Source organism: Vagococcus allomyrinae (genome assembly GCF_017829975.1).
GTDB classification, from domain to species: Bacteria; Bacillota; Bacilli; order Lactobacillales; family Vagococcaceae; genus Vagococcus_D; species Vagococcus_D allomyrinae.
In genome coordinates, this window is the sequence record NZ_JAEEGA010000020.1 from 1 (window position 1) to 57,671 (window position 57,671).

Genomic DNA, 57,671 nt, shown 5'->3' on the forward strand with positions numbered 1-57,671 from the left:
GAAGATGACTGTCGCAAGACAGTGTTTTAATAAAAATAAGCAAAGAAATAAGGACACAAAAATCAGTTTTCTGATTTTTGCGTCCTTATTATCATGGTTGAGACTTATGGGTCAGCCTCTTTCTTTTTGGCGCAAAAGGCTTATTGTCAGTCCTTCGCTTTTTTTAATTAAAGGTGATTGAATCAGCCTAGTATTAAATCAATGGAGCGCCATGGCTTCACCGATTGACTTTTTATAATTTCCCTCGAAGCTGCTTCAACTCGATTTTACGATCTTGAACAACGCTGTTAATCTCATCTGAAAAATTTTCTAAAATTAAACGCCCACCCTTATAAGTGTAGGCTCCCAGGCGACGAACTTGCTGTGGGTCTAAAATAATTTTACGGTGACCAATATTCTTGAAAAATTCTTCCACCATATAAGTCGGTAGATAATAATGATTTTGCGCGCAAAAAGATTGTAAATAAATGTAATCATCAATGGTAATCATGCAATCATCAAAACTATCAAAGCTTTGAAATTCTTCTATTTCAGCTGCACTTTCTAGCTGAACATCACGTTTCTGTAAAATTTCATTAACTTTCTTATTTAATAAATTTAACACATCAATTTCTTTCATTTTTTCAATCAATTGTTCCCGCCGATCCATTTGTTTTATGGTATGACGGTTGTTCATATTCGTTCCAATCAGTGCAATAACGGCACCAACTACGACCCCTACTAGAGCCCCAACGACTGAAATCACAGGCATCCTCCTCTATCCTAAATTCTCATTAATTATAACATGACTGATAAAAAATATCTGCTTTAGTTTTGAAATCAAATTGATTGACCTTTTTTGACCAATTAGATATACTTTAACTAGTCACTAGCTAACCTTTTATGTTAGAATAGTATAGAAAATTCGTTTTGAACGTATAGGAGGAAAAAAAATATGAATTTAATTCCAACAGTCATTGAGCAATCATCCCGTGGTGAAAGAGCTTATGATATTTACTCAAGATTATTAAAAGACAGAATTATTATGTTAAGTGGTCCAATTGACGACAATGTTGCAAATGCAGTCATTGCACAATTGTTATTCCTAGATGCACAAGATTCTGAGAAAGACATCTTTATTTACATTAACTCCCCTGGTGGCAGTGTGTCTGCTGGTTTGGCGATTTATGACACAATGAACTTTGTTAAAGCTGATGTTCAAACGATTGTGCTAGGAATGGCTGCCTCAATGGGTAGTTTCCTTTTAACCGCTGGTACTAAAGGTAAACGATTTGCCTTGCCAAACGCTGAAATCATGATTCATCAACCTTTAGGTGGTGCTCAAGGCCAAGCAACTGAAATCGAAATTGCCGCTCGTCATATCTTAAACACTCGGGAACGTCTTAACACTATTTTAGCTGAGCGTACAGGTCAACCGATTGAAGTGATTGAAAAAGACACGGATCGAGACAACTTTATGTCTGCTGAAGAAGCCAAGGCATATGGGTTAATCGATGAAGTTATGGTTAACAGTAAATCCTTAAAATAAAAGAGATTAAGCTTCAACATTATTGTTGGAGCTTTTTTTGAAGGCTAAATTTTCTGACGATGTCAGCCACTTAGACCGGTGCAAAAAAGGGGGGCTCTAAAATATTCGACTCTAATCCGATATTTCCTGTCAACCAACTTCCCCATCATTACTAACGCTTTTAAACACATGCTTCTTCTCTCACTCTTTTGAAGGCAATACGTGTGAGATGTTTTAGCTTTTCTGGATTCTTTAGACAAATAACTGTCACATATGAACAAGTAACGGTATAATAGAAGATACATCAGACAAAAAGGAAGTGACATTTTGGATATTAGTAACATGGATGTAACAGAAACCAATACAATAACTGGGATCAAAATAGGCCGTGACGATGCACCTGTCAAGGTGATCGAATTTATTAATTTACGTTGCCCGTACTGTCGTCAATGGTTTGACGATTCCGAAGCCACATTTGCTGAATATGTGGCAAATGGCAGAGTTCAACGAGTCATTAAATTATTCGATAAGACAAAACCTAGTCTAGCTAAAGGAAATATCATGCATAAATATGTGCCTAAAGAGGGACAAGCAGACACTTTGGAGGTCATTGCTAAAATTTACGAGACGCAAGATATTTGGGGCGATTTAGACGAACACGAAGCGATCAGCGACTATGCGGAAACGACCCTCCATTTAACAATTGCTGATGACGTGGCAAGCTCAAAAGCCATCATTCAAGAAGCCGATAACGCCCAAATCATTTTCGTTCCAACAATGGTTGTGGGCAAACATATCTTCGATCAAAAAATCAGCCAAGCCGACTTTAGATCCATCCTTGACGAAGCGTAAAAACATCCTGTTTAGCTGATGGCTAAACAGGATGTTTACTTTCTCGTAATTTATCTGCAAACTCATTGATTTTACGAATACGGTGATTAATACCCGATTTAGAGATCGCCCCTGAAGGAACTAATTCACCTAGCTCTTTCATACTTACCTCAGGATACTCCACTCGCAACTCCGCAATTTCCCGCAATCGATCCGGCAAATGATTAAGGCCCACAGTACTTTCGATATACTCAATATTCTCAATTTGTTTCGAGGCTGCATCAATCGTTTTGCTGAGATTAGCCGTCTCACAATTCACAATCCGATTGACTGAGTTTCTCATGTCTCGCACGATTCTAACATCCTCAAATTTCAGCATATTATTGGTGGCACCAATTAAAGTCAAAAAATCAGAGATATGCTCAGCGCCTTTTAAATAGGTGATAAACCCATTGCGCCGTTCCAAAGTACGCGCATTCAAGTCGTAATAATTCATCATCTCACAGATATCTTTACTATGCTGCTCATACAAAGAATAAATCTCCAAATGATAGCGACTAGTTTCAGGGTTATTCACAGAGCCTCCTGCTAAAAAAGCTCCTCTTAAATAAGAGCGCATCTTTTGCGCGTTCCCCATAATCGTGTCAGAAACGTGATCAGTAAACATGGAATTTTCAACGATGTCCAGATCATTCAAGACTTTTTGCGTATCTTGCTTAAGGCGAACGATATACACATTGTTCTTCTTTAATTTCATTTTCCGACGCACTAACAATTCGCTTTGAACCCCGTAATGATCCTTTAATAAGGTATAAATCCGCCTAGCAATAGCGGCGTTCTCAGTCTGAACATTCAAAACAAATTGACGATTAGCAAGAGTAAGTGCACCGTTCATTCGAATCAACGCAGCAAGTTCTGCTTTAGCATGTTCACGGTGAACTTCTAATGTGGTTAACTCCTTTTTGACATCAGAAGCAAATGACATAGTTCTTGTCACCTCTTTCTCTTAATATTTTGCGCCGAAAACTAAGCGAAAAAGCTCATCAACGACTTTATCTCCATCATGGAAGACGCCCCCATCGCGCAACTCCAAAAAATCAGCTGAAATCACTCGACAGCCAGCATCGCGCAATCCTTGAAAATCATGTTTAACTTGAACTAAATACTCATCATAAATATCCGGATCCATATATCCTTCCGGTACTTTTTCAGTATTGACCAAAACGGTATTCACAAAATCACTGTTTAAGTGCTTATTTAACACTTGAATGTGGTTAGCATCAGTAAAATGTTCCGTTTCTCCTTTTTGGGTCATAATATTACAAATATAGACGACTTCCCCTTGACTATTTGCCACTGCTTTGCCAATTTCTTCAATCATCAAATTAGGCAAAATACTCGTGTATAAACTGCCTGGCCCCAAAACGATCATATCGGCCTCTTCAATTGCAGTAATGACTTTACGGGCTGCTCTAGGCTGCTCATCATTATCACTGTTTGTCACATACACATAATCAATCGTCTTCCGATCAATCGCTATTTTGGATTCTCCCGAGGCCTTACTGCCATCTTCAAAAACAGCATGTAACACTAAAGAGGACTCAGAAGCTGGGTAAACATGACCATCCACATGCATGATTCGTGACAACAGCTGAATGGCTTCATAAGTGCTGCCACGCATTTCAGCCAGTGCCGCAATAATCAAATTGCCCACTGAATGATTGGCCAAAAATTCATCTTCTTTATTAAAGCGATATTGAAACAAATCTTCATACAATTTTGGCATGTCAGATAACGCGGCTAAAACATTCCGCAAATCACCTGGCGGGGAAACCTTAACACTTTCGCGCAAAGAACCACTGCTACCGCCATCATCGGCGACGGTTACAATGGCAGTAATCTCTGCACTTTCATTTCGTAATCCTTTTAAAATAACTGGTAAACCAGTTCCACCACCGATCACAACGATCTTTGGTTTTCTAATACGATAGGTTTTCATGACCGATTCACCGTCTCTTTCCGTTTTCCACGGTCACGGTGCGTGATATTAACATGGTAGTCCGCTTCTTTGATGGCCTTACCTAAACGTTCAGTCAGCGCAACCGAACGGTGTTGTCCACCAGTACAGCCGATCGCAATCGTCAAACTTGTCTTCCCTTCCTTCTTGTACCCTGGCAGAACTGAGATAATCAGGTCTTTAAACTTCTCATAAAAATCATTGGTTTCATCAAAAGACATCACATAATCATAAACATCTTTATCTAAGCCTGTTAATGGCCGCAACTCATCAATGTAATGGGGATTTGGCAAGAAACGAACATCCATCACGATATCAGCATCAATTGGCAAACCGTACTTAAAGCCAAATGAAACCATTTCAATTCGGAACATTTTCGTATCTTCTGTTTTAAATTCTTTAATAATCATTTCTCGCAATTGGCGAGGACTCAAGTCGGTCGTATCAATGACCAATTGTGCATCGCCTTTGATTTCCTCCAACAACGCTCGCTCTTTACGAATTCCCTCCGTCACAAGTCCATCCATTGCTAGCGGATGAGTCCGTCGGGTTTCCTTGTAACGAGATACCAATTCCTCATCAGAAGAATTTAAAAATAAAACACTCGTCTCAATCATTTTAGTATTTTCAATTTCTACAAGCATATCTTGAATTTCCTCGAAAAATGTTCGTGAACGTAAATCAATGACTAAAGCGATTTTCGTGACTTTTCCCGATTCTTTAATTAACTCCCAAAATTTTGGAATAAGGCGAGGTGGTAAATTGTCAATACAGAAAAACCCCATATCTTCAAAACTTTGCATTGCCACTGTTTTTCCTGCGCCACTCATTCCTGTAATGATTACTAATTGTAGACTATCTACCAATATAATCATCCTCCTTAATCTTTTAAGGTCTCACTCGTTAAATAAACGACTCGTGTTGCCAAGTTAAGACCATCTATCTGGTTATCTAAATAAGTATAACACACCGGGCGTATCGAAACAAATGGAAGATTAACCTAACTGACGACAAAAAACTTGTTCAGTCGATCTCCTGAACAAGTTAGGTCATCGCTAGTCTAAAGACAATCTATCAACTAACCTTAAAAACGGTTGACCATTTTCATTTTTCACATAGTACTCACCACTCAACACACGATTGACAGCTGTCTTACGATTGCGATAGCTTTTAGCCAACCCTTGGCGATGGACCTGATAAAAATAACGTGTCATGTCTTGTTTGTCTCGATTCTTGCTACGACTAGCTGATCTAGCAAAAACCTCTTCTAAATAAATCCTAAATAATTCTGGCGCTTCAAAAAAGGTATTTTGACCAACTTCAGCTAAATCACCAAAAAAGGAGGTGCCTACTAACTCCACAGCTAACTGACAACCACTAGGAATCAGTAGCACATATAACAATAAAATAAGTAAATCATTACGAGTAAAGTGATGCCGCAAACACTCTATCTGATGCTCATATTGTTCCCGTGACAAATGACCCTTTTTGGCTTGCTTATTCAAATAGACCATAAGAGTGGTAATCGCACCAAAATAAGGGCTTAGTCCTTGGTATTCTTGTTCAAAAAAAGAAACTTTTTCATCCAACAAAAATAGGAATTGTTCTTTACCCGTTTGGTCTGACGATTCATCGGAAGCGCCAATAATTTTCATAGTCGCTAGCTTTCTTAGTCCTAATTCTGTCAATCCTGCTTCTGTTTGTAAAAAATTAACAGTCGCCCCGTTTTTCCGTTTACCAGACTGTCGATATTTCATAGGGTTCAATACTTTTAACTCATTAAACTCTTGTTGTGCCTCTAGCAATCCTCGCTTTGTCCGTTGATATGTTGTCACCGATATAAACTGATTCAACTCCTCAACAAAAGCAAATGTATCCACGACCAAGGTTTTCCGTTGTTTTTGACTCCCACGGCGATTTCGATCAATCAACCGTAATTGGCGCTCGATTTCCTGTTGAGTCTCTTCCAAAACGGCTTGTTGTCTCTGGTTGTTTCCGTTTACTAATAGCACGATAATTAAAAAAATAAATAAAAAACTGCTATATATCCCCAGTATAATTGAGGGACTCCGCTCAGTTATACTGGAAAACCAGCCCAATAAATAACTCATACTAATTGCCACCAACCCAATAGCCATCAGTCCTACCAACACAAAGGGAAATAGGTTTCCTCTACGCATCTTTTCATCTCCTCGAAACTAATAGATATAGTAGCTTTATTCTACCAATAAGTTATTAAAAAAGCCATCACATTATTAAGGAACCTTTAAAAAAGGAAATAATGAGCCTCGTTACAAGCATAAACTAGTAGACTCTTCTTTCAGGGATCACACCACGAACACCCCCTGTGGGATCCTCTATATCCCCTTCAAATCGTGGAATTAGGTGAATATGACAATGATCGATCGTTTGCCCAGCGGCTCTGCCACTATTAGTGCCGATATTAAACCCATCTGGTTGATAGGTTTCTTCCAAATAAACTTTCCCACTTTGAATCAACGCTTCCAGCGCAATTTTCTCTTCCCAGGTACAGTCGAAATAGGTGATAGCATGTCTTTTAGGCACAATCAATAGGTGCCCTTTAGTCACTGGATACTTATCAAAAAAAGCCTTCGCCAAATCATTTTCCAGAACTAGTGGCAACGCCTGACAAAACAAACAGTTCATTCGCAACACTCCTTATTTCTTTTTTCGTGTCCAACGAAGGCCTTTAATCAAGGCCTCATTAAAATGGTACCAATCATGACCTCCAGCAAACTCACGATAGATTAACTTCCACCCCATGTCTCCTAGTATTTCGGCAAAACGTCGATTATCATCCAAAAAGGAATCGTTAAGTCCGCAAGATAGATACAAATTGGGGCGAGATTGTTCACCAAAACCTTGAGCAAGCGTAACTAAATCGACTTCTTCTGAAAAATAATTAAGTTCTTGGCCAAATGCTGATATAAAGTCACCTATTAGTGAATCTGTCAACTTGGCTTGCCCCTCACTAACTTCAGATCGTTCGGTCATTTTTTGCAACTCTTTCCTCATAAATAAGGCTGCGGCCGAAAAAGCAAGGACATTTCCAAACACTTCAGGGTAAGTCAACGCCAACTTAAGCGCACCATAACCACCCATTGAAGCCCCTGCCACATAGGTATCTTCTTTTTGGGCCGACACATTGAACGTGGCTTTTATCAATTTTGGCAACTCTTCCGCTAAGTATGTAAAATAGGGCTGGCCATGACGCATGTCACTATAAAAACTCCGAGCCACCTCCGGCATCACAAAAATCATATTGTACTTTTCCGCATAAACCGGCAGCATCGTGTGGCTCAGCCAGCTTTCATGATTGCCACCTAACCCGTGTAAAAGATAAACAACCTGATAGTTTTTAGCTTGAATGCTCTTAGGTGTCAGTACCGAAATCCCTGTGTCTATTTGTAATATGTTAGAATACAATGTTCCTCTTAATAACATCTGCTACGCCCCTCATACTTTTAGCTATATCATAACATATTTTGAAAAAACAATTTATTCAGAACACGGTAAAAAAATTCAGAGATAACGCTCTCTTCAATAAACAAAAAAATACTTTACATCGTGAAAGATGAAAAGCACTTTTTTTTGAACGGATTCTATTTATAGGGTAGATAAGATAGACCATTCTTCTCAATGATCATTTTATCTACCTCATATTTTATCCCTAACACTCTTAGAAAGCAATACCTGACGTAGTTTTTTTCAAAAAAACAACCTCCATTTTCAATAAGTGCCTATTTTTACAACTAGACCATTTATTTCAAAACAGCTTTTAGGTACTGGCCGGTATAACTCTCAGGCACAGTAATAATCTTCTCAGGTGTCCCCGTAGCGATAATTGTACCACCACCGTCGCCACCTTCTGGTCCTAAATCAATGATATGGTCTGCAGTTTTGATCACATCTAAGTTATGTTCAATCACCAAGATCGTATTGCCAGCGTCAACCAAGCGATCTAGTACTCCCAGTAAACGGCCAATGTCATCCGTGTGCAAGCCCGTGGTTGGTTCATCTAAGATGTAGAAACTCTTGCCTGTAGAACGCTTATGCAACTCGCTTGCTAACTTCATTCGCTGGGCTTCTCCTCCTGATAGAGTAGTAGCTGGTTGTCCCAACGTGACATAGCCTAACCCAACATCGACAATCGTTTGAATTTTACGATTGATTTTAGGAATCGGCTTAAAGAATTCCACAGCTTCTTCACACGTCATATCCAAGATTTCTGAAATATTTTTGCCTTTGTAATGAACTTCTAGGGTTTCTGAATTGTATCGTTTACCATGACACACTTCACATGGCACATAGACATCTGGTAAGAAATGCATTTCTATTTTGATAATTCCGTCTCCACGACAAGCTTCACATCGACCGCCTTTAACATTGAAACTAAAGCGACCTTTCTTATAGCCCCGTACTTTTGCTTCGGTTGTTTTAGCAAAAAGATCACGAATGTCGTCAAAAACACTTGTATAAGTGGCCGGATTACTTCGTGGAGTCCGCCCAATCGGACTTTGGTCAATGCTGATAATCTTATCAACTTCTTCATGACCTGTCATCTTCTTGAATTTACCTGGTTTGTTGGAATTACGATTGATCTTTTGAGCTAAAGCTTTTTTCAAAATTTGATTGATCAACGTACTTTTTCCTGAGCCTGAAACGCCTGTTACAGCCACAAATTTGCCTAAGGGAAAATCAACGGTCACATTCTTGAGATTGTTTTCAGACGCCCCTGTGATTCGAATTTTTTTGCCATTGCCTTTACGGCGTGTTTGCGGCACTGGAATTTTTTTCTTGCCAGATAAGTATTGACCTGTTAAAGAATCTGGATTAGCTTCAACTTCCGCAGGCGTACCTGCTGCCACGATTTCACCGCCTTGAGCACCCGCACCTGGCCCGATATCAATGAGGTAGTCTGCCGCTTTCATCGTGTCTTCATCGTGTTCCACGACGATTAATGTATTTCCTAAATCGCGCATCTTCTTTAATGATTCAATCAACCGATCATTGTCCCGCTGATGAAGGCCAATTGAGGGTTCATCGAGAATATAAAGAACACCTGATAAGTTGGAACCAATTTGAGTCGCCAATCTAATTCGTTGAGCTTCCCCACCAGAGAGTGTACCTGAAGCTCGACTTAACGTTAAATAATCCAACCCAACATTTTGTAAAAAAGTCAACCGATCGCGAACTTCTTTTAAAATCGGACGCGCAATCATCGTTTCTTGTTCACTTAAGTCCAAACTTTCGAAAAAGTTTAGCGCCTTAGTAATTGACAACATGGTCACTTGACCAATATGAGTCCCTGCCACTTTAACTGATAAAGCTTGAGGATTTAAACGATAACCATGACAGGTTTGACACGGTAACTCGGTCATATAGAGACGCATTTGTTCACGCGTATAGTCACTGTTGGTTTCTTGATAGCGTCGCTGAATATTGTTTAAGACCCCTTCAAAAGGAACATCAACATCACGAACACCCCCAAATTCATTTTCATAATGGAAATGGAATAACTTGCCATCAGAACCGTGTAAGATAATATTTCGCTGTGCTTCCGATAATTTATTAAAAGGCGTATCGAAATTGATTTTAAATGCCGCACAAGCTTGCTCCAACATCTGCGGGTAGTAATTTGAACTAATTGGATTCCAAGGCGCTATGGCACCATCACGGATGCTTAAACTAGGGTCAGGAATGACGAGATCTTCATCTACTTCTAATTTCATGCTTAAACCGTCGCAATCCGGACAGGCACCGAAGGGAGCATTAAAAGAGAACAAACGAGGTTCCAACTCGCCAACGGTAAACCCGCAATAAGGACATGCATAGTGTTCGCTAAAGAGAATCTCCTCTTGTCCGATAATATCCACTAAGGCATAACCTTCCGCCAAGCGTAAAGCCGCTTCAAATGAATCAAACAAACGAGAGCGTATCCCCTCTTTGATGACAATCCGATCAATCACGATTTCGATGTTGTGTTTTTTATTTTTATCCAATTCAGGGGTTTCCGTGACATCGTAAAGCTCGCCATTAACCCGAACTCGCACGTACCCTTCCCGTTTCACCATCTCAAAGACTTTCTTATGTTGTCCCTTTTTACCAGACACGATTGGGGCTAATATTTGTGCCTTGGTTTTTTCAGGATATTCCAACACTCGGTCTACCATCTGTTCCACAGACTGGCTAGAAATCTCGGTACCGTCGTTCGGACAAATAGGGTGACCAATTCGCGCGAATAACAACCGCAAATAATCATTGATTTCAGTCACCGTGCCTACTGTCGAACGAGGGTTTTTGCTAGTTGTTTTTTGATCGATTGAGATTGCTGGACTCAATCCATCAATACTATCCACATCAGGTTTGTCCATTTGCCCCAAAAACTGACGAGCATAAGCAGATAGACTTTCTACATAGCGACGCTGGCCTTCTGCATACAAAGTATCAAAGGCTAGGGAACTTTTCCCTGACCCAGATAACCCTGTAATCACTACAAATTTTTCTCTCGGAATAGTCACATCGATATCTTTTAAGTTATGGGCTCGCGCACCATGAATGACAATTTTATCGTTAGCCACGTTCTAACCTCCATAGTTCTCTTACTAAATTACTTTTTTACTTACTTGCTTTTAATTCTAAAACAGTATCCCGCAAGGTGGCGGCACGTTCAAAATCAAGTGCTTTAGCCGCATCTTTCATTTCTTTTTCAAGACGCATGATCACATCGTCCTTCTCTGCCTTGCTCATCTTATGATAGGCAGTGGCGATGTCATATTTCTCGCCATCGTCCTCTGCAACTTTTGTAATGCTAATTAAATCGCGAACCTCTTTAATAATCGTCGTTGGCACAATGCCGTGTTTTTCATTATACGCTTCTTGAATACTGCGACGTCTGGCAGTTTCATCGATCGCTCGTTGCATAGAATCCGTTATCTTATCAGCATACATGATAACTTTTCCTTCTGAGTTACGAGCTGCCCGGCCACTTGTTTGAACCAAGGAACGCTCACTTCGCAAGAACCCTTCTTTATCAGCGTCTAAAATGGCTACGAGAGATACCTCTGGCACATCCAGTCCCTCACGAAGCAAATTGATTCCGATTAAGACATCAAATTCTCCCAAACGTAAATCACGAATGATTTCCGTCCGCTCCATCGTCTTAATATCACTGTGCAAGTATTTAACCTTCATACCCAACTCTTTGAAGTAATCCGTTAAATCTTCTGCCATTTTTTTCGTTAAGGTGGTGATAAAGACGCGCTCATTCTTCTCAACTCGTAAATTAATCTCTCCAACCAAATCATCAATTTGTCCCATAATCGGCCGGACTTCAATAATTGGATCAAGCAAGCCTGTCGGACGAATAATTTGTTGCACAACCGTATCCGTTTGTTCCATTTCATAAGGACCAGGCGTTGCCGAGACGTAGATGATTTGATTGACGTGCTCTTCAAACTCCTCTAATCGTAAAGGGCGGTTATCTAAAGCACTCGGCAAGCGGAAACCATAGTCCACCAACATTTGTTTACGAGCCCGATCCCCATTATACATCCCACGAATTTGTGGCAAGGAAACATGAGACTCGTCGGCTACAATTAAAAAATCCTCTGGAAAGAAATCTATTAATGTATAGGGAGCTTCCCCTTCTTTTCGGCCATCCATATGCCGCGAATAGTTTTCAATTCCTGAACAGTAGCCCATTTCACGCATCATCTCTATATCATAATTGGTTCGTTGCTCTAATCGTTGAGCTTCTAACAATTGATCGTTATCTCTTAAAATTTTAAGACGCCATGCCAACTCTTCCTGAATGTTGGCAATCGCCACCTCCATTTGCTCATCATTGGTAACAAAGTGTTTAGCAGGGAAGATAGCTACATGTTCCCGATCATTGAGAATTTCACCAGTCAAAGCATCAACTTCACGAATTCGTTCGATTTCATCTCCAAAAAATTCTACGCGCATAGCATGTTCATCACGAGAAGCAGGAAAAATCTCCACCACATCTCCACGAACCCTAAAACGACCGCGTTGAAAATCAATATCATTACGTTCGAATTGGATATTAACCAATTCTTCTAACAGTTTGCTGCGATCCATCTCCATACCAGCTCTAATTGAAAGAACTTGATCTTGGTATTCTTCTGGGTTTCCCAACCCGTAGATACACGATACTGACGCCACCACAATCACATCGTTACGTTCTAATAATGAACTAGTAGCCGAATGGCGCAACTTATCTATTTCATCATTAATACTAGCATCTTTTTCAATATAAGTATCACTGGAAGGCACATAGGCCTCTGGTTGATAATAATCGTAATAACTGACAAAATACTCAACGGCATTATTGGGGAAAAATTCTTTAAACTCACCGTAAAGTTGCCCAGCAAGGGTTTTGTTATGAGCGATAACTAAGGTAGGTTTATTGACTTCTTGAATGACATTTGAGATCGTGTAGGTTTTCCCAGTACCTGTTGCGCCCAAAAGAATTTGAGCTTTTTTGCCATCGACTAAACCTTTTGTCAATTCCTTAATGGCATGAGGCTGATCACCATCCGGTTTATATTTTGAGACCAGTTCAAATTTTCTATCTGTCTCTCTTTCAATCACATTATCTCCTCCTTTGACTGATAGGTCCGCTCGTCAGCACTGAGTGCATCGACACTTAAAGGTCAACGCTAGCAAAGCGCTCATAAAGCACACCCCTATCACTCACTGATGTACTGACTTTAGAGTCTTCTATGGCATTTTGACTAAAAGCAAAATAGTGAGACGACTAGGAGTCACTCACCTAATTTCACACATGATATGTAACTTTTACAGACGCTAAGCTTATTAAAACACTGTCATCATCGCCTTTCAAAGACAAAACATGTGTTCCTTTATCAACTATCTCATTTTATCATACCGAACGTATTTTCGCTACCAAAATGCAATAAAAAATCGCATATTTGATTCTGTAAATGGTTGAAAATAGTTTCATTTTAACCTTTCTCTTTTCATTTTAATTTTTCTAATATATAATGAAATCTGCTTAAAAAGACGATCTTCTGATAAAAAAAGCAGAATTAACGACGATGTCTTCCAAAAAGCCAAATAAATTCCCATAATCAATACAAACGGATCGTGACTATCTGATTAGGACATTTAAAGGAGGAAATTAACTATGTCATTACGTAAATTTTTCAAACGAGCCCTTGTTGCAACCCTTCTGTTACTTTCTCTAGTGACAGGAAGCCTCAGTGCTCACGCAGAAAAGAAAGATACTTATATCATTGGAACAGATATTACCTTTGCCCCATTTGAATTTTCAGATAGCGATGGTAATTATGTCGGCATTGACATGGAATTGTTAGAAAGAATTGCCGAGATTAATCACGTCACATTTGATATTAAACCTGTGGGCTTTAACTCAGCGGTGCAAGCTGTAGAAGCCGGCCAGATGGACGGCGTTATGGCTGGTATGACAATTACCGAAGAACGCCAAAAAAGTTTCACCTTCTCAGAGCCTTATTTCCAAAGTGGTATCCAAATGGCAGTAGCCGAAAAAGATACTGACATCACGTCTTATGATGATCTAAAAGGAAAAACGGTTGCCGCTAAAACCGGAACTGAAAGTGCTGAGTTTATTGATAAAAACAAAGAAAAATATGGCTACAAAATAAAACTCTACGATACTGCTGATGTGATGTACAGTGTACTAAGTGCTGGTAATGTAGATGCCATTTTTGACGACTACCCGGTAATTGGTTATGCCGTTAAACAAGGACAACCATTAAAGCTAGTTGGTGACTACGAAAAAGGTGGCAGTTACGGATTTGGCGTAAAAAAAGGACAAAATCCTGAATTACTGGAAATGTTTAACAAGGGATTAGCCGAATTAAAAGCTTCTGGTGAGTATCAAACAATCCTTGATAAGTACATCTCGGCCCCAGCAGAAAATAAAAAAGACGAACAAACCTTTATGGGAATTATCAAAAATAACTACCAATCCCTACTGAAAGGCCTTGGCTACACCTTGTTAATCACCTTTGTTTCCTTTATTATTGCTTGCCTGATTGGGATTATCTTTGGCTTAATGAGTGCCTCAGAAGTCAGCTTCTTGAGAGGCATTGCCAGTGTTTACGTTGACATCATTCGCGGCATTCCCCTTTATGTCTTTGCTCTTTTTATCTACTTAGGGATATCAAATTTTGCCGGAATCAAAATGGATCCCGTAGTAGCAGGGATTATTACCTTGAGCTTAAATGCAGGAGCTTATATTGCTGAAATCGTCCGTGGGGGGATCAATGCCGTGCCTGCCGGTCAAACAGAAGCCGCTCGCAGTTTAGGGATGCCTTATAGTAAAACCATGATTAAAATTGTCTTGCCGCAAGCATTTAAAATTATGATTCCGTCCTTTATCAACCAGTTTGTCATTACCTTAAAAGACACGAGCATCCTTTCTGCCATCGGCATCTTGGAATTACTTCGCTCTGGTCAAATTATCATGGCACGTAACTTACAGGCCTTTAAAGTGCTCTTAATTGTTTCTATCATGTACTTTGTCGTCATAACCGCCTTAACTAAGCTTTCCAAACAAATTGAAAAGAAGGTGTCCCGTAATGGCAACTAAAGTATTTGTTGACAACCTAGTGAAAAAATTCGGTGACAACACCGTCTTAAATGAACTAAGTACCACCATTAACGATGGTGAAGTGGTCTGCCTAATCGGCCCTTCTGGCTCGGGGAAAAGTACCTTTCTTCGCTGTTTAAACAAATTAGAAGAAGCGACCAGTGGAACTATCGTCGTAGACGGTTTTGATATTACCGATAGCAAAACAGATATTAATCTAGTTCGTCAAAACATTGGCATGGTTTTCCAGCACTTCAATCTATTCCCTCATTTAACCGTTATGGAAAATATCGTTCTTGCGCCAACCGATTTGAAGGTGCTGACGGCTGACGAAGCTAGCAAACTGGCAATGGAACTTTTATCCAAAGTTGGCCTGGCTGACAAACATGATGCTTACCCAGAAGCCCTATCTGGTGGCCAAAAACAACGTGTGGCAATCGCCAGAGCATTGGCGATGAAACCGGATATTATGCTCTTTGATGAACCGACCTCTGCGCTTGATCCAGAGATGGTAGGCGACGTTCTGGCCGTAATGAAACAACTAGCGGAAGATGGGATGACGATGGTTATTGTCACTCATGAAATGGGTTTCGCTAAAGAAGTTGCCGACAGAGTGATTTTTACTGATGGTGGCAAATTTTTAGAAGAAGGTCACCCAACAGATATCTTCGAACGCCCTCAACACGAACGCACAAAAAGTTTTTTAGATAAAGTGTTAAATATCTAAAATTAGCCAGCACTGATCGACATGATTGAACACCTCAAAGGCCTCTCCCAGGAAATGACACCTTGGAGAGGCCTTTTTTTATAGTAAGACTAGGATACTAGGAAACAATAGAAACCCGATACTCATTATGTTTAAAAACCTTAACTGACGAAATCTCAGCTGTGTCAGCAATGCCGTCCCTAAAAATAACGCCATAACCATATAACTATAGACGAGAAAACTTTCTTCCGGCCAGTGACTGCTAGCAAAGAAAAAACTAAACGACAACAAGACAGAAAAACCAAATAAAACATAGGTGACATTCGTTCGTCGATTGGTAGTCATAACCATTATCTTCCACTCCTTGACTGGTACCTTGGTTACCAAATCAATTATACCACAATTCTGAAAACGGTTCATAAACCCACAATTTTCCTGAATGGTTAATTGTCACTTCTAGTAGCTCCTCCCCAACTTGCTTGCTGATGACCCCTTTAAAAGGTCAGCTGCTCCGACCGTTCATCTAAGTCCTGATACGTCAACTCTGCCAGTTCTTTTGGGATAATAATCTTAGTATAAATCGGGCCAACCTCTGGATAAAAGCCAAGCTCTTGGAACGCCTTATCATTCAATGTATACCTATAACCTGTGCGTTTCGGCTTGTCTGCTCCGCGAAATTCAATATTTTCTGAATTCAAGTTAAGGTGATACAACTTATTGTAAACTTTCAAATAATAAATATGGTCTGTTTTGCCTAAAAAGGTGATGGAATCCTGGTCAACTACTTCGGACCGATCATAAAAATATAAGTTATCTAATTTAGCAAGGTCTATTTCAGTGGCGTTGGTTTTCTTAAAATAGTCATAACTAAATGGTTTTTTCCGACGATCTCTAATCCCAATTGACTGATTGGTACTAATGTCATTAAACTCAGCCAACCCACGCACTTTAATGTAAGTAAAACTGCCAATAAGCACCGCAAGTCCTATCCCCAAGCCAATCATTTGCCATTTTTTCCGGCTTTTTTTCATATACAAAAATAAAAAAATCACGCCTAATACTAGTGCTCCGCAGACACCAAAAAGAATTGGCAAACGGTCATTTAAAAAAGTTTCAGCTTTTAGCCACTCCGCTGCACTTATTTTGATTTGAGTCACATTCATCCCTCCATATCCAATGAATATTAAGTTTTTTTCTTTTACTTATTATACACCATCTGGCAGACCTTGCTGTTTTTTTCACATTTCCGCTTCAACTTTCAAAAAAAAAGCTTGCAAGCAAGCTTTTAAGGTTTAATATACGCATAACCATGTTGCTGTAATTCGATTAAACGAATGACTCCAACTGGTACTACTTTGACGTCTTTAGGAAGTTGAGTCCTAGCCATATGATGACTTTTAAGAGCATTTTGACACGCTTCAAAGGTAACAATTTTGGGCTGAAACTGTGATAGTTGCTCTATTATGTCCTGATCTAAATAGCCAGCAATAGCCCCACCATTCACTAATACCTTTATCTCCGCTTCCTGAGTTTCTTTCATAAGATTACGAATATTTCCCAACGTAACCGCCCACTTTTCCAGCTCATTAAGATGAAACACAGCCTTTAACATGACATCTCCCCTATTCTACCATTTCACGATAACCAGTGACTATCTTAGCAAATTCAGCCGAAAATTCCTTTGTATGGATAATTCTCGCCTTACGTAAATATTCTCGTCCTTCGACAAACAGCAACAACACCGGGACGGTCAGTACATTAAAGGCTTCTGCCACTTCTGGAACTTCCAACGCGTCTATTTCCAGCATTGTGACATCGTCATATGATTCAAGCAGCCGCTCAACTTGTGGTTTTAAGCTATGGCAAACGCTACAATTTGGCTGCCCAATATAAAGAAAGACCAGTTGTTCCTCTTGAATGTAGCGGCGAGCATCCGCTAATGTGCTAACTTTTTTTAACATTTGCTCCCTCCTCTTTACTTAAGTATAACTAAGTTGCGACTTTCTTACTAATAATAAGTTCTAAAACAAGACAAAAAAAGATTGACTGCTGCTATTGATCACAAAACGAGACTCTTTTCCTTGGCGGTAGCTACCTGCGACTGACCTTTCACTAGCTATATACATCACGTTAAATAATCAAACAGATAGTTCCATTGGATGATTTTTTAATGAGAACTATATAGAAAAAGAAAAAAAGGCAAACGTGAATCGTTTGCCCCTTTTTCTATCTCTTATTAAAAATATCCATCAGATTTAACGGTAATCACAATGGCATCAAAGTAAAGTTAATTCAATTCCACATTGTGATGGACTTGTTGAACGTCATCTAGCTCATCTAGCGCGTCAATTAATCTTTCAAAATTAGCTAAGTCATCACCTTCAAGCGTCACTTCATTTTGCGCCATCATTTCTAACTCTGCAACCGTGAATTCTGAAATCCCATTCTCATTTAAGACTGTCCGAATTTTATTGAAATCTTCTGGTTCCCCGTAGATGATCACTTGCCCGGCTTCTTCGAGAACATCGCGAACTTCAATATCGGCATCCATTAATAATTCAAAAATTTCATCACTATTGTTTCCTTCAAAACCAAAGACAGCGGTATTATCAAACATATAAGCAACCGCTCCGCTCACGCCCATATTTCCACCATTTTTCCCAAAGGCAGAACGAACATCAGAGGCAGTCCGATTAACATTATTTGTTAAGGCATCCACAATAATCATCGAACCATTTGGACCAAAGCCCTCATAACGTAACTCTGCATAGGTTTCATCACCTGTGCCTTTTGCTTTCTCGATGGCACGGTCAATGACATGTTTTGGCACATTATAGGTTTTAGCACGATCAATAACGAATTGTAACTTTTGATTCAAATGAGGATCTGGTTCGCCTTGCTTAGCCGCCACATAAATTTCAATTCCGAATTTCGCATAAACTCGACTTGTTTTTCCTTCTTTGGCAGCTTTTTTTTCTTTAATGTTTTCCCATTTACGACCCATCTACTTCATCTCTTTCCTAATTCTATAGTTTTCCTTTTTCATTATACTGATTTATAGATGATTTGTTAAGCATTTTTTATTGATTCGTCGAAAAGTTACTTAAACCAGGATCCCTTTTTCATGAGCTGACAAGCACAAATTTAACATATAAGAATTGACAAAACTAAAAACCACTCCTACAGTAATAGCAAACCACCCGTAAGTCAGTAATCCTACGCCGAGAACAAGTAAATTAATATACCGAAGCGCTACCGCTACCTTCACCTCAGGACGCCGCTTATGTATGGCTAAAGCTATCACATCCATGCCAACGGTTGACGCATCTGAAGAGATGCAACAATAATAACCAATGGCAATAAACAAGCTAGCAAATAAAAAATCAACTGGTAAATTAACAGTGGCCTCAAAAGGCAGAGAATAAAAAAGGCTAAACAAGGCCATATAACAACAGCTACTGACCAGTGACCGAAGAAAATTGCCTTTGCCAAGAAAAAGGTAACAAATCGCTAATAACAACACCGTCACCCCGTTAGTTAAATAAAGTAGTGGTAAGCTGGTTACTTTTGCCAAAATCATCGCAATGCTGGTTACACCACCATTGATAATCTGATTAGGTTTCATCCATTTGGCATAAGCAAAGGCCATGAAAATATTGCCGATCACTATTTTTATCAAGGGAACTAATTTATCCTTTGTCATACTGTCACGTCTCTTTTAGTTATTTCAGCCTAAGCTGATAAAGGGTTTGCGATAATAATCTTGTGGAGCACTGTCTGCCAATAATTGATAAACCTGGCCTGCTCGAATATCAAGACTCAGCATCCCCTCATTTGCCTTACTTACCTTTGTAATCAACGGTAAGCTCACTTTTTTACGCTGTTGTCCTAAAAACTGACGTCCCAGATCATTAAATCCCAAAACCCGTAAGTAACTGTTTGACCGCACCCCATCAATCTCAGCTTGACTAACGTGAATTAGCAAGTAGGTACATAGACGCTGAATACGCGTCCAAGTAAACCGTTTAGATTTTACCAAAGAAACAAATTCTTCAAAAGAAGTGGCCTTTACTGCCATCTCTTTTAAACGGTATTCAATCCCTTCTACTACCTGATAGCACTGACTTAGTTGAGCAACCGTGCTCACTGTTAATTGATACTTTAATAATGGCCAAGCTAACTCCCAAGATCTTAAAGGAACAGAGGTTAATAACTTATAAGTTGTTTCAGGCATGACCGGTTCAAGCTGTTGGTGATCCGCTGATAAAATGGCTTTGCGGATCGCTGTTCCACTGGCAAATTCTTGAGACGCTATGTCTACTTGATGGTGACGAGTCACTTGCCGCTTAATTGGAAAAAGTGTCATCGGCCGCTGAAAGCCTTGATTGGCTTTCGCATAACTCATCCCTAAGATGTGGTTAGGTGAGTCAAAATCTAAGCGCCACTCAGGTAATAACTGCCGATAGACTTCTGTCATCTGTTGAGGGTAGCTCATCCCATTATTGCGGATCGCCTGAAAGGCTTGTTCTAACTCTTGTTGGTGACGCTGATTAAAATCGGCAAAAAACTGATAATCGACGGCATCTTCTGAATCAGTGCCAAAACAAAGACTATCTACTTCCAACGCCTGCAATAATTTAACACCACCAAAGCCAAAATAATCCGCAGATTGAACCGCATAAGCAAACGGCAGCTCGATCACGATATCCGCACCGTGAGCTAAAGCGACCTCCGCTCGTTGCCACTTATCAATAATAGCTGGTTCCCCTCGCTGCAAAAAATTCCCACTCATAATCGCAACGATTACTTCTGCTCCACTGACTTCCCGAGCCTTTTTTAAATGGTAGGCGTGACCATTATGGAAAGGATTATATTCCGTTATGACACCACAACTTTTCATTGGTTTACTCCGTTTCTCATTCATCGTTAAAAAAGCTGAACGAGGGTTCAGCCCTAAAAGAAAATAGCAAAATAGTTAAGTGACGCTACTACGCTTCGACCTTCAACTCTTAGTGCTTTACTTCATTGTCCCTTGTCTCTACGCATTAAAATGCTAGAACAACGGCAGCCGTTGTTCTTATTGCTTTAGCAATTAGAAACAAGGGACATAGAAGAGCACCTAGAGTTTGTTGAGAACGAAGTGTCCGCTATCGCTAAATGCTAAAGCATTAAGCATAGAGGCCTTTGTCACTAAACTAATTTTGTCTTTTTTCCGAAGGGCTGCCTCGCGAAGCTAGATCCAAACTACGATATAGAGAAAGTTGTATATTTTCCTATATCGTAAAAAAGGAACAGAAAGATTGCTCTCCCTATTCCCTTTGCTATTAGTTTATCATAATTAATCAGCCATTGCTTCAATATATTTGTAGGCTTCTTGTCCGGCAATACTTCCGTCACCAACAGCGGTGGCAATTTGCCGCAAGACTGTCTCTCGGACATCACCGATAGCATAGATTCCAGGGATGCTTGTTTCCATCTTCTCATTGGTTGGAATCCAGCCCTCTTGATTGGTAATCCCTAACTTTTCAAAAGGTTTAGTTAACGGATCTAAACCAACATAAATGAAAACACCATCTGCTGAAAGTTCTGTCACATCATCTGTTTTAACATTACGTAAAGCTAGCCCGGTCACTTTCATGTCGCTGCCGATAATTTCGTCAACTGTCGTATCCCAAATAAATTCAATTTTATCATTTTTAAAGGCACGATCTTGTAAAATTTTTTGAGCACGCAGTTCGTCACGACGGTGAATAATGGTGACTTTGTCTGCTACCTGAGTGAGGTAACTGCCTTCCTCAACTGCTGAATCCCCTCCGCCGATTACGACCAAATGCTTATTGCGGAAGAAAGGGCCATCACAGACAGCACAATAAGAAACACCGCGACCACTGAACTCGTCTTCGCCAGTCACACCTAATTTACGATGCTCAGATCCTACAGCGATAATCACTACTTTCGTATCGTAATTACCATCTTCTGTCAAAACCGTTTTATAGTTGCCATGATCTTCAATGCCCGTCACAAATCCATAAGCGTGTTCTGCGCCAAAGTTACTTGAATCCTCTAGCATTTTCATTCCCAAATCAGGGCCCGTTACAAGCCCAACGCCTGGGTAATTTTCCACATCTGCTGTATTATTCAGCTGTCCACCTGGTAAACCACCTTCTAATACTAAAACTGATAAATCTGCTCTTGAAGCATAAAGTGCAGCAGTCATACCGCCAGGGCCTGCTCCAATGATAATTACGTCACGCATATATGTACATCCTCTTTCTTTTAAAATTCTATCCTTACTTTAACGTTATCTCCCGCTTTTGTCTACCCTTTTGCCTGTATTCTCTATGTCCTTTTTTTCGAAACAGCCCGTTGGTTTAATGTCAAAGTTTATTGGCATTATGCCCAAAATTAGCCGCTTTAAACCATTAAAGACGATAGTATCTTGACATTATCTGACACTTCTTTAAAATAACCAGTGAACAATAAAATATTTATTTTCCTATTATACTAAAAAACGAAAGGAGATTTCATGAAATTATTCAGAAAAATCTCGATATCTGACCGTGAATTATTCTTTTTAAGTTGGCCGATTTTTGTGGAATTATTCCTCCGTGTGGCAATCGGAAATATCAATGTATTTATGATTTCCAATTATTCAGAACCGGCTGTCGCCGCCATTGGCGCCGCCAATCAACTATTGAATCTATCGGTTTTCGTTTACGGATTTATCACAGTAGGTACTCAAATAATCATCGCCCAATTAATTGGAGCCAGAAAAAAAGAGCAAATCCCCCAAATTATGACGACCGCCTTGATCGGTTCAGTTATTCTTGGGCTGCTCATCAGTTTAGCCTTTATCCTTTTTCCAACCCAACTACTTCGCTTTATGAATTTAGAAGCCAACCTTGTTGAAATTGGCAAAGGGTACATTCGAATTTTCGGTGGCAGTTTATTTGTCTCTTCAGTTTCAGCAACGATTATCGCCATTTTGCGAAGTCACGGGCTAACGAGACCTGCCTTGCTGATCCCAATGACCGCCAGCATCATTGCCGTCATCGGAAACTACATTGCCTTGTACGGCCCCTTTGGATTGCCAAGCTTTGGTGTAGAAGGCTTAGCAATGGCCAGTGTTGTCGGAAATTCAGTGGGACTAATCATTGCCGGCGCCTTGCTGACAAAGCACTTGAATTTCCATCCATTAAAGCTTAAGAGAAGTAATTTTTCGTTACCTGACCTTAAAAACATCTTAACTCTAGGGTTGCCGTCCTCTGGTGAATCACTGTCCTATCAAGCTGCCCAAGTCGTTGTTACAATGATTGTCGCCTCATTAGGCCAAAGCGTCTTAATCGCCAAGTCCTATGTAACGGCCATCACTCAATTTGTCTATCTAGTCGCCGCTTCACTGGCTCAAGGAAATCAGATTATGGTGGGAAGAAATGTCGGAGCAAAAGAATACGACCGCGCCTACACTCGAGGAATGCGAACCATTGTTATCGCCACCATTAGCTCGCTACTTATTAGCACACTGACGCTGATTTTTATTGAACCAATCATGGGAATCTTTACCACCAATCAAGAAGTCATCGAAATCGCCCGGATTGTCTTTGTTGTCGATATTGTCTTAGAAGCAGCCCGCTCGATTAACATGGTCATGGTTAGTGGACTAAACGCCACTGGTGATGTCAAATATCCCCTAGTCTGCAGTTTAATTGTTTTGTGGGTCATCAGCTTGCCATTTTCCTATGGACTCGCTATTTGGCTGAAAATGGGCCTTGTTGGGGTCTGGGTTGCTTATGCGATCGATGAAGTACTACGCAGCGTACTGATGATTTATCGATGGCGCTCTGGTGTTTGGCGAAGTAAGTCTACGATTACCTAGTCCTTCTCAAACACATGACGCTCATCAAAAGAAACAGACGCTAGTTCCTTGTACCACCTACAAGAAACTAGCGTCTTTAACTGTTTTTATAGTAGTAAATAGCTAATTGAGTACGGTCTCGCAATTGTAATTTATCCAACATCGTACTGATGTAGTTCCTGACAGTTCCCTCACTTAGAAACAGTTTCTCGGCAATTTCTTTATTGTTAAGCCCTTCAGCAATTTCGGCCAAAATCGTTTGCTCTCGCTGACTTAAACAGTCGTCAATTCGATTATCAGCAGACTTAGCAGACAATAAGTTTGGCATTAAACTGACGATTTGCTCGCCAAAAACCGATTGTCCAACCTGAACTGCTTTGATGGCGGGGACAATGGACTCAAAGTTTTGCTTAAGAATATATCCTTTTGCGCCAATTTTCAATGAATGAATCACGTAGTCATTGTCTAAAAAGGTGGTCAAAAATATAATCAATGCCTGAGGAAACTCTTGTAAAATAATTTCGGCAGCCTCCAACCCGGTCATATCTCCCATCCGGATATCCATCAATAGGATGTCCGGTTGCGTTTGTCGATAAAGGTCAATCCCTTCTTGACCAGAATTCCCCGTGCCAACAACCTCTATCTCAGCTTGAGCACCTAAAATCGTCTTGAGAGACAAGCTTACCAATTGGTCATCATCAATAATTAAAATGCGCATTTATTCTTCCTCTTTTCTTTTTGGCACGATGGCCAGAACCTGAAAACCATCAGCTTGTTGCTCAGTGGTTAACCGTCCTCCTTGTTTGCCAATGCGCTCTTTCATACTATTAAGCCCCATACCAGTTTCCAGTGGCGTTTTCGTATGGTTACGATTGCCATTATCTTTGACCAATATCCGATAAAAAGCCGGCTGTTCCACAACCTCCAAGATCACTTTCGTACTGTTTGTATGCTTCATCACATTGGCCAGAGATTCTCTGATAATCATCAAAACATCCATTTTTAAACTGGCACTTAACGGCTGTTTGACCGCATAATGAAACTCAATTGGGCATTCTTGAAACCGATCAACGATCTGCTCCAAGGATTGCTTTAAATTCAAAGAGTCATCGTGAAGATCGTGAACACTCTCCCTGATGTTCTCCATTCCTTCTTGGACCGTAGCATCTAGCAGTTTTAACGGTTCTATTAAGGTCTCATCTTGATTTAAGACCTTCAATGCCCCAATTTGGATCAGCGAACTCGATAACAAATGCCCCACATTATCGTGGATGTCTCTGGCAATCCGGTTCCGTTCTTCTGAGATTCCCAAGGTTAAGTTGAGATTTTGCTCTTCAATCAATTCAAAGTTCTGCTTCTCCAATAAAAATTGTTGCTCATTGCTCGACAATGACAACGCCTGATGATCATCTAGAAGCCTTAAATAGTTGCCTGTCTGGCTATTTAAATAGACTGCCAGCAGCCCCAGAAACAGATAAAAGAGTAGCACCGAAAAATCATCCAAATAACTGATCACAATCAACACGAGCCCAATAAAGGGAAACAGGATGTAAGTCGATAACTTTTCCCTTTCTAAAAGATCATACAAGAGTACAGGAAATAATAAGGCGTATTTAGAAAAGAAGACAGCCAAAATAATGGTTCCTACCAGCACACTGCCTTTGACTAAAAGGTTCGACTGATACACGATCAAGAGACTGCTAACAACCATCAACAAAATAAGGCCAATATCTTTAACCACAAACTCTTCTTGATAGAGATTTAAGGCACATCCAACTAACAACAACCCCTTATTTTTTAAGCCATACTTTACATCAGATAACATTTTCTATTCCTTCCTGACCGAATTGTGACATTTGTCACTTTTTGATTAGTCGATAGTCACTGTTGTTTTCACGCCATTTCATTTATAGTAATAGTATACCTGATAGACAACAAAATCACAGTTATTTTTTAAATAAAGGAGCTTACTTATGACAACCAATCAAACCATTATCAACGTAACAGACTTAGTAAAAAAATACGACAGATTAACCGCTTTGGATCACTTTAATTTAACGGTAAAAAAAGGCGAAATTCTCGGCTTACTTGGACCTAATGGCAGTGGAAAATCAACTTCTATTAACTGTATCCTGTCACTGCTTACTTACGACCAAGGAGAGATTCAGCTTTTTGGCGAAAACATGGCCCCTGATAAAACTGAGCTAAAACGCAAAATCGGTATCGTCCCACAGGAGGTAGCCGTTTTCGAAGAACTGACAGTGTATGAAAACATCGACTATTTTTGTGGGCTTTACATTAGCGACAAAACCAAGCGGAAAGCGTGCGTTGCTGAGGCCATTCGGATCGTTCAACTGGAAGACTTCAAACAATTTTACCCTAAAAAACTAAGCGGCGGATTAAAACGACGCCTCAATATTGCCTGTGGGATTGCTCATGAACCAGAACTAATTTTTTTCGATGAACCAACTGTGGCCGTTGACCCACAGAGTCGCAACAATATTTTGGAAAGCATCCAGGAATTAAATCGTAAAGGAGCAACCATTGTCTACACTTCTCACTACATGGAAGAAATCGAACAAATTTGTACGGAGATTGTGATCATGGACAAAGGTGCTGTCTTAGCCACAGGAAATAAAGACGAGCTGAAACGCATGATTCAAACCAGTGAAAAATTGCAAATTGATCTGCCCCTTTGTCCACCAGATCTGCTTGAGAACATAAAAGAATGGTCTGGCGTACTCCACGTACAGTACGACGGCACAACTTTGCGATTGGATACGTTAAAAGAAGAAAAAGTCTTATTAAAACTTCTGCATCATCTTGAATCGATTGATTTACTTTTTGGTGATTTTTACAGCTTACAACCAACCTTAAATGACGTCTTTTTAGAAATAACTGGCAAACAATTGCGGGATTAACCAACAAACCAGTTCGGAGGAAAATTATGTTTAATCATTTGCTTAACTACCGTTTAAAACAATTAATAAAAAATAAAAGTATCATCTTTTGGAGTTTATTTTTTCCGATCATTTTAGCTTGTTTTTTCAAGATGGCCTTTAGCAATTTAGATGATCAATTTACGTTCAAAACCATCCCGGTAGCTATCGTTGAAACCACTGCTTCACCTGAAAATGAACGGTTTACTGACTCCCTTAAGACTGCTCAAAACAATGATCAGGCTATCTTTAAGGTGTCACATTTGAACAAAAAAAAGGCCGAAACAGCCCTAAAAGAAAATCAGATCAGTGGTTACTACTTACTAAGTAACGACGACCCGACGCTAGTTATAAATAACAATGGGTTTAATCAAACCTTTCTAAAAGATTTTTTACAACAGTTTACTTATATTTCCGCTGCCATGGCAGATGTCATCAAAGAAAAACCAGAAGCTTTTTCTGAGCGTCTAGTAGAAGAACTTCTTAACACTCACAGTTATACTGAAAAAACAAGCTACAGCGAAAATAACCCAAACTCAACTACTTTATACTTCTTCACTGTCATCGCGATGGCTTGTATGTTTGGCATGAATTGGGGAATTAAAAATAGCGCTGATATTCAAGCTAACCAAAGTCCGAAAGGCCTGAGAATGAGTATGAGCCCTGTAAAAAAATCACTCTTAATTTTCACAAATTTATTAGCTGCTTTTCTGATTTTCTTTAGTGAAATGCTGATTGTCCTTAGTTTTATTCGCTTTGTTTTAGGAATTGATTTTGGTAATCGCTGGTCACTGATCTTGTTAACCTGTTTATTGTCTTGTCTCTTGAGTATTTCTTTAGGCTCGTTGGTCGGTAGCTCAATTAAAGGTAACTACAGTTTAAAATCAACGATTGTCACAACAGTCTCCGTCTTTGGCGGCTTCTTATCGGGAATGATGTTCCCAGATGTCAAATACTGGATTGATCAACATGCCCCGCTAATTGCCTGGCTTAACCCAACCAGTCTAGTGACCGATGCTCTGTATAAACTATTTTATTACACCGACCTAAACAGCTATTTTATGACCATTGGCATGATTGTTGTCATGACCGTGATCATTAATATCGCCAACTATCTAATTATGAGGAGACAAGCTTATGCCAATATTTAAAGCCTTTTTTAATATTGTAAAAAAGAATAAACTGACCTTTATTTTAGCCATCGCCATTAACCTGGCTATTACCATCGCTTATTCACAAATCAATCAAACAGAAAACGGAGGCACCTTTGAGGCAGATAAAAGTCAAATCGCCGTTATTAACGAAGACAATGGGCTGATCTCTCAAACATTAGTTGACTACTTAGGGGAAAACAGCACCGTGGTTTCAATTGACACGTCTGAAAAAGGGCAACAAGACGCTCTCTTCTTTAAGGAAGTCATGTATATTGTGACCATTCCTAAAAATTTTTCTACTCAGTTAGCTGCCGGAGAGAAACCCACTCTGCCGACAAAGTCAGTCCCTAACTCACAAGCAGACTTCCAAACAACAGCTCTAATCAATCAATTTGTCAATAAAGTCGCTTTTTACTATGAGACATTTCCCGAAAAAAGTGACGCTGCCATCATTAACATGGTAACAGACAACTTAGCAAAAATGCTACTGTGTCATTCGAAGCTGCTGACACAACAGAAAATAAAAATGAAACGGCTCGGATCTTTAATTTATTGGCTTATGGTCTCTTTATGACGATTCTGTCATCCATTGGCATCGTCAGTATCTCAATGAACCGCCAAGACTTAAAAGCTCGCAATAATTGCTCGCCTCTTTCTGAGCGCAAACGAAGTACCTACTTTTATTCAGCAGTTGCACTTTTTTCCTTTGGCAGTTGGCTAGTTTTTGTGGCAATTAGTCTCGTTTTATCTAAATCAAGCCCTACTGATTTAATGACCCAACTATTATTACTGAATGCCTTCGTGTTCTTATTGGCGATGATTAGTCTCGCCGTAACCGTGGCCTATTTTGTAACCACAACCGAAATGATTTCAGGACTTAATAACATCCTTGTCTTAGGTACATGCTTTATCAGTGGCGCCTTTGTTCCTCAAGAGATGATGAGCGAACCAGTTTTAAAAATCTCGTCCTTCTTTCCAACTTATTGGTTTATTACAAATAACCATTTAATCGCCGATTTAGAAACCTATAATTCTCATACCCTAACAGAATTTTATTTCAATCTCGGTATTTTATTACTCTTTGTTTTAGCCTTTGCCTTAATCGGCTTTATCGTTCGTAGAGAACGCGGTGGCTTAACAAAATACCAATTAACACCTAAAAAAGCTTAAAAAAACTGTCTATTCCTTTCAAAAAAAGGAGTAGACAGTTTTTTATTTATCACTCTTGCTTACTTTTTTGCAAACGATACATATCATAATACAAACCACCTTGATCGATTAACTGATCGTGATTCCCCCGTTCAACGATCGTCCCCTTATCTAAAACAAGAATCAGATCTGCATCACGAATGGTCGATAATCTATGGGCGATGGCCAGTGTCGTCCGACCTTGACGCATTTTCGCCAAGCCCTCTTGAATCAAGCCTTCTGTCTCAGTATCAATATTGGCTGTGGCTTCATCCAGAACCAATATTTTCGGATCGGTTACAATTGTTCTTGCAAAAGAAATCAATTGACGTTGACCACTTGAGTAACTAGCCCCACGTTCAATTACTTTTGCGTGGTATTTGTCCGGCAAGGTATTGATAAATTTATCTGCTTGCACAAATTCAGCTGCATCTCGAATTTGATTATCTGTAATGTCTTTATTCAACATGCGAATATTTCCCGAAATATCCCCATAAAACATAAAGGCATCTTGGAGGACTAGCCCCATTTTTTTTCGCAATTCCTCCATCGGGTATTGACGTATATCTAGGTCATCAATTAAGATCTCCCCTTCATAAAACTCATAAAATCGCATCATCACATTGATGATAGAGCTTTTCCCACTACCAGTATGACCGACTAACGCCACGGTTTCACCGGCATTTGCCACGAAACTGATATTTTTTAATACCTTATGCTGGCCATCATAAGAAAAGCTGACATTTCTAAATTCCACTTTGCCAATGCTGATTTCCGCCTTTGCATCAGGATCTTGTTGTGGGGCTAATTCTTCATCGTCCATAATTTTCAAAATTCGACTGCCAGCCACCATTCCATCTTGAAAAACACTCAGAAAATCCATCATGTTAATCATCGGTTGAAAAAAAGTTCTCACATAGGAAATAAAGACAAAAATAACCCCAACTTCCAATGGTCCTTCCAATGAAATAACCCCAAAATACCCCAGAACTAACCCCATTGCCAAGGCAACCAACAAATTAATCACTGGCGCTAACAAAAGCGAGTTTGTTCGAATCATTTGAAAACGGGTTTGTAAATACTCTTCATTGGTTTTATCAAATTCTTTCTCTAACCGCTTTTCTTGGCGAAACTGTTGAATGATACTCATCCCAGAAATAGACTCGTTTAACTTGGTATTTAGCTGGCTCAAACGCTCGCGCATATTGCGATAAACTCTCGAGCTAAACTGTTGATAATACCAGATAATTACCAATAAAATTGGTAAAAAGAACAAACAAATCAAAGTCAGCTTAACATTAATGGTAAACATGGCAGCAAATGACGAAACAATCCCAAAGATTCCCGTTAAGACAAAGAGAAAGACATACCAAAATTCAAACAGTGATTCTGTGTCATTTGTGACGCGAGACACGATTGAACCAGCTGGTGTCTTATCGAAATATCGCATCCCCATCGTGTGAAGTTTTTCAAATAGCTGACTGCGAATGTGTTGATAGGTTTTTAAAGACGCCTTTGAATACAAGTAAAACTGAAAAAACCAAACGACCGCTTTGATTAAAGTACCCACTAAATATAAGAGGGCGAAGAATAAGATTGTTTGTTGCGTAGCAGTTTGCGGCTGTAAATAGTCATCAATTAACACTTGAATAATCTTTGGCATCATGATGTTAATCACCGATAAAACAACTGCTAATAAAATTGCCACTGAAAATTGAAGCTTGAAGGGTTTCGTGTATTTTAAGAGACGCTTGACGATCGTCACCTGTTCTTTAACAGGAATTGATTTGGCCCAAGCGGATTCAACTTGTTCTGACATTAATCGCTACCTCCTTCAATTTTGGCTTCTAACTGCTGTTGATCGTACATTTTGGCATACCAGCCATTTAAAGCAATTAGCTCATCATGATTGCCACGTTCCACAATCTGACCATCTTCTACCACAATAATTTCTTGAGCATGCATTACACTGCTAATGCGATGCGCAGCAATAATCGTGGTTTTATCACCACGAATCGTTTTCAAATTGGAGAGAATTCGCTCCTCTGTTTTAGCATCAACTGCTGATAAGGCATCGTCCAAAATCAGCAACTCAGGGTTAATCATCAACGCTCTAGCGATTGATAGCCGTTGTTTTTGCCCACCGGACAACGAAACACCCCGTTCACCAACCATCGTGTCATAACCTTTTGGCATGTCGACAATATCATCATGAATCGCAGTCAGTTCCGCTGCTCTTTCAACCTCCCCTTGACTGCCCTCAGGATTAGCAAACCGAATATTATCACGAATTGTCATAGAAAATAAAAAATGATCTTGCGGCACATAACCGATTGAATTTAGTAGGGCATCTAAGGAATAGTCCCGTATATCATGACCCCCAAAGGTAATCATTCCTTCGTATTCATCGTACTCTCTTAACAAAAGCTTCATAATAGTGGTTTTGCCAGATCCGGTTTTACCCACGATTCCTAAGGTACTTCCTTCTTCAATTTTAAACTGAACATTCTTTAGTGTCTCAACTTCATCATCGTGATAGCGGAAAGAGCTCATGTCAAAATTCAACTGTCCCTTAGCCACTTCTTGAATAGCCCCTTCTCTTTCAACGATATGTGATTTTTCATGCAACAGCTCTTGAACACGATCATAGCTGGCACTACCTCTTTCCAAAACGTTAAACAAGCGACCGATGGCAAACATTGGCCAAATCAACATGGAAATATAATCAATAAAGGTAATTAACTGACCAATCGTAATCACATTTTTCATAATAAAGGTCCCACCAACGATGATGGTTAAAATGTAAGACAGTCCAATAATTAGGGTGATGATTGGATCAAACAAGGCATCTAGAACATTGACCCGGTTAACTTTGACAATCGCATCGTTGACTTTTTCCTGAAAATCTTCCATGTCTTCTCGCTCTTGACCAAAAGTTTTGATCACTTTTATCCCAGTAATACTCTCTTGGGTCTTATCGTTAATTGTTGAAAATGCTTCCTGAGACTTTCGAAAAGCACCGTGTAGCTCCGATCCTAATTTTCGTGAGGTAAAAGCCAGTAGCGGCAATGGCAATAAAGCGATTAAGGTTAAACGCCAATCTACAAAGAGAATCATGGCAATAATCGTGACACCGCCGTTTACTAGCGAATCTGCGAAAGTTAAAATCCCCGCACCTGCGACATTTTGAATCGCAGATAAATCATTCGTAGCGTGAGCCATTAAATCCCCTGTTCGGTATTTTTGGAAAAAAACGTTATCCATCACAGTAAAGTGATGAAACAATTGCTTTCTTAAAGATTTTTCTAACTTAGCGGCACTTCCCCAAATATTAGTCCGCCAAACATAGCGTAAGATGTACTGTAAGATTGCCACACCTACCACAATGCTAACCCACATAATTAAGCGTTTAGCCGTCAGAGTTTTGTCAGCAATTTCATCAATGACAATTCCGATAATTCGCGGCGATACAATTTGTAACATTGACACAATCACAAGTGAGGTCACGCCAATAATATAGGATTTTCGTTCTTCTTTAAAAAACCATCCCAGTTTCCTAAAAATCTGCATCTGTTCTCCTTCAACTCCTCATTTTCAAATTTGAGTACAAATCTCTCCCTGTCCTTCGTTTGACGGTTTAGCGTTCAAAGGCGCAAAAAAACAAGCAGATTAAAAAATCTGCCCGTTTTTTTGTTTTCATACGATTAGCTTCAAAATACTATTTTTTTTCAGGCTTACCTGCCTGATTTTTCATATTTTGCATCATTTGACGAATTTTCTTCTCAGATGGTTTTTGTCCCATTTGCATCATCATCATACGTAACATATCCTCATTAACGGGAGGATTTTTCTTTAAGTAATCTTCCATATATTTACGCGCAAGAAAGAATCCACCAACTGCGCCTAGTGCCAAAGCAATGATTGCGATTAAAATTACATATCCTGTACTCATTATTACCTCTCCTTCCTTTCAACTTGTACTCTCAATAACCAATTGTACTAAAAAAGAGCTCAAATGAAAAGTTAAAACTTAAAAATAAGTAAATCTTTTTTTTATTACCATTTAAAAAAGAAAAAAAGTCTATCCAGCCGTTATCTCTGTTAATAAATTTTCGTTAAAAACCCCTGAGCGCAACATGGCAATTTCATGCTTATAAGGAGCTTTTGCTGTTTTTTTATCTTCCCCAACATAGGGTGTTTCCAAAATCTTAGGCAAATCGGCTAATTGTGGGTGATGAACAATTCGATTTAAAGCTTCAAAGCCAATGGTACCAAAGCCTATATTCGCATGACGATCCTTGTGAGAACCTCGTGGATTTTTAGAATCATTGACGTGAACCACCTTTAGACGATCCAAACCAATAATGTTGTCAAATTCAGCTAATACCTTATCAAAATCTGTCACATCATACCCCGCATCATTAATGTGACACGTATCAAGGGTGACAGATAATTTTTCGTTAAACGTGACACCTTCAATAATCGCAGCTATTTCTTCAAAACTCCGACCAATTTCAGTCCCTTTCCCAGCCATGGTTTCCAGTGCTATTTGCGGAATTTGATCACGTGTCAAAACTTCATTTAAGCCTTTGATGATTTGCTGAATCGCCGCCTCTGGACCGGCCCCAACATGAGCTCCTGGATGCATGGTGATTTGAGTACCACCCAAGGCCTCTGAACGACCGATCTCTTCTCGTAAAAACTGCGTGGCAAATCCAAAATTTTCTGGTTTAATCGTGTTACCTAAATTGATGATATAAGGGGCATGGACCACCATATGACTTAATCCTTTTTCTGTCATCAAAGCTTTTCCCGCTTCAATATTCATGTCTTCAATCGCCTTGCGCCGCGTATTTTGCGGTGCTCCTGTATAAATCATAAAAGTACTAGCCTCATAGCTAGCCGCTTCTTCTGCCGATCCTAATAACATTTTTTTCCCACTCATACTAACATGTGATCCAATTAACATAATTGATAGCCTCCCTTTTCTATAGGTTTAATCTCTCAATCAAACCTCAACTCCTAAATTGTATAACTCTTTGGCCCAAGTCTCAATATAATTGCCTTAATTCCTAAAATTCTCCCCTTTTAGATTCTTGCAAGACATTACCTATCCCTATAACAATCACTCAACAAATAGATGGTTAAATTTTCCATTAGGTGACAATTTCTTAAGGTTTCCCCATTAACTTTCTTGAAAGCTAGGCATGTCCTTATTTATTTGTTATAATTAACCGATATAATCTATAGTTTGAGGTGAATTTTTTGTTGTTTAATCGAAATACTAAAAATAAAATACAGCAATCATTAGGGACGGCTAAAGACGCTTTCGCTAAAAGCGACCAGACAGCTAAAGATAAACTACTCTTTGCCTTTAATGTCACCTTCGATGTGTTGAAGTCCTTGATTTACTTCATCGTTGTGGTTTTCCTCTTTTTAGGTGCTTTAGGCGGTGGTATCGGCATTGGCTATTTTGCCTACCTTGTTTCAGACACGCCAGTTCCAGATAAACAAGAACTGCAAAATAAAATAAATGATGTTGAACAACTGTCGACCATCACCTATGCCGGTGGTGAAAAAATTGCTGATATTCGTTCTGATTTAATCCGCACAAACGTGGCTTCAGATCAAATCTCACCCTTAGTAAAAAAAGCTCTTATTTCAACCGAAGATGAGTACTTTGATGTCCACAAAGGAATTGTCCCTAAAGCCGTGATCAGAGCGCTGGTTTCTGACGCAACTGGTCTTGGAGGATCTTCTGGTGGGTCAACGATCACTCAGCAACTGGTTAAACAACAAGTCTTGACTAGCGAAACTTCTTATAAACGAAAAGCCAATGAGATTGTCTTGGCTATGCGAGTTGAAAAATTTTTCTCAAAAGATGAAATCATTACGTCTTACCTTAACGTCTCACCTTTTGGCCGCAACAATAAGGGACAAAATATCGCTGGTGTCCAAGAAGCGGCTAAAGGGATTTTTAATACAACCGCCGACAAGTTAAACTTACCTCAGGCTGCTTTTATTGCCGGCTTACCTCAAAGTCCAATTAGCTATAGCCCTTATCTTAATACTGGTGAGTTACGCGAAGATCAGTCATTGGGCTTAGAACGTAAGGATCAGGTTCTATATAATATGTACAAAGAAGGATATATTACCAAACAAGAATACGATGACGCTAAAAACTACGACTTAACTCAGGACTTTAAACCGAGTGAAGATGTAACAGACAATGTCAACGGTTATCTATACGATTATACCTACGACCAAGCCATTAAGATTCTCATGCCGATTTACTATGAAGCGGACGGACTTAAAACAGAAGACCTGACTAACAACGATAAACTCAGCTCTAAGTATTACGATATTGCCGCTCGAGAGTTACGCCGAGACGGGTATACCGTGCAAACAACCATTGACAAAACTGTCTATGAGGCCATGCAAAACGCCACAGCTAATTATGCTGGGATGTTTATTGGGGATTATGGTATCGAAACCAGCAGTGTCTTATTAGATAACCAAACAGGTCGAATTATTAGCTTTATTGCCGGGCGCGACTTTAATCAAAATAAAAACAATCACGCCTTTACAACCCGACGCTCACCAGGTTCCACAATCAAACCCATCCTAGCTTACGCACCAGCGATTGATGCAGGACTAATTGGAAGTGAATCAAAACTGTCGAATTTTTCGCGAAAATACAAAGGTGACGACAGCGACAAAGACTTGATGAACTACAGCCGACAGCCCTCAACTGGCTTTGAATCTGCTAGACAAGCCTTAAAGATGTCTGATAACGTACCTGCTGTCGAGCTTTATCTGGAACTGCTAAAGGTGGCGGATCCTAAAGAATACTATGATAAAATGAATATGACCATGACCGATAGTGATTTTTACGGCGTTGAATCAATTGCTGTTGGCGGAACTACAAAAGGACCGACTAACTTGGAGCAAACCAATGCCTTTGCTACCTTAGCGAATAAAGGGAGCTACTCCCAGGGCTATTCGATTGAAAAAATCACTGATAATAATGGTAACATCATTTATCAACATGAAGTCAAACCCGTTTCAGTTTTCTCACCTGCAACAGCCTCCATTATGAATGACATGATGCGTGACGTCATTACTAGCGGAACAGGAACAATGTCCAAAAATACGCTAGCTAGTATGGGGAGTGGCTTAACCAATGCTGACTGGGTCGGCAAAACAGGAACATCAGAAAATAATGGTGACTACTGGTTCATCGCCTCAACACCAAAAGTCAGCTTGTCCAATTGGATTGGTTATTCAGATGCTGTCATCCCAATGGATGCCGCCTATGGACAGAACAACATGCAGTTATGGGCCTACATTGCCAATGCTGCCTACGAGGCTAACCCTGCCCTATTTGGTATTACTGAGCGCTTTACGCTTGATCCTAGCGTCATTCACGCCGAAGTCTCTGACTTTAGTGGACAGAAGCTGGGAACTGCTATGGTTGAAGGCAGCACATGGACTGTGCCAGGTAAAAAAATCGAGTCACTTTGGGCTAAAACTGGACCGTCAGCGACCCAATTTAGATTTGGCATGGGCGCAACAGATGCTCAATACCTTAAAACTTGGAACGATAGTTATGTTAAACCTAAAGCACCAGCTAAAACAACACCAAGCAGTTCGACCAATCGCACAAATTCCAATGTAACCAATAATGTTACTGAGAAAAAAGACGATGAAGACGACTAAACTCAACACCCCCTGAGACAAATGTCTCAGGGGGTGTTTTTATGAAAGTTAAGTTATGCTAACTGGCTGCCATTACTTGCACGCACTTGTTTATACCAACTAAACGATTTTTTAAGCGTTCGTTTCAAACTTCCCTGACCATCATTATCTTGGTCGACATCAATAAAGCCATAGCGCTTCTTCAGCTCGCCGGTTCCTACTGAAATCAAATCAATAGGTCCCCACATCGTATAACCAATTAGTGCAACCCCATCTCCCATCGCTGCATTCAGGCTCAATATCTGTTCGCGTAAATAATCAATGGGATACGGCCATCTGCCTCAACATCCAGCAGCGGCACTTGATAGCAATCATAGAGTTTGGTTAATGTCTAACGCCATCCGACAGGATCTAGTTGCCAGCCCCAATCACTGCTCGCTAAATAAGGATTTTTCGCGCTTCCCATTAAATTCCCCATGGTCAATTCATGCCCATTCTCAGCCGAGACACTGCTAGAAAAAGAGTTGTTGTCCTCATAAAAAAACTGGTGGAAATGTCCTTCCTTTTCCCTCTTGCTTGCCACCTCAAACTGGTGACATTATATGAGCAAGGTCAGCATTTCGCTGCCTGCTAGGATGTTTTTAGAATTCATCGGAATAATATCCAAATAATCTGCTGTATTTGTAATAATCACTGGTGTTTCCATGGAATAGCCTTCTTTTTTTATGGCTTCTAAATCAAAACTTACCAATAAATCACCCGTTGTCACTTTCTCGCCTTGAACCACATGACTTTCAAAATACTTGCCATCTAATTTAACGGTGTCCATCCCCAGATGAATTAAGATTTCACAACCGTTATCCGAAATAATACCAATTGCATGTTTCGTCGGAAATACAGTCATAACCGTTCCATTACAAGGAGCGTAGACCTTCCCTTCAATCGGTTCAATCGCAAGTCCTTTCCCCATAACTTCCTGAGCAAACGCATCGTCGGCCACTTGACTTAACGGCATAACCGATCCTTTAATCGGACTCATTAACACTTCTTTTTTGACAGATACTTTCTCTGTAGCAGCTACAGGCTCTGCCACCGCATCATCTTTATACATCGCATAGGCTAAGCCAAAACTGATCACCATGGCAATCACAATCGCAATACACACTTGCACAACACCGGTCATTGACCCTGCTTCTGTATCAATAAAACCGGGTAAAGAAAAAATACCTAAACCAGCCATTGTATACACTTTCAGATTAAAGAAACCAGCAACAGCTCCTCCAACAGCCCCACCAATACATGAAATAACAAACATCTTGATTCGCGGCAAAGTAATCCCGTAAATTGCTGGCTCAGTAACACCAAAAATACCTGAGATCCAAGCAGGAAAAGCAATATTTTTCAGTTTTTGATTCTTCGTTTTTAACCAAATAGCCAGCACAACAGCTGTTTGAGCAAATGAGACGACAGAAATCATCGCCATGAATGTGTCTGGTGTACCACTCATGACATTCATCATTGAAGGGACGATCATCATCATGTGAACACCAAACAGCACTAGCACCTGCCAAGAAGCACCGACGATTAAACCGCCGATAATTGGGCTAAAGCCGATAATACTGTTAATCACTTCCCCAATCAGAACCCCGATTAAGTTTGCCACTGGTCCTATCACAATAAAACCAAGAGGGATCGCAATCAACATCACAAGCATCGGCACCATAAAGGTCTTAATGACATCTGGTATTACCTTGTTAAAAAATCGTTCAAGCGGCGCAGCTAAAGCCACAATCAAAATGACAGGTAAAACAGACGAGGTATAGGTGGCATTCACGTTAAACCCAAAGAAACCTAAATCCACCCCGTTGATTGTTGGATAACACAAGGCTGCTCCAATAACAATTCCTAAAATCGGATTTGATTTAAGCTTACGAGCCGTATTATAACCTAAAATAACTGGGAAGAAGTAAAACATTGCATCCCCAATCGCATTAATTAGCATATAATACGAACTGTCCATGGTATAAACACCACTAATCGCTAAAACCGTGTTTAGCCCTTTAATAATTCCAGATGCTGATAAAATCGCAATCGATGGCATCATGATTCCCGTGATCAAATCAAAAAACTTGTCTTTAAAGCTCATCTTCTTACCAATCGCCGCTGCGTCACTTTCATCACTGATCCCTGCTTGCTCACGTACCACTTTATAGACATCGGGCACGTGATTGCCAATGACCACTTGATATTGTCCACCGGCTTTCATGACAGTGACAACCCCATCCATATTTTTTAACACTTCGTCATTTGCTAACGCCTCATCTTTAAGATTAAAACGCAACCTTGTGACACAGTGGGCTAAAGAGATAATATTCTCTTTACCACCAACATTTGCAATAATGTCTGTTGCTAATTGGTTATATTTTTCCATTTGTAAGTCCTCCATAATATTTGATTTAGTATCAATGTTCTGAAGGTTTGGCCAACTAAATGTCACCATCCAAAATAAAAAAGTTACCTTTGTGTGCTCCGTCTCCTTTCCTTATAAGATGTATTAATCTGCCTCAAAGACAGGAATAAACTATGTTTTAGTTTTATAAATCAAACGCTCAATGTGAATAGTTAAATACAACTGTTCTTCGTCGGTAATCTCATAATGGTATTTTTCTTTAAGGAAACCACTGATTTTTTTTACACTGACATAGGCATTTTGATATTTTTCTTTAATAATAGCAAACAACTCTGTCTCACTCTCATCATCATAGGCCTTTTCACTAGTTAAACGCTGGGAGAAAAACTTCAAATGGGTGATAAAGCGATAATAATACACAGATTCTTCGTCAAATTCAATTTGAAAATGATATTTGACAATATTTGATATTTCTTGCATCACTTTGGTAATCTCATAAACAGTCTCTAAATCTTCGTCCATCGTGGCATTAACCAGGTGAAGGGTAATAAACCCCGCCTCATCTTCCGCTAAGCTAACACCAAAACGCTCTTCGATCATTTCCAAAGACTTTTTTCCAATAATAAATTCGTCTTTATAAAATCGTCGGATATCCCACAACAAAGGATTTTTTATTATCACACCATCTTGGAAGCGTTGGATAGCAGTGAAAATATGATCGCTTAGAGAGATATAGATGCTGTCATTGATTTTTTTGCCCAGATGAGTTTTGGCATAACTCACGATATCACGACTTAACTCAAAATACTCAATTGGAATTTCTGCCAACATCGCTTCAATTTGATGAACATTTTCATGATCTTTTAAAATGAAAAGCTTATCGATCAACTCTTCATTAATCGCCATCCCTATCTTTTGTTGGTAGGCAATGCCGCGTCCCATGATGATAATTTCATTTCCTTGTTGATTTTTAGAAATAACCACATTATTATTTAATATCTTCTCTATGATCATTCACATTTCCCCCTAATAAACAGAAAAAACCTATTTATAAACCCACACAAAATAACCCAGTTATTTTGGTACGCGTTTATAAATAGGTTTAGCTCATCGACTGACAATAACTATCCTATTGAGTATTATGCCATAAAAAAAACGTTTCCGCAACCCTTTTCAGGAAACGGTTTCAAATATAGCTGTAAAAATAACCTGTCAGTCTTGCTGACAGGTTACCGATTTAGCTCATTACTTGGTAGAACCTTTTTTCACGATACCGTGAGGTAAAATAACACTTTTCTCGTCAATTTCTTCCTTGTTCATCAATTTAGTCAACAAACGCATGGACACTGCACCGATATCGTACAATGGTTGTGTGACACTGGTTAAGCCAGGACGAATCACATCTGTTAGTAAAGAATTATTACTGGTAATCACTTCGAATTCTTCCGGAATTTTAACACCGCTGTCGATTAACCCATTGGCGATTCCAGTTGCTAACTCATCATCCACTACATAAGCCGCTGTAGCGCCACTGTTAATAATCCGTTGGCTCAACTCGATTCCAGCTTTGTATTGATACTCAGATTCAAATACCAATCCTTCACTGTATTTCAAACCATTTTCTTTAAGAGCCGCTTTATAACCAGCTAAACGTTCTCTGCCATTAATAGGGTCCAATAAAGCGCCACTTACAAAAGCAATTTTTTTATTGCCATTTTTAGCTAATAAATCGGTCGCTTCTTTAGTTGCTTCTTGATAATTAATATTGACAGAGCCGACTTGATCATCTGGATCGATTGAACCAGCTAAAACCACAGGTGTTTTAGAGCGAGAAAACTCACCGCGGATCGCTTCAGTAATATGATGACCCATAAAGATGACACCATCCACTTGTTTAGCCAACAAGTTGTTTAAAACGTTGATTTCTTTTTCATCGTTACCATCAGAATTAGCTAAGATGATATTGTACTTGTACATCGTTGCCACGTCATCAATCCCACGAGCCAATGAAGCAAAGAAAATATTACTTACATCGGGAATAATGACCCCAACAGTCGTAGTTTTCTTGCTTGCCAAACCACGAGCTACAGCGTTAGGACGATAATCTAAGCGATCGATTACTTCTAATACTTTCTTACGAGTAGCAGGTTTCACATTTGGGTTCCCGTTGACAACACGTGACACAGTTGCCATTGAAACGTTTGCTTCACGGGCAACATCATAAATCGTAATTGTTTGTTTTTCCATAATAATTTTTCTCCTTTTTGTATGAGGTTAATCTTTTCTGATATTCTAAAAGCTTAATTCTCACCTATCTGAACTATTCTTTGCTAAGCAAATTGGATGAATGTACCTGTTTTCCATTTTCAGAAAAACCAGTTTACATTTCTCAACTTTAAGATTACCAAATTTAGCCAAAATTTGCAAGCGTTTTAATATATTTTTTCATGAAAATTTAAAGAAATTTTCAAAATAACCTAAAAAAAAGAATTATCTGTCAAATTTCACAGACAATCCTCTTCTATTTAATTAAACTCTAATTATCTTGAAGCTCTTCAGCCTGATCCTCAAGCTCCCCGATAATTTCTCCAGCATAATCATCCGTTGCCACAATCGCTTCTTCAGCAACATCTGTCACATCCAAGATTATATCCGTCGATTCATCGGCTAAATCAGCTGCCTGATCGTTGAGATCATTGGCTGTTTTTTTAAACTTATCAGATAGATCGTCCGTCTGACGTCTTAGGGAAGACAATGCTTCTTCAGACCCTTTGACAGCCTTGTCTTTAACTGTTCCAGCAAAATCGGTTGCTTGTCCCGTAAAGTCCCCCGCCTTGTCCTTAGCCAAGTCTGCATATTCATAACTTTTCTCTTGAACGTACTCACCATAATCAAAGATTTTATTTTTTAGATCATCTGTCTGTTCAGCTAACTCTTCACGCAATTCTTTGCCGGATTTTGGAGCCAATAAAAGAGCCGCCACCGCTGCAGCCGTACCGCCGATAATCACACCTAAAAAGAAACCACCTGATTTTTTTCCCATGACTAAATCCTCCTCGACATTTTCTATTTTTTAAAGAACCTAAATGCTGATTTACCTAACTTTGTGGCAACGGATGCCTTCGCCGCATTGCTGCTGATGACGCCAACTTTACTCGCTACATTACGACTAGATGCATTTAAATCGGACACACTCTCACCTAAATCGGCAACTGCTGTAAATAACGGGTCAATCGTTTCCACTTTTTGAGTCACATCCGCCAACAATTCGTTGCTTTTTACTAGTAATTCTTCAACTTGATAGGTTAGAACATTGACATCTTTTGTTACCGCTTGAATGGTTACATTTGTTTCATCTAAAATTCCTGATGCCTTATCAATCGCCTGATTGGTCTTTTCGATTGTCTTGGTTACTTTCGGGATAATCATCACACAACTGATAATTATTACCACAACCAAAATGACAAAGGCAATGGCTGCAATGATAGCTGCAACTTCTCCACCGGTCATATACACTGTCCTTTCTTTGACTTACTTGAACCACTGTATTTAGAATAACACCTAACTCCTAAATTCTCAAATAAAAACTAAGGTTTACTAAAAGATTCCACTGAATGAGAGTATTCTGATACAATAGAAGGGAAAAGAAAAACAAGAAAGTAGTTGGAACCATGAACTTATTTTTTTTAACCGCCACTGTTGATTCATCAGAAAGCCCTATTATTGAAGAAGCCACCAAAACAGCCAATGCCTTTGTCAATTATTGGAACAATCTTAATTGGGATCACTTAATCGCGACCTTTATTTCCAAGAGCCTGCTGATACTTTTGACCATCCTGATCGTGATGACGATCAAAAGGGTTGGCATGAAACTCATTAGACAAGGGTTTAACAACTATAAAATCAAAGATAATTACAGTGAAAATCGAGTTGAAACACTTCATAAATTAACCAGCAATGGGTTTCAATACACCCTTTATTTTATTCTGCTATACACCTTGTTATCCATTTTAGGTGTTCCCGTCGGCTCCTTAATCGCTGGAGCGGGAATTGCCGGGATTGCCCTTGGACTCGGTGCTCAAGGCTTTATCAACGACATCCTAACTGGTTTTTTTATTATTTTTGAGCGACAGGTAGATGTTGGCGACCATGTCATAATTGATAGTATTGAAGGCACGGTTGTTGTCATTGGCCTGCGAACCACCCAAATAAAAAGTTTTAATGGGACCCTTCATTTTATTCCCAACCGTAATATTTCCATCGTCAGTAACTTGTCCAGAGAGAACATGCGCGCCTTAATCGAACTTCGAGTGAAGCCAGACCAAGATTTAGAACAAATCAATAAAATTATTGAACAAGTCAATCAAGAGCTAGTTCCCAACTATCCAGAAATCAAAAATGGCCCAACCAATCTGGGCGTTGCTGACTTGGGCCAAGGAAATCTAGCCATTAGAATCGTCATGTATGTAAAAAATGGGGATCAATCCCGGATGCAATCACTATTTTTGGCCGCTTATATCAAAGCGGTGACAGCGGAAGGCATTATTTTACCTGAGTCTCCGCTAAATCTAACGAAATAAACTCAAGAAGGACGGCTTCGGGTCGTCCTTCTTGAGTTTATTATGGCTTTATAGGAAAGTATGCAACTTTCTCTATATCATAGTTTGGAGCCAAGTTCACGAGGCAACCCTAAGCTATTTCGCTATTTTTCTTGCAAGGCTAACTGCGATATTCCTTGCTTCTAAATTAACAAATTTATTCATTAGAGTTAAGGGACAACGAAGTAAAGCAAAAAGACCAACGGCAACGCCTCGTTCCGCTTTGCTTATGACAACTGGCTGAAGTATTGAAACACAAAGTCCACAGCAATCCCTAAGGCTCTCTCGTCAGGGCTCATTCGATTATGATGCAAATCATAAGGAGTCTCTACTCCTAAAGAGAACATCGTCCCTGGAAATTTACTTAATAAATAACCAAAATCCTCAGCCACCATAGCAGTTTGCGCTAGTTCAAAGTTAACCTCACCATTTTCCTCAGCAAACCTCATAAGCTTATCAGTCGTTTCTGGCTGATTAATCACTGGCAAATAACCTTTTTGGTCAAGTATCACCTCAACCTCACATTGGAAAGAATGCGCAACCCCTTCTGCTATCTCTTTTAGACGCCGTTGAGTCAATTGATTAACGTCCTGGTCGAGGGAACGAATCGAGCCCGCCACCGTTGCTATTTCAGGTATGACATTGGTCGCTTCCCCTGCATGAAAACTGGCAACTGTCACAACAGCGCCAGCTAAAGGATCCACATTACGACTGACAATCGTCTGAATTTGCTGGACAAATTGAGTCGCAGCCACAATCATATCATTTGATAAATGGGGATAAGCCCCATGACCTCCCTTTCCTTTAAATCTTACCCGAAATTCACAATCCCCTGCACAAAACGCACCGGCCTTAGTAGCAATCGTGCCAACCGGTAAGCTAGGTTGAACGTGTAACGCGTATAACTCGTCAAGAGTCACCCCGTCAAAAACGCCTGCCTCATACATCAACTTTCCGCCTGCCTCATTTTCTTCTGCCGGCTGAAAAATAAGATAATAATCATCAGCTAAATCAGCTTCGATAACATTTGCCAATAAGCCCAATGCAATCGTCATATGACAGTCATGGCCACAAGCATGCATCTTTCCCGGATGCCGAGAAGCAAAAGCCAGACCTGTCTCTTCCGTGATCGGCAAACCATCCATGTCTGTGCGCCAACCTAGCGACCGCTTGCCCACAGACCCTTTCACTTTCACGATTATTCCTGTTTGCCATGTTGAGACTGTCAGCTTTTCCTGGGGCAACTCGCTGATTTTAGTTAACAAATATCGCTGCGTTTCATATTCCTCCAAGCCAATTTCTGGTATTTGATGTAACTCTCGTCTGATCTTAATCAATTCTGTTTGTGAATATCCCATCTTATTTCCCCCTAAATCAAACATCGAAAAAGCGGCTAAAACATCTGTCTTAGCCACTTTTCTTGAATTAACCTATTTTTCGTTCTGGTTGTTTTTTTTCAGTTAGCGTATATTCATTTTCTAAGGTATGAACCAAATGATTGACTGACTTTAAAATTTCCTTCCGTGTCACAATTCCAGCAAAGTGATTGTCACTATCTACAACTGGAATAAACGGACTATCCACCGACAAATGTAAAATATATTCAATATCATAAGGTTGCGTTATCGTGTCTACCTCAGTGTCCATCACATCCCTAACACATAAATCCGTCAAATTATCAGGATCAATTTCCGTCAGGTCAAACATCGCATTGACAATATCAGACAACCCGATTAAGCCGACAAACTCCCCTTCCCGATTTAGAACCGGTATTCTCGTATACCTCACTTTAGTTAACACTAAGAGAGCATGATTTAATGGATTGGTATCCATCACATGAGCGACTTTTTCATCTGGAATCAAAAAGCTATCTTCATTGTTTAATAGTAATGTTTTTACAGCATTCCCAATCATCTGGAGTGCCTCCTATCTTCTTTTAAGAACTATCTCTAGTTTACCTAAAATTTCCGCAAAAATCAGCAAATTCACACTTTCTTCAGAACTATTTAGTAAATATTAATCGTTCCTTCTCATTTAGCTTTCGCAAAAGTAAAGTGCAGCTCACTGATCGGTCGCTGTTGATCATCGTAATACTGAACATCATAATGACTGTCGGTACTTTCAATAATCGCATAAGTCTTAATCTGATAACGTCCTCTTGGCAAGCGAATACTTCCTGGATTTAAGGCCAAAACCCCGTCGATCAGCTCAACTCCTAGTTCATGAGTATGACCAAAGAGGGCGATAGTCGCTCCAACTTCCTCAGCACGATAGAGCAGTTGATTTAAAGAAGAGCGAACATTTGCCAAATGGCCATGAAGCAGTAAAATCTTATCATTGCCAATAGTGACAACCTGTTCTTTTTGATACTCTGGGTAATAATCACAATTACCTGTGACTACTAGTAAATCACGCCACAACTCATCGGTCGGTTCTAATTCAGAATCGCCACAGTGAAACATGCCATCTACTTTCCCTCGATAAGCGGTCACCAACTCAACTAGACACTGACGATCTCCGTGATTATCACTGACGACTAAATATTTCATACTATCCCTCCTTCTTCAACCAGTTATCCCACTCTTGACCTAAGGCCTGAATGGCAAGGGCTCGGTGGCTGATCTTGTTTTTTTCTTGTTGGCTCAATTCCGCCATGCTTTGCCCCTTAGCCGGTACATAAAACAAGGGGTCATAGCCAAAACCATTATCCCCACGAGGAATGGATAAAATACTGCCTTCCAATTCACCACTTACAACCAAACTCTCCTTGTTAGGCTTGGCTAGGACCAACGTACAATGGAAACGCCCCGTCCGCTTTTCAGCTGGCACACCCGTCAATTCATGAAGGAGCTTAGCATTATTAGCACTATCACTTTTCCCTTCACCAGCAAAACGAGCTGAATAAACCCCTGGTTGCCCATTTAAAGCATCTACAAGCAAACCGGAATCATCTGCGAGTACCAAGCAATTGAATTGCTTAGCGATCGTTTCAGCCTTTAAGCGTGCGTTAGCTTCAAAAGTCGCCCCAGTCTCTTCCACATCAGGAATTTCCGGAAAATCCAGCAAGGTCTTGATTTGATACCCTTTCTCACTTAATAATGCAGCGAATTCCTGAGCTTTCCCCGGATTACGCGTGGCAACTAAAATCGTTTTAGCTGGATCTAAATCCGGCAAGGGGTCTACTTCACCAGCTAGTGCCACTTTTTGTTGATGGATCAGTTCCTTGATACCACTGTTTCCCAAACGCAATAGCTCTGATAATTCCTCCTGAGAAAAAGTTGCTTCTTCACCAGTGCCTTGAATCTCTACGAAACGACCAGACTCTGTCATCACCAGATTCATGTCCACATGGGCAGCAAAATCCTCTTCATAATCTAAATCCAAAACTGCTTCACCTGTTGGTAAAATCCCCACACTAACAGCCGCTAAATGTTCTTTTAATGGATCGACTGTCAAAATATTTTCTGCCATTAGCTTAGCGACGGCTAGCTTTAACGCCACAAAAGCGCCAGTGATGCTTGCCGTTCGCGTCCCACCATCAGCTTGAATCACATCACAATCGACGATCAACGACCGCTCACCTAAGCGTTCTAAATCAACCACGGCCCGTAACGAACGGCCGATTAACCGTTGAATTTCCATCGTCCGCCCAGATAGCTTTCCTTTGGCACTTTCGCGAATATTGCGGGTGTTAGTCGCTCTAGGCAACATGCTGTATTCTGCCGTTACCCAACCAGTCCCCTGTCCTCGTAAAAAAGGTGGGACCTTGTCTTCAAAGGTCGCCGCGCAAATGACTTTCGTGTCTCCAAAACTGACCAAAACCGATCCCTCTGGGTGTTTCAATACATTGGTTTCAATTTTGATTCTTCGCAATTCTTGATTGTCTCGTTTATCATGTCTCACTAATTAACGCCCCACTCTACCTTCAATAGGTCTATTTTTTCCATCATTACCCAACGTTACTTTTTCGATAACCATCTTTTCAATGCCTAGCCAATCCTCACTGATATCACGAAACAAGCTCACAGAGCCCGTGGCGTAAAATTCATGTGCTAACGTCTGTTCCGCTGGTGGTGCTGCAATCTCAAAATAATCCAACAACATACTAACTTCTCCAACTGTTTCGGCACCAGAATCGATTAGTTCCACTTCTTTCCCTAAATAATTATGAATCAAGGGTGCTAATAAAGGATAATGTGTACAGCCTAAAATCAACGTATCAATCCCACTTTGTTTGAGCGGTTTTAACGTTTCCGCCACGATCATCTTCGCAATAGGTGAATGATACTCTTTACTTTCAACAATCGGCACAAATTTGGGACAAGCCAACTCGATCACCTGACTGTGAGGGGATTTGGTTAAAATAGCTTTAGAGTAAGCTTGGCTGGAAACTGTTACCTGGGTGCCAATCACACCGATTTGCTTCCCCAACGTCTTTTTTAATGCCGCCCGACTTCCGGGAAGGATCACCCCAACGACTGGAATCGGTAATGCCTGTTTAATTTCTTCTAAAGCAACAGCAGTCGCTGTATTACAAGCGATCACAAGCATTTTGATATTTTTTTGCATTAAAAAAGAGGTCATTTGCCAGGTAAATTCAATGACCTGTTCAACGGGTCTTGGACCATAGGGACAACGAGCCGTATCACCAAGGTAAATAACTTTCTCGTTAGGCAATTGTTTAAGGGCTTCTTTAACGACTGTTAAACCGCCAACTCCAGAATCGATAAAGCCGATAGCTTGTCTATTCGTCATTCCTCAAAACCTCTATTTCTATATTTTACTGTACTCCCCTATTTTCCCTTTTTTCGTCCAAGTAATCAAGTCTTTTGATGAAGCTTAAAAAAATCCCTATAATTTATCCTATTTGATCATTAAAACAGCTATTTTCTTCTTTATTGGTCTTATTAGTAGCAATCCTTACCCTTTTGCTATAGAATTAAGGTGCAAAACCATTGAATTGGAGGGTTATTTATGAGAAACATTGTCAATCAATTAGAAAAATTTACTGTTTTACGAACTATTTTTTATTTAGCATTCGGGATATTAATCTTAATGAACCCCCAACTTGTTTTTAAAAGTGTGATTTACATCATCGCTGGCTATCTGGCTATCCTCGGTCTTATTAATCTTTTTCAAGCCATTCGCGAAAGTAAAAATGAATCACTCTTCGGTTATGAATTTATTACAGGGGTCATGCTGTTGCTATTTGCTTTAATCGTGTTGATTTTTGCCAAGGCGATTGTCAGCTTCTTGCCGATCATGTTGGGAATTCTAATCGTTCTCAACGGTTTGATGCAACTCAGCAATGCCAGTGGAGGCATTAAAGAAGTCAATCCTCGTTATCGAATTAGCATCTATGTCTACTGTGGGCTCTTAGTTGCAGCGGGTATCTTGTTAATCTTTAATCCCTTCAAAACCGTATTAGTTGTCTTTCGCATCTTTGGCGGCATCTTAGTCTTTATGGGAATTTCTGAATTAGCTCACTTTTTCTTACAAAAAAAAGTAAATTGACTTAAAGAAAACCAGGAAAAACTGATTAGTCAGTCTTTCCTGGTTTTTCTTTTAAAAGGAGAATCAACGGCACCAGAGAAAGTAAATTCAGGCGCTCACTGTCTGTTAATCCCACATCTGTAGTCGATCGATAGATGATCCCTTCATATTTATCAGTCAATTGCTTAAAGTTTTCCATATGATCAGGGTAATCATCCGTCAAACGTGTCATATACTGGTGAACTGTTTCAGAAGGCAAGCGATAACGTTCTCGTCCCAACAACCTCAACAGTTCTTCATAGGCGTTGACAAAGTGGAAGTTTGGTAAATACCTCACTTTTAAACACCACCACCCGAGCATTAACCGACCTCTAAAAATCACACCAGCCAAGAGACACAGACTTAAGGCAATCACCAAAAACCATTGAAGAGTTTGTTTGATCCCTTTTGTTTTGCTTTTATCTTCAGCCGTCGCTTCCTGTTCTGGCCGTTGCGCACTATGAGTCGTTGCTGAATTTTCTGGAAGTTCTTCTTGAGAATTACTTGAAGGGAGCAATTCCTGAGAATCCCCGCTGGTTTCGGGACGATCTGATTGGGCCACTGTCGTTAGCGCCACCTGTTCTGAACTAACAAAACTTTTTGTTGGTTCGAAAGGAACCCAACCAACTCCCTGAAAATAGATCTCAGGCCAAGCATGAGCATTCTCGTTGGTAATGCTGTATGTTTTAGTCCCATCATCATGAGATTGAGTCACACGACCTTCACTAAAGCCCTTAGCCCAGCGAGCGGGAATTCCTAAGGCACGAGCTAACACCACCATCGAACTGGAAAAGTGTTCACAGTAGCCAACCTGGGACTCGAATAAGAAAAAGTCGACATAATCCTGATCAGTCGGAACGGTTTCCGCCTCTTCCATCGAGTAACGAAAATTTCCAGTGTTTTTTAAATAATCTTCAATTGCTTTGACTCGTTCATAACCTGTCGAACTATTAGCTGTGATTTGATTAGCCAATTCGACGACTCTTTCAGGTAACCTATCAGGCAACTGGAGGTACCGCAGATTAACTTCGCCTACTTCAGCAACTTGGCTGGCTTCCAACTCTGCAAGCGTATAGTCAGGTGGAAAGTAGCGATAACGCAACACGCTTTCGGCTGAATTCTCCGGTCCTAAATTAACATAAAAACGATGGTTTTCAGTATTATATTCCAACATCTGATTAACGCGATAACTATCAGGCAATGGCCAAGACAACCTCCCCTGTGGTTTAGGAACATAACGAAGTGGATTTGGTAACGTCAGCTCGATTGACTCACCATCCTCCTGATAGCGACGATGACCTTCATCAACCACGAGAATTTCTTGACTGATCACTTCCCTTTTAGTCTCACTACTTTCCCAGCCACGACCACTGTAATAATCTTTATTTTCAACTTTCCAATAATGAGGAGCTTGCTGTCGCGCTAAAAAAACAATTTCATCATTCGGAATCACCGAACCACCAAGTTCTCTGTCATTTTCACTAAATCCAGTCGTTGCTGATTGCCCATTACCACGAGCAAATTCAATCATTTGATAAAATGATTGGGAGCGGATAGAGGCCCGCAATGGCTGACTTGCCATCTGAATCCGTTGATGCATCTGAGGCAATCGAATTGGTAACTGCCAAGCCATCACAAGACAACCGCTTAAAAGGAGGAGCCCTTTACCATGCCTCTGCCAATACTGCCCTTGATCGATTTCACTTTGCCCCAACCAGCTACTTAAAAGAAACCCCATCACTAACAAACGAACCATCTGCCAAAAATGATCGGTGCCATTAAAGACCGTTAAGATCAACAAATAGCACAGAATAGCAAGAAATGGCAACATCCAAAGGTCATAACTGATGATCAATTTAACTAACATCAGCATGAACAGGGTAATAAAAAGCAAGGCCATATTTGAAGGCAAAAAGTTAAACTCAGCTCGTTGAACTGGATCAAAGTATTGGAGACTAGTCCGTAAAAAAGCGACCATCCAGGAAAAAGAAAACCTTTGATTAGCTGGGAAATAGCGATGGCAAGTAAACAACAGACAAATTAATTGCAGAGGAAACTCAAGATACCCTTTGAAATTAAAGAGCGCGATAACAGTGATGGTGATCAGGAATCCCGTCAACCAAAAAGAGGAGCCCAAATCATTGGCTTCGACAAAAGGACCAATACCGCTACCAATCAAACCGACCGCCAATAAGCCAGTAATCAGTTTGTTAAAACTAAGTTTATTCATTCGCTTCCTCCCTCTCACCTGAATAGCCACTAATTTCATTAAGTTAGTTATTAAAAAATTTCATAAGCCAACTTTCCTTGACGGTTATAATAAAAAATAATCAGCTCATTGTTCTCAGCTAACTCCTCACCTAACCCAATAACGTCTCGGGAATAACGGGCTGTTAACATGATTACACGAGTCTTATGAAGGTGGAGATGGCGAACACTACGAATCAACTCTTTTTCCATATGAAGGGGCTGACTCTGAGCATAGTTGACAGCCGTTGCCAACTGAAAGGCTTCCTGAGATGGGTCGTAAATCAAAAAGTTTGGCCGTTTTAAATGCTCACTCTCAGAATATTCCATCGTATAAAATAAGGACAGCATTTTTTCAAAATAGTGCCCGTCATTGCCATAAAATAGAATAAGTAATTCCTCTTGAGGCTCACTTTCAAATTCCTTTACCACTAAATGCTCACGTTTAGCAGACAACTTCCAGTCAATTTGATTCAATTGATCCCCTTCTCGATAATCCCGTAAAGCCTTAACATCTTGATTTCGCATATAATTCACCGCCAACGGCAGACGTTTTTGCCGGTTCAAAAGAGCCATCAAGTCACGACACTCCTTCAATTGCCGCTCAGGTAAAACCAACAGGCTCGTTTCCAAATAAAACCGATGTGTTTGACGCAATAAGTTAAACACATCTTTACTGACAAAATTAACCTGAACTGACTGATAGATGCCACGCTCCACCTCTTCATCAATTTGGGCCGTCAGCGTTAATAGACGCTGATCACGGCTTTTTTCCATCTTTAGCTCAAATTGGTCATGAGGCAATTCAAGACTGCCACTTATGTGAGGTGGAAGTCTTAACTGTTTGCCACTCTTTTCTGTTAGCTTTAAAAGAACCGATTCTTGTTCGCCACGGTTCAACTGAATCAAAGGAGCAATCGCCACCTGATATCGCCGAAAACGACGCCCTAACGACAATAACGAACACAAGAGAACCATGCTAAAAAAATAAATCAGAAACCAACCCACCTTGATATTGAAAGTGATGGCGAAGAACAACAGACCACAAACCACCAGTAACCAAAAAAGATTATTGCTAATTGAAATGATTGACCAGCTTTTTCTCATCTTTATTTACCTACTGGGACCGCCACAGCTGCTTGAATTTCTTCAAGTACTTGCTGGCGGTCACTTTGGTCATGATTACTAGCATGTTTTAATAGCAACCTATGGCCAAAAACTGGCTCTAGTACCCGCTTAAAATCATCTGGAACACAATAGTCCCGCCCCTCGGTTAGAGCATATGCTTTCGCAGCTTGTACAAACGCTAAAGATCCCCTTGGGCTCACCCCTACTCTCACATTGGCATGGCGACGGCTTTGCCTCACTAAGGAAACAGCATACTCATACAAGCGCGGATCAACATAAATTTCTTTGACTAGTTGCCTCAAAGCTACCACTTCTTGAATACTTAAAATGCCAGTTGTTTGTAACAACCTTTCTTGACGATCTTCACCAGCCACTAGCGCCACCTCTTGCTGATGCGTGGGATAACCAATGCTTAAGCGAAATAAAAATCGATCCAACTGAGCTTCTGGCAGTGGATACGTTCCTTCATAATCAGCAGGATTCTGAGTAGCTAATACAAAAAACAACGGACTTAAAGGGTAAGTTCTGCCATCCATGGTCAACTGTTTCTCCGACATAGCTTCTAAAAGCGCCGCCTGACTTCGGGGTGTCGTTCGATTAATCTCATCGGCTAATAAAATATCGGTAAAAATCGGGCCAGGCTTAAATTCAAAGTCTCGAGACCGTTTATCATAAATAGAGACCCCAACGATATCTGATGGTAACAAGTCAGGAGTAAATTGAACTCGATTTACCTGACACTGAATGCTTTTCCCTAAAGTCTTAGCAAACATCGTCTTCCCCACTCCTGGAATGTCTTCAAACAAGATATGTCCTTCTGCTAACAACGCTGTCACGGCCAACTGAATAACTCGGCGTTTGCCAACAATTACTTTTTCTATCTCCGTCATTAATTGATCAATTTGTATTTTAGCTTCTGCAATGCTTAGCTTATCCAATAAACAACCTCCTCCATCATTCACTTACTTGATTTATCCAAGTCGCATCGAGACATGAATAACATCTATTTTAAAATTCTTGAAGAATATTTGCGAACAGGATTGCTCACTTTTATCCCCAATCCTTTTTGACTTACTTTCTATTCTATAGATAAGTTAATCAAACATCAATCAAGACTCTCTCTTTTTCACTAAATTTAACGTTCTTTTACTAAAAAAAGACACTTTTACTTAAAATATGCCTCTAGGAGTCGCTATCACCTGTTCCCTTTTTCTGCTAGTAAAGGTATAATAAAAGGAGTCCAACTAATCGACTATCACTTGTTATTAATTTGTCAAAAAAGTTAGGTTGAATGATTCAATCAATTCCCTTGGTCGAATCAGCAAACCTTGCAAATAGGAGGAGTAAGAATGAAGTACGTCATCGACGATTTTAATATGACTGAAACCGCCTTTTGGAATTCCATTATCTTTACAACGATTATCGCAATTATCGGTGTAGTGATCGCTGTCGGTTTAAGTTATCTGGTAATAAAAAAAATCGTGTCAAAAAACATTGAACAACTAAGTGAATTAAGCGATAAAACCATTGAATCCCAACGGGAGCTTTATCAGCAGCAACTGGCTAATCAAGAAGCTCTTAATACCAACAATACCCAATTGCAGACAGAGCTACTTAATCAAAATGAACGCTTAATGAATACTCAATTAGTGTCATCTCTAGATGCACGCGCACAAATCGACTGGGTTCGCGATGTTCGCAAATTGGTGGCCGAGTACATCACCGCGACGACTAAGTTGTCACAAACCTTAGCCAGTCTCTATGCTGGTCATAAGATTCTAACTGACTCAGAAAATCGAGCTGTCGATCGCGGCTATGATTTAGAAACGGTCACCATTGATGACTATTCATCAATGGTCTTACAACGGTATCAAAGTGATCGCGATAACTATGCCATTACTAAAAATCTCTACGACCAGCAACAAATGATCATCATTAAACTGGCCACTCAGTTAAATCTCTTTTTTGGAACAAATCCCGATCATGAAGTGTTGCGAGGGAAAATTCGCTGGTTCTTAACAGCAGAAAGAGATTTTTTCAAACACATTGAAGAAGCAGACGATCTGGCTGCCATCAAATTGAGTCGTCAATACGCCAACAATATTGATGACCTTAGCGAAAGCTTCCGTCGTCATTTTGACAAGGTGCTCAACAGCTCCGTCATTTAATCACCAGTCAGAGTTTTAAACCTATTAAGTGGTTGGGCTTTTGTCCCAGCCACTGTTTTTTTATCAAAAAAAAACAGCCTCAGAGACTGTTTTGTAACAACTTATTCAGATTTTTGATGCACCACAGTCATCACTTCATCGAACAAGAGATGGGCTTCTTTTTTGGTTTCAGCTAATTCGCGATAGAGTACTTTTAAACTATCACTAAAATCAACCTGTACATGAGGTTGAGCATTAGCCGATTCCTCTACAACCGCATTAACCGTGTCAGATGCGGTCTCTTTATCGTAGCGCTCCATATCAAATGGCTTTCTCTCGTCTTGAGTCAGCTTGCCTTTTTTAACCTGTTCCTCAGTAACGGCTAGCGACTCTAACTGACCTGGTTGTTTAGCAACAGCCTGCTCCCTCTCAGTTTGTTCCTTAAGCGCCGCTGCTTTCGCCAGCTCAGCTTGTTGTTTAGCTAATTCAGCTTGCTGAGACACTTGAATCTCCAGCTGTTCATTGTACTCCACATAATATTCCATCTTAGTCGTTGCTGCCTCTAGTTCCTCTTCTAAACGAGCGATTTCCAAAGTGAAGTCAACGGCCTCTTTAACGTCAGGCGTTGCATTTTTGATATGCTTAAGCAACTGGGCCTTCGTTCGCTCTAATTCGGCTTCTAATTGGACAATCCGTTGAGACTCACTAGCGTTCCCCTGTAATTTGCCATGAAGATGACTAACTTTCTCTGATTCAACAGCTAGTTGTTTTTGCAATAATTCATTCGCCGCTTCCAAATTCTGATAATACCGAATTTGCTTACGATCAATTTCCCGCTGAAGTTCGATCGCTTCTTTTTCCCGACGTAATTCCACAAACTGAGCCTTAAGTAAGTCACTCTCTTTGTTCTTGCTTTTTTTCAACAATTCAACTTGAGTTTTCAACGCATCCACACGATTTGCTAACTCTTCTTCAGTCGACTCTTCCTTAGCTGATGGGCTTGCCATCGGTTTTGCTGTGCGTTTCGTGGCATTAAGCGACATCTGCTTGCTAACGGAAGGGGTAATCGGTGTGACTTTTGTAGCCGTTTCTTTACTCTTTGTTGTTCTGACCTCGGCTGGTTTCTTTGTCTTTTCAAATTTCTTATCAGAATCTTTTTTTACCGTTAATTCTGCTTCAGAATCTGACAAATCCTCTTCGTCAAAATCGGCATAGTAATAATAATTGCTATTTTTTAGTTTTTTTAATAGTTCAAACAACCTATCCACCTACTTTTAAAAATTAATCTACTATTAGCTCCTGCCCAACAATAATCCCACTCTGAGAAAGTTGATTGGTTTCCATCAGATGCGCTACGCTAATATTATGGTCACGGGCGATATCAGTGATGGTTTCATTAGCCTTCACTATATACCTGTCATGACGAATTAACTTCTCAAACATTGCATTTTTCTTAACACTTTCAGCTTTAAACACTTTTTCAGCAGCATCAAAATCCGTTAAATTATACAATTCGATGATCACATTTAAATTTAAGGCGTATTGAAGATCTTCCGCATAACGACTTGTTAAAAAGGCTGTCGACGAGCGATAATTGATGGTCTTGCTCCGCCAAGCACCCGCGTAAAAATCCGGTGCCGTTGCAATGCCATTTTTTAATAAGGCGACGTAATCATTAAGAGATTCTTCATAAGAAGGATATTTGCGATATTCAGTAAACACTTCAGCACTATCGTCAATTCGATTGTCTGACCATTTCACAAATTCATCTTGAAATCTCCCCTTTATTGAAAATAAATTGTTAACTGAAGGCTGGCAGAGCTCACCTCTACCAAAGTCTGATGCTAAAATTGCTTGTGCAATCATAACCGATGCGTATAAATCATTTTTTTTAGCTACTTCCGATGCCTTGTCGCCAATTTCCTTGATTAGACCAAGAGCGTCATCGCCCTTGGTTTCCTCAGCTTCAAAGGATCCTACTGGGACAGCAAGCCATAAGATAAGAGCTAATAATGACATTACGCAAAAGTTAACCGTTTTCTTAATCCCCACAGTAGAATCCCTCCTAATGTTAACTAAATTTTAAAATCAATTTCAGACATTTTAGATAATCGCTCAAGTAATTCTTTGTATAACCCATTCACGCTATCCTGTGAGGCTTTAATTTCATCTGAAATCGTATTTGCCTTATTGCCGATATCGAAAAGCTCTTGTCTAGCTGTCTCAATATTAACCGTAATGCTTTCTTCTGCATCAGCGATCATCCGTGCCGCTTGTTGTTTAGCAACGAGCATCACTTCACCAATACCTTGTTGTGATTTAGCTGACTCTTCACGTAATTGTTGGTTAGCGAGCATTAGCTCATTAATTTTTTTCTTGCTTTGAACTAAATCTTCTTGTGACGAAGACACCGATAACTGGCTTAGTTCCGTCTCTAAAGAGTTGATTTTCATCTTAGCCAAAGCAAGCTCATCTGCCAATTCAGAATTAGCTACACTATCCCCAACAGGCATACTGTTCACAATTTGCTCTAACTCCGCAATCTTACCATTTTTCTCGCTGACTTCACGCTCTTTAGCAGTTAATGCGCGTTCTTTTTCAGCAATAATTTGCTCTTTCTGAGAGATGGCAACCTCTTTTTGAGCCACTTCTGATGCTAAACGATCAGCTTTTGACGTGTCAACTGGCGCTTGCTGAGCTGACTTAAGTTGGCTGATTTCTTTTTCTTTATTAGAAAGCTTTTGTTCCCACTCTTCATTTTCGCTGATCGTTTTACTTAACAACTCTTCAGAATAAGAATTTTTAAATTTTTCACTTTCCAGTTCCAATTTAACCTGCTCTAATTCTGCTTGCAATTCTTGAATATTTTCCATAGTAAATCTACTCCCCTAAATTTCAACATTTTTATTTTTTGACAGCATCTTTCAAAACACCGTCTTCTTGATAATACAACTGACTTACTTTCTGATACTCTCCCTTATCATTATAATAAGTAAAAGTAAAATCAACAATCGATATCTGTGGAACTTTATTTAGATCAGCTTTTAACGAGACCATATTCTCCTGCGCTTT

Annotated in this window: 54 protein-coding genes and 1 pseudogene (1 of these 55 running past the window's edge); 14 read left to right on the forward strand and 41 right to left on the reverse strand. The window is 39.9% G+C overall.

Annotated elements, in window-relative coordinates; all coding sequences use genetic code 11:
• The coding region (locus tag I6N95_RS22760; protein WP_209531752.1) for a hypothetical protein at nt 1–181 on the forward strand (181 nt) is incomplete at its 5' end.
• 51 nt (nt 182–232) lie between these two features.
• On the opposite strand, the gene I6N95_RS22765 is transcribed toward I6N95_RS22760, so the two are convergent.
• Nucleotides 233–751: a hypothetical protein gene (locus tag I6N95_RS22765; RefSeq protein ID WP_209531753.1), complete on the reverse strand. Its 519-nt coding sequence runs from the start codon at nt 749–751 to the stop codon at nt 233–235.
• A 183-nt stretch (nt 752–934) separates the two neighbouring features.
• Between I6N95_RS22765 and clpP the strand changes: the two genes are divergently transcribed.
• A complete protein-coding gene (gene clpP / locus I6N95_RS22770; RefSeq protein WP_209531755.1) occupies nt 935–1,528 on the forward strand; it encodes an ATP-dependent Clp endopeptidase proteolytic subunit ClpP in 594 nt (197 codons plus the stop codon).
• Nucleotides 1,529–1,834: 306 nt separating this feature from the next.
• Nucleotides 1,835–2,359: a thioredoxin domain-containing protein gene (locus I6N95_RS22775; RefSeq protein ID WP_209531757.1), complete on the forward strand. Its 525-nt coding sequence runs from the start codon at nt 1,835–1,837 to the stop codon at nt 2,357–2,359.
• A 22-nt stretch (nt 2,360–2,381) separates the two neighbouring features.
• On the opposite strand, the gene whiA is transcribed toward I6N95_RS22775, so the two are convergent.
• The 8 genes from whiA to uvrB all read right to left on the reverse strand — a co-directional run bounded on the left by whiA (nt 2,382) and on the right by uvrB (nt 12,992).
• Complete coding sequence (gene whiA, locus I6N95_RS22780) at nt 2,382–3,323, reverse strand: DNA-binding protein WhiA (RefSeq protein ID WP_209531954.1); 942 nt, start codon at nt 3,321–3,323, stop codon at nt 2,382–2,384.
• 21 nt (nt 3,324–3,344) lie between these two features.
• Nucleotides 3,345–4,337: a gluconeogenesis factor YvcK family protein gene (locus I6N95_RS22785; protein ID WP_209531759.1), complete on the reverse strand. Its 993-nt coding sequence runs from the start codon at nt 4,335–4,337 to the stop codon at nt 3,345–3,347.
• Nucleotides 4,334–5,221 carry an RNase adapter RapZ gene (rapZ, locus tag I6N95_RS22790; protein ID WP_209531761.1) on the reverse strand — a complete coding sequence of 296 codons (888 nt, stop codon included), beginning with the start codon at nt 5,219–5,221 and terminating at the stop codon, nt 4,334–4,336. The genes I6N95_RS22785 and rapZ overlap by 4 nt, the downstream gene beginning before the upstream one ends.
• A 189-nt stretch (nt 5,222–5,410) precedes the next feature.
• On the reverse strand, nt 5,411–6,535 hold the full coding sequence (locus I6N95_RS22795; RefSeq protein ID WP_209531763.1) for a tetraspanin family protein: 1,125 nt from the start codon (nt 6,533–6,535) through the stop codon (nt 5,411–5,413).
• Nucleotides 6,536–6,659: 124 nt separating this feature from the next.
• A complete protein-coding gene (locus I6N95_RS22800; protein ID WP_209531765.1) occupies nt 6,660–7,022 on the reverse strand; it encodes an HIT family protein in 363 nt (120 codons plus the stop codon).
• Between the two features lie 12 nt (nt 7,023–7,034).
• The gene (locus I6N95_RS22805) at nt 7,035–7,820 is read right to left on the reverse strand and encodes an alpha/beta hydrolase (protein WP_209531767.1); all 786 of its coding nucleotides are present in this window, start codon (nt 7,818–7,820) and stop codon (nt 7,035–7,037) included.
• Nucleotides 7,821–8,137: 317 nt separating this feature from the next.
• Nucleotides 8,138–10,957: an excinuclease ABC subunit UvrA gene (gene uvrA / locus I6N95_RS22810; protein WP_209531768.1), complete on the reverse strand. Its 2,820-nt coding sequence runs from the start codon at nt 10,955–10,957 to the stop codon at nt 8,138–8,140.
• 37 nt (nt 10,958–10,994) lie between these two features.
• Entirely contained in the window at nt 10,995–12,992 is a 1,998-nt protein-coding gene (gene uvrB, locus I6N95_RS22815; RefSeq protein ID WP_209531770.1) for an excinuclease ABC subunit UvrB, read from the reverse strand.
• 556 nt (nt 12,993–13,548) lie between these two features.
• Between uvrB and I6N95_RS22820 the strand changes: the two genes are divergently transcribed.
• Nucleotides 13,549–14,997 carry an amino acid ABC transporter substrate-binding protein/permease gene (locus I6N95_RS22820; RefSeq protein ID WP_209531779.1) on the forward strand — a complete coding sequence of 483 codons (1,449 nt, stop codon included), beginning with the start codon at nt 13,549–13,551 and terminating at the stop codon, nt 14,995–14,997.
• Complete coding sequence (locus tag I6N95_RS22825) at nt 14,987–15,724, forward strand: amino acid ABC transporter ATP-binding protein (RefSeq protein WP_209531782.1); 738 nt, start codon at nt 14,987–14,989, stop codon at nt 15,722–15,724. Before I6N95_RS22820 ends, I6N95_RS22825 begins: the two co-directional genes overlap by 11 nt.
• 78 nt (nt 15,725–15,802) lie before the next feature.
• Here I6N95_RS22825 and I6N95_RS22830 read toward each other — a convergent pair whose 3' ends face one another.
• The 8 genes from I6N95_RS22830 to trxB all read right to left on the reverse strand — a co-directional run bounded on the left by I6N95_RS22830 (nt 15,803) and on the right by trxB (nt 21,959).
• The gene (locus I6N95_RS22830) at nt 15,803–16,054 is read right to left on the reverse strand and encodes a hypothetical protein (protein WP_209531784.1); all 252 of its coding nucleotides are present in this window, start codon (nt 16,052–16,054) and stop codon (nt 15,803–15,805) included.
• Between the two features lie 143 nt (nt 16,055–16,197).
• On the reverse strand, nt 16,198–16,860 hold the full coding sequence (locus tag I6N95_RS22835) for a hypothetical protein (RefSeq protein WP_209531786.1): 663 nt from the start codon (nt 16,858–16,860) through the stop codon (nt 16,198–16,200).
• A gap of 128 nt (nt 16,861–16,988) precedes the next feature.
• Nucleotides 16,989–17,315, reverse strand: coding sequence for a DsrE family protein (locus I6N95_RS22840; protein ID WP_209531788.1), 327 nt, complete (start codon nt 17,313–17,315; stop codon nt 16,989–16,991).
• Between the two features lie 10 nt (nt 17,316–17,325).
• Nucleotides 17,326–17,664 carry a thioredoxin family protein gene (locus tag I6N95_RS22845; RefSeq protein WP_209531790.1) on the reverse strand — a complete coding sequence of 113 codons (339 nt, stop codon included), beginning with the start codon at nt 17,662–17,664 and terminating at the stop codon, nt 17,326–17,328.
• A 326-nt stretch (nt 17,665–17,990) separates the two neighbouring features.
• Nucleotides 17,991–18,707: a YebC/PmpR family DNA-binding transcriptional regulator gene (locus I6N95_RS22850; protein ID WP_209531792.1), complete on the reverse strand. Its 717-nt coding sequence runs from the start codon at nt 18,705–18,707 to the stop codon at nt 17,991–17,993.
• 99 nt (nt 18,708–18,806) lie between these two features.
• On the reverse strand, nt 18,807–19,406 hold the full coding sequence (locus I6N95_RS22855; protein WP_209531794.1) for a YitT family protein: 600 nt from the start codon (nt 19,404–19,406) through the stop codon (nt 18,807–18,809).
• A 24-nt stretch (nt 19,407–19,430) separates the two neighbouring features.
• On the reverse strand, nt 19,431–20,603 hold the full coding sequence (locus I6N95_RS22860; protein ID WP_209531796.1) for a nucleotidyltransferase: 1,173 nt from the start codon (nt 20,601–20,603) through the stop codon (nt 19,431–19,433).
• Between the two features lie 438 nt (nt 20,604–21,041).
• Complete coding sequence (gene trxB / locus I6N95_RS22865; RefSeq protein WP_209531798.1) at nt 21,042–21,959, reverse strand: thioredoxin-disulfide reductase; 918 nt, start codon at nt 21,957–21,959, stop codon at nt 21,042–21,044.
• A 270-nt stretch (nt 21,960–22,229) separates the two neighbouring features.
• On the opposite strand from trxB, the gene I6N95_RS22870 reads away from it, so the two are divergent.
• A complete protein-coding gene (locus I6N95_RS22870; protein WP_209531800.1) occupies nt 22,230–23,579 on the forward strand; it encodes an MATE family efflux transporter in 1,350 nt (449 codons plus the stop codon).
• A gap of 76 nt (nt 23,580–23,655) precedes the next feature.
• On the opposite strand, the gene I6N95_RS22875 is transcribed toward I6N95_RS22870, so the two are convergent.
• Together I6N95_RS22875 and I6N95_RS22880 are read right to left on the reverse strand one after the other, a co-directional pair.
• Entirely contained in the window at nt 23,656–24,276 is a 621-nt protein-coding gene (locus tag I6N95_RS22875) for a response regulator transcription factor (protein ID WP_209531802.1), read from the reverse strand.
• Nucleotides 24,277–25,383, reverse strand: coding sequence for a sensor histidine kinase (locus tag I6N95_RS22880; RefSeq protein ID WP_209531804.1), 1,107 nt, complete (start codon nt 25,381–25,383; stop codon nt 24,277–24,279).
• Between the two features lie 148 nt (nt 25,384–25,531).
• On the opposite strand from I6N95_RS22880, the gene I6N95_RS22885 reads away from it, so the two are divergent.
• From I6N95_RS22885 to I6N95_RS27570, 4 genes are read left to right on the forward strand one after another with little or no spacing between them, the layout of a single operon-like run.
• A complete protein-coding gene (locus I6N95_RS22885) occupies nt 25,532–26,479 on the forward strand; it encodes an ABC transporter ATP-binding protein (protein WP_209531805.1) in 948 nt (315 codons plus the stop codon).
• A gap of 26 nt (nt 26,480–26,505) precedes the next feature.
• Nucleotides 26,506–27,648 carry an ABC transporter permease gene (locus tag I6N95_RS22890; RefSeq protein ID WP_209531807.1) on the forward strand — a complete coding sequence of 381 codons (1,143 nt, stop codon included), beginning with the start codon at nt 26,506–26,508 and terminating at the stop codon, nt 27,646–27,648.
• Nucleotides 27,635–28,225: an ABC transporter permease gene (locus I6N95_RS27565; RefSeq protein WP_209531808.1), complete on the forward strand. Its 591-nt coding sequence runs from the start codon at nt 27,635–27,637 to the stop codon at nt 28,223–28,225. The genes I6N95_RS22890 and I6N95_RS27565 overlap by 14 nt, the downstream gene beginning before the upstream one ends.
• Complete coding sequence (locus tag I6N95_RS27570) at nt 28,141–28,821, forward strand: ABC transporter permease (RefSeq protein ID WP_209531809.1); 681 nt, start codon at nt 28,141–28,143, stop codon at nt 28,819–28,821. The genes I6N95_RS27565 and I6N95_RS27570 overlap by 85 nt, the downstream gene beginning before the upstream one ends.
• Nucleotides 28,822–28,870: 49 nt before the next feature.
• Here the strand turns inward: I6N95_RS27570 and I6N95_RS22905 are convergent, their stop codons facing one another.
• The 4 genes from I6N95_RS22905 to I6N95_RS22920 all read right to left on the reverse strand — a co-directional run bounded on the left by I6N95_RS22905 (nt 28,871) and on the right by I6N95_RS22920 (nt 33,808).
• Nucleotides 28,871–30,658 (reverse strand): ABC transporter ATP-binding protein, encoded by a 1,788-nt coding sequence (locus I6N95_RS22905; RefSeq protein ID WP_209531814.1) that lies wholly within the window; start codon nt 30,656–30,658, stop codon nt 28,871–28,873.
• Nucleotides 30,658–32,409 (reverse strand): ABC transporter ATP-binding protein, encoded by a 1,752-nt coding sequence (locus I6N95_RS22910; RefSeq protein WP_209531816.1) that lies wholly within the window; start codon nt 32,407–32,409, stop codon nt 30,658–30,660. Before I6N95_RS22910 ends, I6N95_RS22905 begins: the two co-directional genes overlap by 1 nt.
• A gap of 148 nt (nt 32,410–32,557) precedes the next feature.
• The gene (locus I6N95_RS22915; protein ID WP_209531956.1) at nt 32,558–32,794 is read right to left on the reverse strand and encodes a YneF family protein; all 237 of its coding nucleotides are present in this window, start codon (nt 32,792–32,794) and stop codon (nt 32,558–32,560) included.
• A gap of 126 nt (nt 32,795–32,920) precedes the next feature.
• Entirely contained in the window at nt 32,921–33,808 is an 888-nt protein-coding gene (locus tag I6N95_RS22920) for a deoxyribonuclease IV (RefSeq protein WP_209531818.1), read from the reverse strand.
• Between the two features lie 299 nt (nt 33,809–34,107).
• Between I6N95_RS22920 and I6N95_RS22925 the strand changes: the two genes are divergently transcribed.
• Nucleotides 34,108–36,558, forward strand: coding sequence for a transglycosylase domain-containing protein (locus I6N95_RS22925; protein ID WP_347340598.1), 2,451 nt, complete (start codon nt 34,108–34,110; stop codon nt 36,556–36,558).
• 53 nt (nt 36,559–36,611) lie between these two features.
• On the opposite strand, the pseudogene I6N95_RS22930 reads toward I6N95_RS22925, so the two are convergent.
• The 6 genes and pseudogenes from I6N95_RS22930 to I6N95_RS22955 form a co-directional block, all read right to left on the reverse strand.
• Nucleotides 36,612–37,057, reverse strand: a pseudogene (locus I6N95_RS22930) (family 1 glycosylhydrolase); the annotation flags it as partial.
• Nucleotides 37,058–37,135: 78 nt separating this feature from the next.
• The gene (locus I6N95_RS22935; RefSeq protein WP_209531821.1) at nt 37,136–38,968 is read right to left on the reverse strand and encodes a beta-glucoside-specific PTS transporter subunit IIABC; all 1,833 of its coding nucleotides are present in this window, start codon (nt 38,966–38,968) and stop codon (nt 37,136–37,138) included.
• Between the two features lie 150 nt (nt 38,969–39,118).
• Nucleotides 39,119–39,961, reverse strand: coding sequence for a BglG family transcription antiterminator LicT (licT, locus tag I6N95_RS22940; RefSeq protein ID WP_209531822.1), 843 nt, complete (start codon nt 39,959–39,961; stop codon nt 39,119–39,121).
• Nucleotides 39,962–40,192: 231 nt separating this feature from the next.
• Nucleotides 40,193–41,194 (reverse strand): catabolite control protein A, encoded by a 1,002-nt coding sequence (gene ccpA / locus I6N95_RS22945; protein ID WP_209531823.1) that lies wholly within the window; start codon nt 41,192–41,194, stop codon nt 40,193–40,195.
• Nucleotides 41,195–41,483: 289 nt separating this feature from the next.
• A complete protein-coding gene (locus I6N95_RS22950; protein WP_209531824.1) occupies nt 41,484–41,990 on the reverse strand; it encodes a YtxH domain-containing protein in 507 nt (168 codons plus the stop codon).
• Nucleotides 41,991–42,013: 23 nt separating this feature from the next.
• Entirely contained in the window at nt 42,014–42,457 is a 444-nt protein-coding gene (locus tag I6N95_RS22955) for a DUF948 domain-containing protein (RefSeq protein ID WP_209531825.1), read from the reverse strand.
• Nucleotides 42,458–42,618: 161 nt separating this feature from the next.
• On the opposite strand from I6N95_RS22955, the gene I6N95_RS22960 reads away from it, so the two are divergent.
• Entirely contained in the window at nt 42,619–43,527 is a 909-nt protein-coding gene (locus I6N95_RS22960) for a mechanosensitive ion channel family protein (protein WP_209531826.1), read from the forward strand.
• A gap of 245 nt (nt 43,528–43,772) precedes the next feature.
• Here I6N95_RS22960 and I6N95_RS22965 read toward each other — a convergent pair whose 3' ends face one another.
• The 5 genes from I6N95_RS22965 to racE all read right to left on the reverse strand — a co-directional run bounded on the left by I6N95_RS22965 (nt 43,773) and on the right by racE (nt 48,300).
• Nucleotides 43,773–44,903 carry an N-acetyldiaminopimelate deacetylase gene (locus I6N95_RS22965; protein WP_209531827.1) on the reverse strand — a complete coding sequence of 377 codons (1,131 nt, stop codon included), beginning with the start codon at nt 44,901–44,903 and terminating at the stop codon, nt 43,773–43,775.
• 67 nt (nt 44,904–44,970) lie between these two features.
• Nucleotides 44,971–45,459 carry a cyclic-di-AMP-binding protein CbpB gene (gene cbpB, locus I6N95_RS22970; protein ID WP_209531829.1) on the reverse strand — a complete coding sequence of 163 codons (489 nt, stop codon included), beginning with the start codon at nt 45,457–45,459 and terminating at the stop codon, nt 44,971–44,973.
• Between the two features lie 116 nt (nt 45,460–45,575).
• Nucleotides 45,576–46,094 (reverse strand): metallophosphoesterase, encoded by a 519-nt coding sequence (locus I6N95_RS22975; RefSeq protein WP_209531830.1) that lies wholly within the window; start codon nt 46,092–46,094, stop codon nt 45,576–45,578.
• A gap of 1 nt (nt 46,095) precedes the next feature.
• Nucleotides 46,096–47,448 carry a ribonuclease PH gene (gene rph, locus I6N95_RS22980; RefSeq protein WP_209531832.1) on the reverse strand — a complete coding sequence of 451 codons (1,353 nt, stop codon included), beginning with the start codon at nt 47,446–47,448 and terminating at the stop codon, nt 46,096–46,098.
• A 3-nt stretch (nt 47,449–47,451) separates the two neighbouring features.
• The gene (gene racE / locus I6N95_RS22985) at nt 47,452–48,300 is read right to left on the reverse strand and encodes a glutamate racemase (RefSeq protein WP_209531834.1); all 849 of its coding nucleotides are present in this window, start codon (nt 48,298–48,300) and stop codon (nt 47,452–47,454) included.
• A gap of 219 nt (nt 48,301–48,519) precedes the next feature.
• Here racE and I6N95_RS22990 point away from each other — a divergent pair, with 219 nt between their 5' ends.
• Nucleotides 48,520–49,059, forward strand: coding sequence for an HdeD family acid-resistance protein (locus I6N95_RS22990; protein ID WP_209531836.1), 540 nt, complete (start codon nt 48,520–48,522; stop codon nt 49,057–49,059).
• A gap of 25 nt (nt 49,060–49,084) precedes the next feature.
• On the opposite strand, the gene I6N95_RS22995 is transcribed toward I6N95_RS22990, so the two are convergent.
• Genes I6N95_RS22995 through I6N95_RS23005 form a run of 3 tightly spaced genes read right to left on the reverse strand, consistent with a single transcriptional unit; the run spans nt 49,085 to nt 53,342 of the window.
• The gene (locus I6N95_RS22995; protein WP_209531838.1) at nt 49,085–51,307 is read right to left on the reverse strand and encodes a DUF4129 domain-containing transglutaminase family protein; all 2,223 of its coding nucleotides are present in this window, start codon (nt 51,305–51,307) and stop codon (nt 49,085–49,087) included.
• 50 nt (nt 51,308–51,357) lie between these two features.
• Nucleotides 51,358–52,431, reverse strand: coding sequence for a DUF58 domain-containing protein (locus I6N95_RS23000; RefSeq protein ID WP_209531840.1), 1,074 nt, complete (start codon nt 52,429–52,431; stop codon nt 51,358–51,360).
• Nucleotides 52,432–52,433: 2 nt separating this feature from the next.
• Complete coding sequence (locus I6N95_RS23005) at nt 52,434–53,342, reverse strand: AAA family ATPase (RefSeq protein ID WP_209531958.1); 909 nt, start codon at nt 53,340–53,342, stop codon at nt 52,434–52,436.
• Nucleotides 53,343–53,801: 459 nt separating this feature from the next.
• Here I6N95_RS23005 and I6N95_RS23010 point away from each other — a divergent pair, with 459 nt between their 5' ends.
• Complete coding sequence (locus I6N95_RS23010) at nt 53,802–54,620, forward strand: hypothetical protein (protein WP_209531843.1); 819 nt, start codon at nt 53,802–53,804, stop codon at nt 54,618–54,620.
• A 101-nt stretch (nt 54,621–54,721) separates the two neighbouring features.
• Here I6N95_RS23010 and I6N95_RS23015 read toward each other — a convergent pair whose 3' ends face one another.
• The 4 genes in view from I6N95_RS23015 to I6N95_RS23030 are tightly spaced (at most 31 nt apart) and all read right to left on the reverse strand, a layout consistent with a single transcriptional unit that may run on beyond the window.
• Nucleotides 54,722–55,858 (reverse strand): hypothetical protein, encoded by a 1,137-nt coding sequence (locus tag I6N95_RS23015; RefSeq protein WP_209531844.1) that lies wholly within the window; start codon nt 55,856–55,858, stop codon nt 54,722–54,724.
• Nucleotides 55,859–55,880: 22 nt separating this feature from the next.
• Nucleotides 55,881–56,651: a glucosaminidase domain-containing protein gene (locus tag I6N95_RS23020; RefSeq protein ID WP_209531846.1), complete on the reverse strand. Its 771-nt coding sequence runs from the start codon at nt 56,649–56,651 to the stop codon at nt 55,881–55,883.
• Nucleotides 56,652–56,674: 23 nt separating this feature from the next.
• A complete protein-coding gene (locus I6N95_RS23025) occupies nt 56,675–57,472 on the reverse strand; it encodes a hypothetical protein (RefSeq protein ID WP_209531848.1) in 798 nt (265 codons plus the stop codon).
• Between the two features lie 31 nt (nt 57,473–57,503).
• Nucleotides 57,504–57,671, reverse strand: the 3' portion of a protein-coding gene (locus tag I6N95_RS23030) for a hypothetical protein (RefSeq protein WP_209531850.1). The gene runs 540 nt beyond the window's last position; 168 of the gene's 708 nt are visible here — the last part of the coding sequence; its start codon lies off the right edge, out of view; it ends in the stop codon at nt 57,504–57,506.

Excerpts from the sequence above, each read along its gene's own strand:
- I6N95_RS22765 (WP_209531753.1), bottom strand. The coding sequence starts at position 751 with ATGCCTGTGATTTCAGTCGTTGGGGCTCTAGTAGGGGTCGTAGTTGGT.
- clpP (WP_209531755.1), top strand. The coding sequence starts at position 935 with ATGAATTTAATTCCAACAGTCATTGAGCAATCATCCCGTGGTGAAAGA.
- whiA (WP_209531954.1), bottom strand. The coding sequence starts at position 3,323 with ATGTCATTTGCTTCTGATGTCAAAAAGGAGTTAACCACATTAGAAGTT.
- I6N95_RS22785 (WP_209531759.1), bottom strand. The coding sequence starts at position 4,337 with ATGAAAACCTATCGTATTAGAAAACCAAAGATCGTTGTGATCGGTGGT.
- I6N95_RS22795 (WP_209531763.1), bottom strand. The coding sequence starts at position 6,535 with ATGCGTAGAGGAAACCTATTTCCCTTTGTGTTGGTAGGACTGATGGCT.
- I6N95_RS22800 (WP_209531765.1), bottom strand. The coding sequence starts at position 7,022 with ATGAACTGTTTGTTTTGTCAGGCGTTGCCACTAGTTCTGGAAAATGAT.
- I6N95_RS22805 (WP_209531767.1), bottom strand. The coding sequence starts at position 7,820 with ATGTTATTAAGAGGAACATTGTATTCTAACATATTACAAATAGACACA.
- I6N95_RS22820 (WP_209531779.1), top strand. The coding sequence starts at position 13,549 with ATGTCATTACGTAAATTTTTCAAACGAGCCCTTGTTGCAACCCTTCTG.
- I6N95_RS22825 (WP_209531782.1), top strand. The coding sequence starts at position 14,987 with ATGGCAACTAAAGTATTTGTTGACAACCTAGTGAAAAAATTCGGTGAC.
- I6N95_RS22830 (WP_209531784.1), bottom strand. The coding sequence starts at position 16,054 with ATGGTTATGACTACCAATCGACGAACGAATGTCACCTATGTTTTATTT.
- I6N95_RS22840 (WP_209531788.1), bottom strand. The coding sequence starts at position 17,315 with ATGTTAAAGGCTGTGTTTCATCTTAATGAGCTGGAAAAGTGGGCGGTT.
- I6N95_RS22845 (WP_209531790.1), bottom strand. The coding sequence starts at position 17,664 with ATGTTAAAAAAAGTTAGCACATTAGCGGATGCTCGCCGCTACATTCAA.
- I6N95_RS22850 (WP_209531792.1), bottom strand. The coding sequence starts at position 18,707 with ATGGGTCGTAAATGGGAAAACATTAAAGAAAAAAAAGCTGCCAAAGAA.
- I6N95_RS22855 (WP_209531794.1), bottom strand. The coding sequence starts at position 19,406 with ATGACAAAGGATAAATTAGTTCCCTTGATAAAAATAGTGATCGGCAAT.
- I6N95_RS22860 (WP_209531796.1), bottom strand. The coding sequence starts at position 20,603 with ATGAAAAGTTGTGGTGTCATAACGGAATATAATCCTTTCCATAATGGT.
- trxB (WP_209531798.1), bottom strand. The coding sequence starts at position 21,959 with ATGCGTGACGTAATTATCATTGGAGCAGGCCCTGGCGGTATGACTGCT.
- I6N95_RS22870 (WP_209531800.1), top strand. The coding sequence starts at position 22,230 with ATGAAATTATTCAGAAAAATCTCGATATCTGACCGTGAATTATTCTTT.
- I6N95_RS22875 (WP_209531802.1), bottom strand. The coding sequence starts at position 24,276 with ATGCGCATTTTAATTATTGATGATGACCAATTGGTAAGCTTGTCTCTC.
- I6N95_RS22880 (WP_209531804.1), bottom strand. The coding sequence starts at position 25,383 with ATGTTATCTGATGTAAAGTATGGCTTAAAAAATAAGGGGTTGTTGTTA.
- I6N95_RS22885 (WP_209531805.1), top strand. The coding sequence starts at position 25,532 with ATGACAACCAATCAAACCATTATCAACGTAACAGACTTAGTAAAAAAA.
- I6N95_RS22890 (WP_209531807.1), top strand. The coding sequence starts at position 26,506 with ATGTTTAATCATTTGCTTAACTACCGTTTAAAACAATTAATAAAAAAT.
- I6N95_RS27565 (WP_209531808.1), top strand. The coding sequence starts at position 27,635 with ATGCCAATATTTAAAGCCTTTTTTAATATTGTAAAAAAGAATAAACTG.
- I6N95_RS22905 (WP_209531814.1), bottom strand. The coding sequence starts at position 30,658 with ATGTCAGAACAAGTTGAATCCGCTTGGGCCAAATCAATTCCTGTTAAA.
- I6N95_RS22910 (WP_209531816.1), bottom strand. The coding sequence starts at position 32,409 with ATGCAGATTTTTAGGAAACTGGGATGGTTTTTTAAAGAAGAACGAAAA.
- I6N95_RS22920 (WP_209531818.1), bottom strand. The coding sequence starts at position 33,808 with ATGTTAATTGGATCACATGTTAGTATGAGTGGGAAAAAAATGTTATTA.
- I6N95_RS22935 (WP_209531821.1), bottom strand. The coding sequence starts at position 38,968 with ATGGAAAAATATAACCAATTAGCAACAGACATTATTGCAAATGTTGGT.
- licT (WP_209531822.1), bottom strand. The coding sequence starts at position 39,961 with ATGATCATAGAGAAGATATTAAATAATAATGTGGTTATTTCTAAAAAT.
- ccpA (WP_209531823.1), bottom strand. The coding sequence starts at position 41,194 with ATGGAAAAACAAACAATTACGATTTATGATGTTGCCCGTGAAGCAAAC.
- I6N95_RS22950 (WP_209531824.1), bottom strand. The coding sequence starts at position 41,990 with ATGGGAAAAAAATCAGGTGGTTTCTTTTTAGGTGTGATTATCGGCGGT.
- I6N95_RS22955 (WP_209531825.1), bottom strand. The coding sequence starts at position 42,457 with ATGACCGGTGGAGAAGTTGCAGCTATCATTGCAGCCATTGCCTTTGTC.
- I6N95_RS22960 (WP_209531826.1), top strand. The coding sequence starts at position 42,619 with ATGAACTTATTTTTTTTAACCGCCACTGTTGATTCATCAGAAAGCCCT.
- I6N95_RS22965 (WP_209531827.1), bottom strand. The coding sequence starts at position 44,903 with ATGGGATATTCACAAACAGAATTGATTAAGATCAGACGAGAGTTACAT.
- cbpB (WP_209531829.1), bottom strand. The coding sequence starts at position 45,459 with ATGATTGGGAATGCTGTAAAAACATTACTATTAAACAATGAAGATAGC.
- I6N95_RS22975 (WP_209531830.1), bottom strand. The coding sequence starts at position 46,094 with ATGAAATATTTAGTCGTCAGTGATAATCACGGAGATCGTCAGTGTCTA.
- racE (WP_209531834.1), bottom strand. The coding sequence starts at position 48,300 with ATGACGAATAGACAAGCTATCGGCTTTATCGATTCTGGAGTTGGCGGT.
- I6N95_RS22990 (WP_209531836.1), top strand. The coding sequence starts at position 48,520 with ATGAGAAACATTGTCAATCAATTAGAAAAATTTACTGTTTTACGAACT.
- I6N95_RS22995 (WP_209531838.1), bottom strand. The coding sequence starts at position 51,307 with ATGAATAAACTTAGTTTTAACAAACTGATTACTGGCTTATTGGCGGTC.
- I6N95_RS23000 (WP_209531840.1), bottom strand. The coding sequence starts at position 52,431 with ATGAGAAAAAGCTGGTCAATCATTTCAATTAGCAATAATCTTTTTTGG.
- I6N95_RS23005 (WP_209531958.1), bottom strand. The coding sequence starts at position 53,342 with ATGACGGAGATAGAAAAAGTAATTGTTGGCAAACGCCGAGTTATTCAG.
- I6N95_RS23010 (WP_209531843.1), top strand. The coding sequence starts at position 53,802 with ATGAAGTACGTCATCGACGATTTTAATATGACTGAAACCGCCTTTTGG.
- I6N95_RS23025 (WP_209531848.1), bottom strand. The coding sequence starts at position 57,472 with ATGGAAAATATTCAAGAATTGCAAGCAGAATTAGAGCAGGTTAAATTG.